Genomic DNA, 50,136 nt, shown 5'->3' on the forward strand with positions numbered 1-50,136 from the left:
CCTACGCTCCCACCGCGCCCGCGGGCTACTCGCCGACCGCTCCGGTGGCCCCGGCCACCCCGCCGCCGGGCTTCGGTCCGCCCGTGGCGCAGCAGCCCACCCAGACGGCCCAGCCCTCGCCCGTCCCGCCCCAGCCCTCGTACCAGGTGCCCCATCCGTCCCAGGGACACGGGCCGGCCCAGGCGAACCCCCACGCGTATGCCCCGACCCAGATGCCGGCGCAGTCGCAGACGTACCCCGGCAGCCCCGTGCCCCAGGCGCCCCAGCGCCCGGAGGGTTCCGGCAAGCGGCGCGCGATCACCGCCATCGCCGCCGCGCTGGTCCTGGGTGTCGTGGCCGGCGGCACGCTGTACTTCCTGCTCAAGCACAACGGCAAGGAGGAGCAGGCGGGCGGCTCCACGAGCGGCAAGCGGACGAGCGGCACGACCGGGAACCACAACGGTGGCGAGGAGGCCGGCTCCAAGCCGAGCATCAAGCCCCAGGCGAAGCCCGTCGAATACAAGGGCATCAACCTGACCGCCGGCTACCACCTGACGCTCGGGGACGACGATGTCCGGCCCCAGCAGGGCGAGGACGGTGGGTACGAACTCTCCTACGACACCGGCGGATATCTCGACGCGGAGACCACGGGCGGCAGCCTGGTGCTGCTCGATCCCGGGCAGGAGGGCTCCCTGGAGGCCTGCCGCGCGGACACCCGGTTCACCGAGACCATCTACCTCAACACGGTCTCCAAGGGCAGGCAGATCTGTGTCACGACGGGTACGGGACACATGGGCCTGGTGACGATCCAGGGGCTCTCGGGCGAGGAGTCGCCCAGCAAGTACCTGACGCTGGACCTCACCGTATGGCGCAACGCCGCCGGCTCCGGCTCCAGTTCCGGCAGCTGAGCCCTTCCGCCGTCCGGCACATCGCCGTCGGCGCCTCCGGGTTTCTCCCGGTGGCAGGGCCGGCCGCCCCCGGGTCAGCATGGACCCATGTCGTTCGATCAGGGAGACCCCATGCAGGGAGGCCTCATGCCCACAGCTGTGCTCGGCGCGACCGGTGGTCAGGGTGGCGCGGTGGTCGCCGCCCTGCTGGAGGCGGGCCGTGCCGTACGGGCCGTGGTGCGTGATCCGGGCAGCGGGCGGGCCCGGGCGCTGGCGGCGGCCGGGGCGGAGGTCGTGCCGGGCGATCTGTTCGACGCGGCCTCGCTCGCCGAGGCCTTCCGGGGCGCGGAGGCCGCTTTCGCCGTCACCACCCCGTTCCAGGACGGTCTGGAGGCCGAGGTGGCTCAGGGGGCGGCCATCGTCCGGGCGGCCGCCGACGTCGCGCTCCCCCACCTGGTGCTGGCCTCGGTCGCCAGTGCGGACCGGGACACCGGTGTCCCGCACTTCGAGACCAAGGCCAGGACCGAGGAGTTGCTCGCCCGCTCGGGACTGCCGGCGACGGTGGTGGCACCGACGTACTTCTACGACAACGCCCTGGGCTCCCGGGAGGAGGTGGCCGCCGGCCGCCTCACCATGCCGATGCCCGGCGACACTCCCCTCCAGCAGGTGGCGCGGCAGGACCTGGGGCGGGTCGTGGCCGCGGTCGTCGCCGATCCGGACCGATGGACCGGGCAGCGGGTCGAGGTGGCGGGCGACGATCCCACACCGGTCCGGATGGCCGAGGAGATCGGGCGGGCCGCAGGTGGCACGGTCGCGTTCCGCCGGTCCTCGCTGGAGGAGCTGCGCACCGCCAACCCCGATATGTTCGCCATGTACAGCTTCTTCGCGAACGGCGGCTACCAGGTGGACATGGCAGCGCTGCGGACGCAGTTACCCGCCGTCCCCTGGACCTCCTACGCCACATGGGCGCAGGCCCAGGACTGGCCGCAGCCGCGCGGCTGACCCCCGAACCGCGGGCGGGCTCCGCTACCAGGTGACGGCGATCCGCCGCGGGCTGCGGGAGGTGGTGCCCAGGTGCCATTCGACCTCTTCGGCGGGCTGGGCCAGGCGCAGGCCGGGAAGGCGTGCGGCGAGCCGGTGCAGGGCCAGTTGGAGTTCCAGCCTCGCCAGCCAGGCGCCCAGGCAGTAGTGTGCGCCCGCCCCGAACGCCAGGGTGGGCGCCGCCAGAGGTGCGAAGAGTTCGTCCAGCGGCCGGGGCGGAAACACCTCGGGGTCGCGGTTGGCCGCGCCGCAGTCGGCGAGCACCACCGAGCCCGCCGGGATCGTCACGCCGCCGACCTCCGTGTCGGTGGCGGCGTAACGTGCGGTCCCCCGGTCGTCGCCGAGCGGAATCAGGTGCAACAGGCGGTCCGCCAGTGCGCCGGCGGCAGCTTCGTCCGCCCCGAGACGGGGCCAGACCTCCGGTCGCTCGCCGAGCAGATAGAGCAGCGAATTGCTGAGCATCGTCATCGTGCTGTCATGGCCACCCACGACCAACCCGCATACGAAGTCGACGAGTTGCCCCTCGGGGATGCCTCCCTCCTCGTCCGCCGTCCGGACCAGCGCGCTGGGCAGATCGTCGCCCGGCGCCCGGCGCCGCCCGGCCAGCAGTTCGGCTCCGAATTCGGCGAACTCCGCCAGCACGGACGCCATTTCCTCCTCGGGGTGGGAACCGTCGGAGAAGGCGTACTGGCTCCAGTGACGCAGCCGCTCCTGGGCCTCGGTGTCCAGGCCCATCAGTCTGCTGATCACGGCGACCGGGAGCGGGAGGGTGAAGCCGGCCACCAGGTCCGCCGGGCGTGCGCAGTCCGCGAGTTCGTCCAGGCACTGTTCGACGATCTTGGCGATCCAGGGCTGCCAGCGGGCGACGGCCCTGGGCGTGAACGCGCGCCGCATGGTGCGGCGCAGACGCAGATGGTCCTCGCCGTCCTGGTTGAAGATCAGGTCGAGGCTGCTCACCAGGCCGGATTCGCCCGACAGGGACGGGGAATCCGGCGCGTGGAGCCCGGCGCGCCCGAACCGGCTGTCGGTCAGGACCATGCGCACATCGGCGTAACGGCTCACCAGCCAGGCCGCCGTCCCGTCGGGTAAGGCGATGGGCCTGGGCGGGCCGGGTGGCTCGAAGTCCAGCCGGTGCAGCGGTGGCAGGGGCGGCCCGGGACGGACGTGGGCATCGGCAGGGCAGGACACGGGGCCTCCAGGCTTGCACGGGTGCGGCGAACTGCTGTGCTCGGGCGGGTGGTTACGGATGGCGCGCGGGACCGGTGGTCAGAGTTCGACCAGTACCTTGCCGCGGTTGGCCCCGGGATCCCGGTACAGGCTCCGGTAGGCGTCCGGGATGTTCTCGAAGCCCTGGTGGAGGGTGTGTCCACAGCGCACCTCGCCTCGTCGGACCAGGCCGCCGAGCTCGTCGTGGAGCGCGCGCCAGTTCTGTTCGGTGAACCATTCCAGCGAGAAGATGCCCCGGATGTGGGCCCGCGGGAACATGATGTAGGGCAGCAGCCGCGGTCCCGTGAAGTCGCGGCCCACCTGGGTGGCCCACTGCCAGCACACGGCCACCTGGCTCCCGATATTGAGCATGGAGAACACGGCGTCGGTGACGGTGCCGCCCAGATTGTCGAAGTACTTGTCGACGCCGTCCGGCGCGGCCCACAGCAGCGCGTCCCGCACGGCCTCGCTGTTGTCACCGTGGCGGTAGACGACGACCGCGTCGAATCCCAGCTCGTCGAGGTAGTCCGCCTTCTCCGGCGTCGACGTGGTGCCCACCACGCGGGCACCCGCGAGCTTGGCCATCTGGCCGACCAGTGAGCCGACGGAGCCGGAGGCGCCGCTGATCACGACGGTGTCCCCGGGGCGGATCGACATGAACTTGGTCAGGGTGCCCCAGGCGGTCATGCCGGGGCCGCCCATGACGCCGAGTGCGGTGTGGAGCGGCAGCGCCTCGTCGTACCAGTCGGGGTCCAGGCGGCGGAACGCCGGGAAGACCATCGGGAACGTGCCGGTCTGCCAGGGGGTGGCCGCGCCGTTGCTGACGAGATGGGTGCGCCAGCCGCCGAACCCCTGCACCAGGTCACCGGGGCGGTGCGCGGCGAGCGGCCCCGCCTCCAGCACTTCCATGATCGAGTCGGCGCCCATGTGCCCACCGAGCGGGGTGTCCAGCGCGATGCCCTGGAGGTAGGGGTCCACCGATACGTAGCGCGTCCTCAGCAGCATCTCGTCCGGGGCGAGTTCGGTGTCGATCTCCTCCTCGACCTGTCCGTAGACCCGCTCGACATCGGGGACACCCTCGATGTGCTCGCGCACCACCCATTTGCTGGCTCTCATCGCGCTGCCTCACTCTCGACGGGGGCCGGGCGGCCCTCCGGGACGGGCCGCGGCACCGGCCGGGGCCCTACCTCGATGACCCGATGGGTCGGTGACGGGCCGCTCTCGTCGATGGACGCGGTGAACGCGCGGCCGTCGTCGCGGCAGATGAACTGCATGACATGCCGGCCCGCCGCCGCAGCGCGGATCAGGCCGCCGGTGGTCGCCCACACACCGGACTGGTAGAAGTTCCGCAGCCCCGGCAGACCCGGGCCGTGCCGTTTGATGAGCTTCTCCAGCGTCTCCCCGCTCTCCACGAACGGCTGCCACCCGAGCACGGTCCCGTCGTAGTTGCCCGTGTAGCGGACCTGGGTGAGCGGGCTGGACACGTCTCGGACGGCGATCGCGTCGGCGATGCCGGGGTGCTGCCGTTCCAGGAACGCGACGAGCGTCTCGCGGGCCCGGCGCTTGGCCGCGTAGTACCCGCGGCCGTGGCGTACCGGAAGCGTGTGCAGTTCCTGCCCGCCCCGGCTGCGGGTGGCCTGTTCCGGTCCTTCGTCCAGGGCCCGCCAGGGAGCGATGTCGCAGAAGTAGGTGACGTACGCGACGCTCGTCCCGGGCGGGGAGAGTTCGGGGTAGTGCCGGCTGCGGAACTGGACGTTGACGCTGGGGTGCCGGATGCCGGTCAGTCCGGCCGCTTCCGACTCGTCGAGCAGATAGGTGGTGCAGGGGTCGGCGTCGGGGAAGTCGCGGCGCAGGCCGAGGAAGAGCGTGAAGTAGCCGGGGAACACCATGCCCGGTTCCCGGATGGTGCGGGTGTAGAGACGCCGGTACTCCTCGTTGAGGTATCGGCCTTTCAGCAGATCCATCATGGTGGTGCGTCCGTCGCAGGCCGAGACGACGATGTCGGCGCGCAGCTCGCGTCCGTCGCTGAGCCGCACCCCGACCGCGCGGTCGTCCTCGACGAGTACTTCCTCGACCTTGGCGTTGTAGGTCACTTCGCCGCCGAGCTTGCGGTAGCGCCGCTCGATCGACTCGGCGAGCCCGAGCGAACCCCCTTCCGGGACGCCCGCGGACAGGTTGGCGTGCGAGGCGAGCTGGAAGTGGAACGGCAGTACGGGGAAGGCCGGATGCTTCTCGTAGAGGATGAAGTTGAACGCCTCGCGCAGCAGCGGGTCCTTGAACCTCGCCGAGTAGTCGGTCATGAGTACGCCGATGGATTTGCGTACGACGTTGAAGTACGGGACGAAGGAGGCCAGCATGCGCCAGCGTTCCGTCACCGGCATCAGTCCGACCGGTCTGAGGAAGGGATAGACGGCGAGGGCTTTGCGGAAGGCGCGCAGTTGCTTGCAGAAGTCCCTGATCAGGGCCGCGTCGGCGGGCGAGAGCTCCGTCAGGTGGGCCTGGAGGCGGTCGGGGTCGGAGTAGAAGTACACGGCCCGGCCGCACCGGCCGCGTACGACGTTGAACACGTCGAAGTGCCGGATCTCCTTCCCCTGCAGCGCACCGAGCTCCAGCCAGATCTGGTGCATCTCGTTGCCGGGGCCGCTGCCCAGCAGCCAGCTGACGCAGGGGTCCAGTCTGAAGTCGCCGCGGTCCCAGGCCGTGCAGCAGCCGCCGGGCAGTTCATGCATCTCCAGGACATGGGTCCTATAGCCGTTCATCCGGGCGTAGCACCCGGTGGACAGACCGCCCAGCCCTGCGCCGATGATGATCATCGACTCTCGTTCGGAACGCGGCATGAACCTGTTCTCCTCGGTACTCATGTGCGGGTGTCACCACGCATGGACCAGTTGTCGAGCTGGGGAAGCCGGCCCAGCTTTCCCGGATGCCAGGGTTCGGCGCCCCGGCTCTCGGACGCCGTGAACCCGCGCCCGAGCTCGTCGCAGAGGTACTGGACGACAAAGCGTCCGGTGGACGCGGCGCGGATCAGGCCGCCCATGCCGACCCACTGCCCGGCCATCGAGAATCCGCGCAGGCCCGGCAGGCGCATGCGGTCCTTGCCGACCAGCTTGGCCGCGATGTCGTCGGCCTCGGAGAACGCCTTCCACGCCAGGATGGAACCGTCGTGGTTGCCGGTGTAGCGCCGGGTCGTCGCCGGGGAGGCGACATCGACCAGTTCGATGCGCTCGCCCAGACCGGGCAGCCGTCGTTCCAGGAACCCCCGGACGAAGTCGGCCACTTGACGCTTCTTCTCCCGGTATTCCTTGCGGTCGACGGCGCGCAGTTCCTTCCAGTACGCGAAGTCGCTGAAGTAGGTGCAGTGGATGACCGATCTTCCGGGCGGGGCGAATCCGTCCGAGTAGTCGGAGCGCATCTGCACCACCACGCTGCTCTGCAGGGCGCCGGGCAGTTGCTCGGCGTCCTGCGGGGCGAGCAGGTAGGTGGTGCTGTGGGCCCGGTCGGCGCCCAGCTCGCCCCGGATGCCGACGAAGGCGGAGACCACCGCGGGGAACAGGGTGCCGGGGCGGTTCAGCAGTTCGTCGTAGAGCTTGTCGATCCGCGGTCCGGTGTACCGGCCCTGCAGCAGGCCGTGGATCGTGGTGTGGCCGTCACAGGCGGAGACGACGTGGTCGGCGTAGTACCGCTTGCCGTTGCGCAGTTCGATCCCGATGGCGCGCCCGTCCTCGACCAGGATCCGTTCGGCCCGGGCCCGGTAGCTGATCTCGCCGCCGAGCCCGGTGTAGCGTTCCTCGATCGACCGGGCCAGGCCGAGCGAACCTCCTTGCGGGAACCCTGCGTTCTGATGGTGGGCTCCCGCCATGTTGAACAGGTACGGGAGGAGCGGGAAGCCCTCCGGGTCCTGGAAGAAGATGTTGCGGAACGCCCTGCGGAGCAACGGGTCCTGGAACCGGTCGGCGAACTCGTGCATCGGCGTGGCCGCCGTGCGCCAGAACAGCCGGAACGCGGGCAGGACGGTGCGCAGCAGCGCCGCTCTCTCCCGTACGGTGCGCAGCGCCGGAGCGGTCAGGAACGGATACAGCTCGATGTCGGTGAACCGGCGCAGATCGCGGCAGAAGGAGCGGATCAGCCGGGCGTCGTCGGGCGAGATGCCCAGCAGGTGCTGTTCCAGCCGGTCCGGGTCGTTGTAGAAGGTCACCGACCGGCCGGCCTCGTCGACGACCCGGTTGAACATGTCGAAGTTGGTGATGGTCTTGCCGTCGAGCGCGCCCAGTTCGCGCCACACCTGGTTGGCTTCGTTGCCGATGGCCGTGCCGATCAGCCATTCGATGCAGTAGTCGAAGATGTAGCCGTCGCGCGACCAGGCCGTGCAGCAGCCGCCGGGCAGCACGTGCTTTTCGAAGATGCGCGAGCGCATCCCGTTCATCTGCGCGTAGCACCCGGTGGACATTCCCGCGACGCCTGCGCCGATCACGATGACCCGGGGGCCGCCGTCCTTCTCCCGGCCGGGGACGCTCCACTCGTCCTCCGCCTCATCGGACATGGGCGCCGCCCTCCTGGAGGATGCCGCGCACCAGCTCGGCGTTGCGGGCCGCGTGCTTGGGGTCGAGCATGTCGGCGTGGATCCCGGAGCCTCGCAGCACGGCATTGTCCGTGGTCGAGCTGCCGTGCCAAGTGCCGGACGCGCCGGCGGCGTAGAGCGCGGTCTTCTCCTCGTCGGTGATCACGCTGACGGTCGCGGCCACCGTGCCCAGGTTCGGGGTGCGCCCGCAGAAGGCCAGGTACTCGGCGGCGTGGTCGAGGGTCTCGCGGGCCACGGCGTCCGATCCGGTGTGTTTGCGCAGGTGTTCGGCCAGTTCCGCCTCGAAGAACTCGATGTGTTCGGGGCCGGGTACGTACGCCTCGACGATGCGGTGCGAGTCCAGCACGATCACATGGGCGACGTCGCGGCCCCGGCTCTCTAGTTCCTTGGCCACCTCGAAGGCGAGGTTGCCGCCGAGTGAGTAGCCGAGCAGCAGGCATTTGCCCTCGGGCCGCTGGGACTCGACGAGGTCGGCGTAGCGGACCACCTTGTCGGTACCCGGGACGTAGTTGAAGGCGATCAGCCGGTACTCGGGCAATGTGGCGGCGAATCCCCGGTAGACGAGTCCGTGGCCGCCCGCCGGCGGGAAGCAGAACACGGTCGGCTCCCGTTCGCTGTTGAAGCTGAGGCAGGGCAGGTCGTCGGAGACGGATCCGGTGGCCAGGCGCTCCAGTGTCGTGGCCATCCCGTGCAGGGTCGTGACCCGGTACAACAAGCTGACGGGGATGCCGACGCCGAATTCCTTGCGGAGCCGGTGGATCAGCTCGATCAGTTTGATGGAGCTGCCGCCGGCTTCGAAGAACTCCTGTGCCAGGCCGACCCGTTCCAGTCCGAGGAGTTCCTCCCAGTGCCGGGCCATGCTCAGCTCGAAGGGTGTGCGCGGTGTCTCCTCGGGCTCGTCGTCCGCGTCGAGCCGGGGCGTCGGCAGGGAGGCGGGATCGACCTTGCCGTTGGCGGTCAGCGGCAGCTGCGGGAGTACGACGAAGTGTGCCGGAACCATGTACGCGGGCAGCCGGTCCCCGAGGTGCCGGCGCAGCGCCCGCCCGTCCGGTGTGGCCCCCTGGGCCGGTACGCAGTAGGCGACGAGCACGTCCTCGCCCCGGGCGTCGGGGCGTACGGTGACGACCGTCCGGGCCAGCTCCGGCCGCTGTGCGAGGTGTGCCTCGATCTCGCCGATCTCGATGCGGTGGCCCCGGAGCTTGACCTGGTCGTCGACCCGGCCCAGGAGATGGACCCGGCCGTCCGCGTCCCAGCGTGCCGCGTCGCCGCTGCGGTAGAGGCGTACGGGGGCGGCGCCCGGCTCACGGCTCAGGGTCCGGGTGACGAAGCGCTGGTCGGTCAGCGCGGGGTCGCCCGCGTAGCCGAGTGCGACGCCTTCGCCGCCGATCCACAGCTCGCCGGGCACACCGGGCGGTACCGGTTCGCCGTGCCGGTCGAGCACATGGAGCGTGCTGTTGTCCAGGGGCCGTCCGATCGGCACCGTCCGGCCGGGTTCCAGGTCGTCGACGGGCCCTTCGAAGAAGGCGCTGTCGATGGTCGCCTCGGTGACCCCGTAGGAGTTGATCAGTCGGGTGCCCGGCCCGCACAGCTCGTGCAGCCTGCGGTACTCCCCGGCCTTCCAGACGTCGGACCCGACGACCAGCAGACGCATGAAGTCCAGGCGCCGGCCATGGCGTTCGCAGTGGTCCATGAGGCCGCGTACGACGGCAGGCACGAACTCCGCGCAGTCGACGCGCTCCTTGCGCATCGTGGTGTACAGGCGTTCGGTGTCGAAGAGCAGATCGCGGTCGACCAGCACCAGGCTGCCGCCCGAGCACAGCGCCCGCACCACGTCGCCGGTGAAGACGTCGAACGACGGGGCGGCCATCTGGAGGTGCACCCGCACGTCGCGGTCCAGCCGGTATTCCTGGAGCCAGGCCGCGTAGGCCGACGCGAGGTTGCGGTGGCTGACCCGCACGGCCTTGGGGACGCCGGTCGAGCCGGAGGTGTGGATGATGTAGGCGGTCGAGTCGGGACCGGCCGGGTCCTCGGCGCCGGGCCCGACCGCGTCCCGGCCGTCCGGCCCGGGTGCCGCGTCCGGGTCCGCCTCGTGCAGCTCCCGCAGTGTGAGTGTCGGGACCGGAAGCCCCGCCATCCGGTCCCGGCAGGCGTCGTCCGCGACGACGACGAGGGTGGCGCCCGCGGCCCGTACGGTGTGGGCGGCGCGGTCGGCCGGGTGGTCGGCCGGGACCGGGAGGTAGGCCCCGCCGGCCTTGAGGACGGCGAGGAGCGCGACGACGAGTTCGGGTGACTTGTCCAGGCAGAGCGCCACCACCGATCCGGCACCGGCCCCGAGCCCGCGCAGCAGCCGGGCCAGCTCACCCGACCTGCGGTCCAGTTCCGCGTACGTCAATCGGTGCGCCGGCCCCTGGAGCGCCGGGACCGTGACGGCCACGGCGTCGGGGCAGCGCGCGGCGGTCTCACTGATCAGCTGATGCACCGGGCGGAAGCCGTCCGCCTCGCCCTCCCCGGCCGCCGGAGGCAGCGCGGTGCGCGCGGCGCCGCTCCACTCGCCGACCAGCCGCTCGCGCTCCTGGGCGCCCAGCATCTCCAACCGGGAGGTGGGCCGGTCCCCCGGGGCGCGGGTCATGCTGTCGAGCAGTGCGGTGTAGTGCGATGCCATCCGCCGCATGGTCTCCGGCAGGAAGAGGTCGGTGTTGTACTTCAGGACGCAGTGGAAGCGTCGCTCCGCCTCGTCCTCGTAGACCGACAGCGTCACATCGAACTGCCCTTCCTCTTCGGGGAGTTCGATGTACTGGAGCCGGTAGCCGTACTTCTCGGTGGCGACCTTGTGGGTGAGCAGGATGAACATGGCCTGGAACACCGCGGAGCGGCTGGGGTCGTGCTGGAGGCCCAGCTTGTCGACCAGGAGGACGAACGGGTACTCCTGATTGTCCAGCCCGCCCAGCACCGTGGTACGGACCTCTTGCAGCAGCCGGGCCACCGAGGGGTCGCCGGACAGATCCGCGTGCAGCGGGAGCGGGTTGACGAAGTAGCCGTAGACGGAGGCGAAATCCTGCTCGGTCCGGCCGGTCACCGGGCTGCCCACGATGACCTGGTCCTGACCGGAGTAACGCTGCAGCAGCACGTAGTAGGCGCTCAGCAGCACCATGAAGGGGGTCACGTCGTGCTCGCGGGCCAGGGCGTGCACCCGGGCGCTCAGCTCGGTGTCCAGGACGAAGAACTCGGAGGCGCCGTTGTGTGTCTGGACGGCGGGGCGGGGCTTGTCGACGGGCAGTTCCAGCGTCGGCACCTCGGCCGGCAGGTGGGAGCGCCAGTAGTCGAGCATGCGCGGCGCCGCGGGTCCGGCCAGGAAGCGGTTCTGCGCGTTGAGGAAGTCCAGGTAGCGGGCGGTGACGGGCGGCAGCGAGGGGGCCTGGCCCTGGCGCAGCCCCTCGTACACCGCCAGGAGCTCCTCGATGAAGGTGAACGTCGAGATCGCGTCGGAGACGATGTGGTGCACCGCCTTCATGATCACCCAGCGGTCGGGGGCGCGCTTGAAGAGGCGGAAGCGGAAGAGCGGGTCGCTCTCCAGGTCGTACGGCCTGCGGTACTCGGCAACGATCGTGCGGTGGATGTTCTCCCACTCCTGGTCCTGCACGTCGAACAGGGCTACATCCGCGCTCGCCTCCGGCGACACCCGTTGCAGGGGTACGCCGTCGACCGTAAGGAAGTTGGTGCGCAGTGCCGGGTGCCGGGCCACCATGCAGCGCACGGCCTCGAACATGAGGTCGGGGTCGAGTGCGACCCGGACCTCGACGGCGCCGCCGATGTTGTACGCATAGCCCTCGGGGTTGAGCTGCCGGAGGAACCACAGTGCCTTCTGGTTCTGCGTCAGCGGGTGGCTGAGTTCGTCCTCGTACACCTCCACCTCGCCCATGTCGGCGTTTCCGGCCTCGTGGGCGACCAGCTCGGCCAGGGCGTCGTGGAGCTGTGTGATCAGCTCGGCGACCGGGGTGCCGCTCAGCAGGGCCACCACTGGCGGGGCGACGCCGAGCTCGGAGCTGATCCGGGCTCGCAGTTCCATCGCCAGGAGTGAGTCGAGTCCCAGCGCGTTGAGCCCGGCCTGCGGGTCGATCCGGTCGGGGCCGGTCCGCAGCACCGAGGCGGTCAGCTCGATGAAACGTCCGGTGACCAGGGCCAGGCGCTGCGCCATGTCGGCGTTGCGGAAGGCTTCGAGGATGCCCTCGTCCGGCCCGGTGGCCGCCTTGGCGGGGGCGGCCGCCGCCAGTTCGGCGACCAGCCGGGGCGGCGCGGCGTACCAGGCCTGGAACACCGGCCAGTCGACGACCGTGGCGACGAGCAGCTGGGCTCGGTCCTGGCCGATGACGCGTTCCAGCACGGCCATGCCGACGTCCGGCGCGAGCGAGCTCATCCCGCGGTTGTGGAGGTAGTGGTCGACGAGCCCCAGTTCCTCGATCATGCCGGTGGCCCAGGGGCCCCAGTCCACGCTCAGTCCCGGCAGTCCGAGTGCCCGGCGGTGCTGCGCCAGCGCGTCCAGGAACGCGTTGCCCGCGGCGTAGTTGGTCTGGCCGGCCGTGGTGAGCAGTGAGGCGATCGAGGCGAACAGGACGAAGTGGTCCAGCGGTTCGTCCCGGAGGTGGCGGTGCAGCAGGTGGGCACCGATGGCCTTGGGGTCATGGGCCTCGGAGAACGTCCGGTGGTCCATGTCCTCGACGAGGGTGTCGCGGACCTGACCCGCGAGGTGGAACACGCCGCGGATCGGCAGCGGATCGGTGCGCCGGTGAGCGTCCAGCCAGGTGGTGAACGCGGTTTCATCGGTGATGTCGAGCGGTGCCAGGACGACTCGTGCCCCGAGCGCCTCCAGTTCCTTGACGAAGGCGGTGGCACGGCCGGTGGCGGTGGCGGGGTCCAGCTCCCGCCAGGTGGAGCGCTCCGGCAGCGTGGTGCGTCCGATCAGGATCAGACTGCGCGCCCCACGCCGGACGAGCGTCCGGCAGAGCAGTCGGCCGAGCGCTCCGAAGGCGCCGGTGACCAGGTAGTTCGCGTCGGTGCGCAGTTGCAGCGGGAGGGGGTGCGTCAGTTGTTCGGCCTGCCGGATGCGGCTGGTGCGGCGGTCCGCGCCGCGGAATGCGATCTCCTCCTCGTCGTCGCTCAGGAGCTCACGCAGCAGCGCGTGGGCCTCGGCGCGGCTGCCCTCGTCGCCCGGCGCACGGGGGTCCAGGTCGATCAGTTTGCCGGGGTGGGAGGTCAGCTCCTGGTGCCTGAGCACCCGGCCCACTCCCCACGCGGGCGCTCCCAGCGGCTCGACGGTCTCGCCGGGTTCGACGTGCTGGGCGCCACGGGTCACGATGTGCAGCCGGCCGGCCGTCCCGCGGCGGAGCAGTGTCCGGGCGAGCGCGATCAGTGAGTAGGCTCCGGTGCCGCTGTGCCGGGCGAGGTCCTGCGGCGAGGTCTCGGCGAGCCGAGGCAGATCGAGGTTCCACAGATGCACGATGGTGGCGACGGGCCCCGCACCGCCTTCGCCGCCGCTGTGTCTGCCGTCCCTGTCCTCGTTCAGGTCGGCGAAGAGGCGCTCCAGGTCGGAGGCGGACCCCGGGTCCACGGTGAACTCGCTGTCCTCGCCCCCTCTGCTGTAGGTGTCGCCGGGACGCACCAGGTGGCAGCGCTCGCCCCGGGCGGCGAGCAGGGCGCTCAGGGCGTCGCCGACGCCCCGGCTGTCGGCGAAGACCAGCCAGTCGCCGCCGCTGGATCCGCCAAGCCGGCCTGCTGCGCCGGTCGCCGTTCCGTGTCCGGCCTCGTCCGTGGTGGGTTCGACGGGGCTGTCGATCCAGACGGTCTCGGCGAGCCAGGAGTCGATCGTGCCGAGCCCGACCGTGGTGGACGCCTTCTCCACGTCGGCGGCGCGGAAGCCGTTGATGCCGCCGAGGGGTTCGCCGCTGTCCGCGTATACGGCCATGTCCCCGACGAGTTCGTCCGCGCTGTCGCGGGTCACCGTGGCGTGCACCCAGATCGTGCGGTCTCCCACCGGGGTGAGGTGCAGCTCCTCGATCGACAGGGGCAGGCGGATCCCGGTGGTCTGCCGCTCCGGTCCGCCCGTGTCTGTGCCTTCGGCGTCGAGCAGTTGTGTCGTCAGCAGCGACTGGAAGCAGGCGTCGAGCAGTACGGGATGGATGTGGTGTCCGGCCGCGTCGTCACCGATCACCGCGGGCGGGCGGAGCCGGGCGAGCACCTCCCCGGAGCCGATCCACACCTCGTCGATGGCGCGGAACGCGGGCCCGTAGTGGTAGCCGAGGGCGGCGAGCTCCGCGTAGCAGTCCTCGGCGTCCAGCCGGCGCCGGGCGCGGGACCGGAGTGCCTCGGTGTCGGCGGGGGGCCCTGCCGGTCGTGGCTGCCCCGAACGTACGACTCCGCAGGCGTGCACGGCTCGGCTGCCCTCGTCCTGCCCCTTGGACGCGATCGTGAACGCCGCGTTCTGTGAGGAGAGGGTCAGCCGAACGGCCCGGTCCTCGCCCTCGGGCAGGAACAGTGCCTTGCGGAACTCGATGTCCGTCAGCACGACGTGGGTGCCGCCGGTGAGGGAGCGGACGGCCTGCGTGGCCATCTCCAGGTATCCCGCCGCCGGGAAGACGACGGTGGACTGGATGCGGTGGTCGTCGAGGTAGGGCAGCCGCTCGGTGTCGAGTGCGGAGTCCCAGGTCGGTTCGGTGTCCGTGGTGCGACGGCCCAGCAGCGGGTGGTCGGTGTGGCCGAGGCGGACCTGGGCCACGGGTGCGGGCTCCGTCCAGTAGCGGTCGCGCCGCCACGGGTAGCGGGGCAGGACCACCGGTGTGCCCGCCGGGTGCAGGGTGTCCCAGTCGATGGAGACGCCGAGGTTGTGCAGCTCCGCCAGCGAGGCGGCGAAGCGTTCCGGTTCGTTCTCCTGGCGGCGGATCGACGGCAGGGTCCGTACGGCCGCGCCCCGGTCGCCGAGGCACTCGCGGATGGAGTGGCCGAGCACCGGGTGCGGGCCGATCTCCAGGAACAGTCCGTATCCGTCGGCGGCGAGCCGGTCCACGGCCGAGCGGAAGCGGACCCGGTGGCGTACGTTCTTCCACCAGTAGCTCGCGTCCAGCTCGCTGCCGTGCGCCGTGCCTTCCTGCCCGGTCAGGTAGAGCGGAACCGTCGCCGCCCGGGGGGCGAGATCGTCCAGCGAGGCCAGGAGTTCGTCCTTGATCGCCTCCATGCCCGCGCTGTGGTACGGAACCTGCACCGCGAGGAACTTGGCGAAAATCTGCTCGGCGTGCAGCTGGTCCGCCAGCTCGGCCAGTGCGTCGCGGTCGCCGGCCAGGGTGACCGCCGAGGGGCTGTTGACCGCGGCCACGGAGACCCGGTCGCCGAACGCGGCCACCCGTGCCTGTGCCTCGTCCTCGGGCAGGCTCACGGCGAGCATGGTGCCGGTGCCGGTCAGTTTCTGCTGGAGGCGGCTGCGGTGCATGACCACCTTCACCGCGTCCTCCAGGGAGTACACCCCTGCCTCGTAGAAGGCGGCGACCTCGCCGGTGCTGTGACCGACGATCGCGTCGGGCCGCACGCCGTAGTGGCGCCACATGGCCGCGAGTCCCACCTGGACGGCGAAGTTGGCCGGCTGTGCGAGCCATGTCTCGCCCATGCGCGATCCGGCTTCGTCGGCCTTCATCTCCTCGATCAGGGACCAGCCCGCGATCGAGCGGATGGCCTGGTCGCACCGGGTGACCGCGTCCCTGAACACCTCGTCGGTGTCGAGCAGTTGGCGGCCCATGCCCCACCACTGCGGGCCCATGCCGGTGAAGACCCAGACCAGGCCGCGCTGTTCGGCTTCGAGCTGCCTGCCGTGGACGACTCCGGGGTGTGGTTCGCCGCGCAGGAAGGCGTCGAGTGCCTCGTCCAGTCCGGCCCGTGAGGAGTACACGACGGAGAGCCGCGACTCCAGGTGCTGGCGGCGGTGGGCCAGTGTGTAGCCGAGGTCGGGCAGTGACACCTCGGGCCCGTTCGTCCCTGCCAGCTCGCCGCGGATGCCGGCTGCCACCTCCGGCAGGGCTTCCGGGGTGCGGGCGGTCAACGGGAGGACATTCCAGGCCCGTTCGCCGGGCGGGACCGGCGGAGCGCTCCGGGCCGGTGCCTGCTCCAGCACGACGTGCGCGTTGGTGCCACCGAACCCGAACGAGTTCACCCCCGCCCGTGCGGGCCCCTCGTGTGCGGGCCATCGGGTCGGCTCGGTCGGGATGCGGTACGGGGAGGCCCCCTGGTCGATGGCGCTGTTCAGCTGCTCCAGGTTGATGTGGGGCGGGATGAGGCGGTGCTTGAGGCAGAGCACGGTCTTGATCAGGCCGGCGATGCCCGCCGCCGATTCGGTGTGCCCGATGTTCGTCTTGACGGAGCCGACGTAGCAGGGGGCGTCCGGTCGGCGTCCCTCGGCCAGGGCCCGGCTCAGGGCGTTGGCCTCGATGGGGTCGCCCACGGGCGTGGAGGTGCCGTGTGCCTCCACGTACTGGAGGTCGCCGGGGGTGATGCCGGCCTCGCCGCAGACACGTCGGATGAGGGAGACCTGGGCGTCCGCGTTGGGCACGGTGATGCCGTTGGTCCGGCCGTCCTGGTTGACCCCCGCGCCGAGAATCACCGCGTGGATGGGGTCGCCGTCGCGCAGCGCGTCGTCCAGCCGCTTGAGCGCGACCAGGCCGACGCCCTCGGCCCGTACGTAGCCGTTGGCCGTGGCGTCGAACGCGCGTGAACGGCCGTCGGGGGACAGGAATCCGCCCTTGGTCTCGGCAATGGTGTACTGCGGCGCCATGTGCAGCAGGACGCCACCGGCCAGAGCGAGGTCGGTCTCCCGGTTGTTGAGGCTCCGGCAGGCGAGGTGCACCGCCACCAGGGAGGAACTGCACGCGGTGTCGAGCGACATGCTCGGTCCGCGGAAGTCGAAGCAGTACGAGAGACGGTTCGAGACCATCGTCATCATGGTGCCGGTGGCGGTGTGGGCGGCGAGTGTGGAGAAGCTCAGGTCGGAGAATTGCAGGATCTTGTAGTCCAGCGTGAACGCGCCGACGAACACGGCGGTATTGCTGCCGGCGAGTTCCGCGGGCCGCTGTCCGCCGTCCTCCAGCGCCTCCCATGCGACTTCGAGCAGCTTTCGCTGCTGAGGGTCCATCTGGTCGGCCTCGCGCGGGCTGATGCCGAAGAAGGCGGGGTCGAATTCGTCGAAGCCGTCGATATAGCCACCACGGCCGCCGATCAGACGTCCCGGTTTCTCCTTGTGCCTGCTGCCGAGACTGCCGACGTCATAGCGATCGGCCGGTGTCGGTGTGATGCAGTCCTTGCCCTCCATGAGATTCTGCCAGTAGGCGCGGTGGTCCGACGCGCCGCCGGGCAGTCGGCACCCCATGCCGATGATCGCTACTTTTTCGCTCACAGAGGCACTGTTCACGTCGGGCAAGGCTGTAACTCCTAAAGTCGTGACGCCGCGGACCGGCATGCAAGGGCAGTTCAGGCAGAACCGGTCCCGGGCCCCTTCGCACGGCGCAAGGGGTGGAGAAGACTGGCGACGATCTCTCCGGTACGGGGAAAGGACGCGGGATCGCCCAGCCCGACCGAGACCGGTTCGCGGCCGGGCCGCCAGGTGTAGCTGTCGAAGACGTGGTCCCAGATCGACAGGTCCGAGCCGTAGTGGCCCGCCTCTGACAGATCGGTGCTGTGGTGCAGCCGGTGCTGCTCGGGGCTGGCGAGCACATGGTTGAGTCGGCCGATGCGCACGTCGATGTTGGCGTGGACGAAATAGCCCTGGGCGGCCACAAAAAGGCCCACGACGAGCACGGAGTCGCGGGAGAAACCGACCAGCGACAGAGCCAGCTGAACGGTTCCCTGCGCGAGAACGATATCGAGGACGTGGTTGACGCCGTTATTGGCGACGTTGACCTTTTCCGGCACATGGTGCACGCCGTGAAGCCGCCACAATATAGCATTGGTATGACCGAGCCTGTGCACCAGATAACTGGCCAGTGAACCGGTCAGCAGGGCGGCCGGTATTTCCGCCCAGAGATTCATTTCCGTTTCACGCGTCGCCACCTCGGAGACGACGGCGGAGACAAGATACTGCGCGAATGCGCTGGCCACCATCGTCAGCAGGAAATAGACCCCGTACCAGCGCCATTCACCGGCGTTCGGATGCCAGGACCGACGGTGCGGAATCAGTCGTTCGAGCACGGTGAGATAGGAAATGACACTGAGCAGGAAGAGCGGACTCACATGCTCCGGGTCCCAGTCCAAACAGAGTGCCGCGGCACCCACCGAGACTGTGCCCGCCAGCAGGAACGGGTACGCCGCCACTCGCAGAGCCGCGCGCGAGACGGACGCCGGGGCGCTTCTCCCTCCGGCCCGGCCGGAATCCACCTCCGGATCGCCGCCGGGCAGCGGTTCGTAGTTTTCCACTCGCAGCACCTTTACGAAAGGAACCAGCGCAGCACAGTGCACGGGCCAGAAAAGAGTCGACAATTACTACGCGCGGGCACACAGGAACGGCGCACCGGTCGCCACCTGTCACACGCGCGAAAATATGTGCTGGAGTGTGATGGGGTCGCCTCGTGGACCCCGCGGGCCAAGAGCCGTCTCCGGGCCGGCCCGCTCTACTAATTTTTCCCCACCCGGCGACCTCAACCGTCGAATTCAAGCCGCATGCGACTCCCGGCGATGCCCTTGTCGAGAATAGCCGGTGAGGCCCGGACCACCCGGTCCACCACGAATATGAATTATTAGTAATATCAATTCGAGGAGTTTTCGTGCGTCGACCTTCGTCCTCGCGCCGCTCGATGACCGCCGCACTCGCCGCGGCGCTGCTCGCCGGAGTGGGTGCCGCGGCCCCGCCCGCCATGGCCGCCGCGCTTCCCGGCGAGACGGCCCAGGGGTCTCCCGTGCGCTCCGTCGCCGAGCTCTCCGCCCGGCGCCTCGCCACCGGCGACCTGGTCGCCGCGGCCAAGTGGGGCACCGGCGGCCCGGTCGACGACCCCGCCAGGGAGCGGCGGGTGCTGGACTCCGCGGCCGAGCGGGCCGGGGCGCTCGGCGCGGACCCATGGCTGACCAGGCTGGTCTTCCGCGACCAGATCGAGGCGAACAAGGCGGTGCAGCGCGGGCTGCACCGGCTGTGGCGGGACCACCCGTCCGAGGCGCCGACCGAGCGCCCCCGCCTCGATGACGTTCGCAAGGAGGTCGACCGGCTCAACGAGGCGCTCGTCCGGGCAGTCGCCGACTCGGCACCGTACCGGCGGGCCCGCTCCACTGTGCCGGGTCGCGCTGGCCGTCTCGGCGGGACGTGTGAGTCGCGCGAGGAGTCTCGACGAGCTGCACTCGACCGCTCTGGCAGGCTCCTTGAAGGAAGTCTGCGGGAACCGTCGGCAGCATGCCGGGTAATAATCGGCTTGAAGTACACGGCGCGTGAATGTTGAACGCGCCCCCAGTTCCAGGACCGCCGGCCCACATGACTGATTCACGCAGTGGGTACGCGGCCGGCCGGTCAAGCCACCAGGGGCCGGTCCTGCGGTGCGATCGGCGCCGGGAGCACTGTGGAGCCGCTCAGGCAGCGGTCCGTCGCGGCGGCGGCGGACCGTCCTTCCGCGATGGCCCACACCACGAGCGACTGACCGCGCCCCGCGTCACCGGCGATGAAGATCCCGCCCGTCCGGCGCCGGACCGCCCGCCCCGGCGGATCCGCCGTCTCGGCCCCGAAGCCGGCGTTCCGGGCGAAGTTCCCCCGGCCGTCCAGGGTCAGTCCGAGCTGCCGCATCAGCCCCGTGTCGCGTTCGGGGCCGTAGAAGCCGAGCGCGAGCAGCACCAGATCCGCCGGGATGCCTCGTTCGGTGCCCGGGAGCGGCCTTCTGGTCTCCGGCTCCACTTCCGCGAGCCGCAACTCGCGCACCCGCCCGGTCCGGTCGCCCTCGAAGCGGAGGGTGGCCGAGGCGAAGACCCTCGGGTCCGCGCCCCTCCGGCCCCGGGCCTCCTCATGGGCATGGGATATCCGGTAGATCTTCGGGTAAACGGGCCAGGGTTCGCTGTCGGGCCGGTCGTCGCCGGGCTCGGGGTTGATGTCCAGCTGCACCACCGAGGCGGCCCCCTGACGCAGTGCGGTGCCCATGCAGTCCGAGCCGGTGTCCCCTCCCCCGATGATCACCACGTGCTTGCCGTCGGCGGTGACGGCCGGGGCGTCGCAGTCGCCCTGGGTGACCCGGTTGGCCAGGGTCAGATAGTCCATGGCCTGGTGGATGCCGTGCAGCTCACGGCCCGGCACGGGCAGCTCCCGCTGTCCGCGCGCACCCACAGCGATGACGACCGCGTCGTGCCGCTCGACGAGCTCGGCGGCGTCGAGGTCACTGCCGATCTCCACTCCCGTGCGGAATTTGGTGCCCTCCGCCCGCATCTGCTCGATGCGGCGGTCCAGGTGGCGTTTCTCCATCTTGAACTCGGGGATGCCGTAGCGCAGCAGTCCGCCGATGCGGTCGGCGCGTTCGTAGACGGCGACGGTGTGGCCGATCCTGGTGAGCTGCTGTGCCGCGGCCAGCCCCGCCGGACCGGAGCCGACGACGGCGACGGTCTTCCCGCTGAGCCGCTCGGGCGGCCGCGGTGCCGCGTACCCGCGTTCCCAGATCTGGTCGGCGATGGCCTGCTCGACGTTCTTTATGGTCACGGGGTCGGCGTTGATGGTCAGCACACAGGCGTCCTCGCACGGGGCCGGACACAGGCGCCCGGTGAATTCCGGGAAGTTGTTCGTCGCGTGCAGCCGCTCGGCAGCGGCCTGCCAGTTCTCCCGCCTGGCGTACGTGTTCCACTCGGGGATGAGGTTTCCCAGTGGGCAGCCGCTGTGGCAGAACGGGATGCCGCAGTCCATGCAGCGCCCGGCCTGCTCCGACACCAGGGGGAGCCGCGCCTGTCCCGCGTAGACCTCGTTCCAGTCGCTCAGTCGCTCCTGGACGGGGCGTGCCGGGACGGGCCGGCGGGGAAACTTGAGGAAGCCGTGTGGGTCGTTCATGGGCCGCCTCCATCGCTCACTCGCGGTGCACAGGCGTTTTTGCCAGCCTACGCCTGCTTTGTCCCCCGGCCCAGCGTGCCGAAGGGGCACGCCCGGCCCGGCCGGGGTCGTTACCGGCCGGTCACGCCTCACGGCTCGCCAATGGTATGGACATGACCAATCGCCCTGACTAGTCTCGAAGTTGGTCTAGACCTAGTGGGGTGGTGCGCGCCCTCCCCACTCGTCACGCAGCGCCCCCACACCTCCCTCAGGAGCGAAGCATGCGCAGAAGGATCACCTCGTTGGTACTCGGCCTCGGGATCGCCGGAGCCTCCCTCCTCGTCACCACCGGCAGTGCCAAGAGCCACGGCTACACCGACGCTCCCGTCAGCCGTCAGCAGCTCTGCGGCAACGGCACCGTGCGCAACTGCGGCCAGATCCAGTGGGAGCCGCCGAGCGTCGAGGGCCCGAAGGGCTTCCCCGCCCGCGGCCCGGTCGACGGCACCATCTGCGCCGGTGGCAACGGCCGGTTCTCCGAGCTCGACGACCCGCGTGGCGGGGCCTGGCCCGCGACGAAGGTCACCGGCGGCCAGAGCTACACCTTCCGCTGGCGCATCGAGGCCCGGCACGCCACGACCGACTTCCGCTACTACATCACCAAGGACGGCTACGACCCCGCCAAGCCCCTCACCAGGGCCGATCTGGACCCCCAGCCGTTCCTGACGGTGCCCTTCGGCGGCCGTCTGCCGGGGTCCACCGTGACCCACGCCGGAGTCCTGCCGCAGAAATCGGGCAAGCATCTGATCCTCGGCGTCTGGACGATCGCCGACACCGGCAACGCGTTCTACGCCTGCTCGGACGTCACCTTCTGACACAGGGCCGCCGCGCCGAGCCGGCGGGTGCCGGGCAGCACAGCGCGCCCGGCACCCGCCCGCCGAACCGTTCTCCGGTACGCGGCCGCTACGGCGTCGCCGCTCCGACACCGGTGACAGGGCCCTCGATGAACACCGGGGACGGGCCGGCCTCCAACGTGAGGCGGCCGTCCGTCGGTTGCCTCACGGAGCGTCGGCCCCAGGAGTCGACCAGGGTGACCGGGCCGGTCGCCGAGACCGTGAGGTCACGGGCGGTGGTCGCCCACACCACGCGGGTCGTGCCGCCGCCGGTGAAACGTACCGAGTGGGCCGGTGCGGTCACTGCGTCGTCACCGGCGTACGTCTTGCCGCCGAGCATCCGGGCCACCACCGCCTGGGCCACCGCGGCCGGCTTCGGGGCGTTGGCGGTGACCGAGACCGGGTTCGCGGTGGTGGGGGTCACGGGCTGCCGGAGCATCCCGAAGTTCTGTTCCGTCGAGGTGGGGTCGCTGCCGTCGTTCACCAGGTCGTACCAGTAGACCCGGGTCACACCGTTGGCCAGGCCGGTGGCGTACAGCCGGATCAGGTTGTCGGCCTGCTGGCGTTCGGTGGTGCCGTGGCCGGTGTCGGTGGGCCAGCCCATCTCGCTGAGGATGATCGGCTTGTCCTGGCCGCCGTTGGCGGCGCGGATCCGCTGCCGCAGTCCGGCGATGGTGTCGCCGGTGCTGCCCAGCCACTCCGGTCCGCCCGGGAAGTGGTAGGGGTGGACGCTGTAGGCCTCCATCGCCTTCAGCCCGCCGCGGTCGATCAGGTCCGGTGCGAAGCACTTGCTGCCGTCCGCGGGGGTGCAGTTGGCGATGCCGATGGTGGCCGGGCCGACGACCGTGGCGCCCGGGTCCGCGGCCTTCACGGCCTGGTGGACCCCTTTGAGCACCTCCAGGTAGCAGGCGGCGGTCCGTCCGCAGGCGCTGTTGTTGAAGGTGCCCGCGTTGTACTCGTTGAGCACCTCGACGTTGCTCAGGTCGTAGTGCTTGAGCACCGCGGCCGCGAACTTCCCGAACGCGGCGATGCCCTCGGGGCTGCTCGGCGTCCGGCCGTTGTCGTACAGGGAGTTGGCACCGTTCGCGATGACCATCGGAGTGATGCCCAGTTCACGGGCGTGGGCCATCGTGCTGGAGAATTCGGCCGGGAAGGTGTAGTTGCCCTTCGTGGTCTCGAACCGGTTCCACCAGGCGTCCTCGCGGATGTGCGCGATGCCCGTCTTCCGTGCCTCGTCCAGCACGTTCGGACCCCAGCCCGCCCGTCCGATGTGCACGGCGGCGCCGAACGGTGAGGACGGGCCGACCGCGCTGTCCGGCACGGGCTCGATGACGGCGAACGAGGTGCGCAGGTCGGTCGGGTCGGGGGCGGCGCCCGCGTGCAGGGCGAGTTCGAAGTAGCCGGGGGCGAGGTCGGCGACGGGGATGGTGGCCTTCCCGCCGGAGAGCCAGCTGGTGCCGCCGCGCACCCGCACGCCCTGTTCGTCGGTGATCGCCCAGGAGACCGAGGCCGCGGTTGATCCGAACTCCACCGCGCCCAGGCCCTGTTGGAAGATCAGGCTCGGGGAGGTGACGGACAGGGTGTGCGCCGCGGCCGGGGCGGACGGAGGGATCGCCACGATCAGGGTCAGTGCCAGGGCCGGCGCGAGAGCGAGGGCCGGTATGCGGGCGAAGGGTGAGCGACGTCGGAGGCCCGGCCGGATGCGACGCGGGCGCCGGGAGCCGGCCGGATCGCCGGGGACGGTCTGAGTCATGGTGGTTCGCCTCTCGCTGCTGGGGGTCGGTGTGATGCTCGTCAGGAACGTCGGGCCGGTGGGCGCCGGATCTCGCGGCACCCACCGGCCCGGCGGCGATCAGCGGGCACGAGGGTCAGCGGGTCAGCTGCACCTGCTGATAGCGCACCAGCTTCCAGTTGTTGAGCCCGTCGCCCCAGGTCTGCCATCCGTCGAGACCGAGCGAGCGGTAGTTGTCCCGCTGCACACCGTCGTTCTTGTTGACCGTCAGGGTCAGCGAGAACGCGGGGTCATCGGGCGACAGCGGGGCGATCCGCTTCCACGGCACGGCAACCAGGTAGGTCGTGGTGCCGGCCTCCTCGTCGCGGGCCACTCGGACATCGGCGCCCGCCACCGGCCCCACCGGGTAGTCCTTCGGCAGGGATTCGACGAAGACACCCGGCCCCTCGGTCACGGTGTCACCGGCGTACAGCATGTACCAGTCGGCGCCCCAACGCCCCAGCCCCTCCCCCGGTCGGCCCGGCTGCACCCCGATGCCGATGCTGTCACCGGCGGGCAGCCAGGCCACCTTCTGTGCCGTCCGGTGGTCCTTCTCCCGGACGACCGCGGACACGTAGAGGTTCTTGTCGTCCCAGGTCGCCCACATGTCGCCGTCGGCGACGCCGGGTTCGATGCCGCTGTACGAGCCGACCTCGGAGAGGTCCACCTTCGGGACGTTGCCCAGGCCGGTGAGTCTGCCGTCCACCAGGTGCGGGGTGGCCCTGGCGATCGGGCTGAAGCCGAAGGAGTCGCCGGCCCGTGCGGTGCGTCCGTCCGCGAGTCTGGCGGTCACCCCGACGGGCTTGACGGCGTAGGCGGCCGCCCCGTCGACGGTGGTGCGGAACGTGCGGGTGGCGAGCGGTGGGACCGTGCCGCCGTCGCCGATGCCCCGGCCCGCGATCGTCCCGGTGAGGTCTCCGAAGGACCAGTCGATGCCGGTCACCCTGGCCGGTGTGTCCGGCGAGTGGTTGGTGACGGCCACCGCGAGCCGGTCGGTGCGGGTGGCGCCCTTCACCGACATCTCCGGGGACACCTCGACCGTCACCGGTTCCGCGGTCACCCGCGTGCCGGTCGCGACCGCACCGGCCCGCTTCCCGTCGAGGGTGACCGCTGCGGCCAGACCGCGGTTGCCCGGCGTGTCACCGGCCGGGATCTTCAGCACGGCGCTCGCCCGTCGTCCGGGGGCCGCAGAGACGGTGACCCGCTCGCCCTCGGCTTCGAAGACCGCAGTGCGCCTGTGCGCGGACGCCCCGTGGCCGGTGGCCCGGTTGTCGAGTGTGGCGGTCACCGGAATCTCCGCGCCGGCCGCGATGTCCCGGGGTGCGGACAGCGACAGCAGCGATGATTCCTCGACCTTGTCCACCGCGGCCCGCAGATAGACCGGAGCGCCGGTGGCCGTGAGGTGCACCCAGCCGTCCACCGGTTCCAGGACCCGCTCCCCGCCGAGCATGTCCACCACGGTGACGGGCTTCCCGGTCCGCACCCGGACCGGCTTGCCGGTGCGGTCGCTGCTCCACAGGGCCGTGGTCACGGCGCCGCCGCCGGGCGAGCCGGCCGCGGACCTGAAGGTGTAGGCGTGCAGGCCGGGATCGCCGGTGTGCAGCCGGCCGGTGAACCGTGCCTCGGTGAGTTCACGGGCAGTGGTGGAGTAGGCGAGGTAGGCGGGCTTGGGGTTGAGGCCGTTGGCCTCCGGGCCCGTCTTGCGCAGCAGTCCGAAGTTGTGTTCCCCGTTGCTCGGACCGTTGCCGTCGTTGATCAGGTCGTACCAGTAGTAGCGGGCGACACCCGCGGCCTTGGCCGCGAGCAGGGCGCGCGCGGTGGCCTGTGCCTGAGTCTGCTCGTCGACGCCGATGCCGTCCCGGTCGGCGGAGGTCCAGCCCTGTTCGGTGATCCAGATGGGCAGTTCCCTGCCGTCGTTGTACTGACGCATCAGCTTCTTGAGGCCCGCGATGTCGAGCTCGACGCCCTCGGGGTCGCCCGGGGCACGGTAGGGGTGGATGGAGACCGCGTCCATGTGCTTGAGCCCGCCGAGCTTGAACAGCTCCTCGAACCAGTCCAGTGGCACCTTGAACGACGAGGCGCCGACCACGGTGACCTTCGGGTCGGCGGCCTTGACCCCCGAGTATGCGGCCTCCAGCATCTTGGCGTAGCACTTCGCGCTCTGCGAGCACACCCCGTTGGAGAATCCGCCGTAGTACTCGTTCCAGACCTCCAGCGATTCGATCCGGCCGCCGGCCTTCTCCGCGACCTGTCCGGCGTACTTCCCGAACGCCCGGTACGCCTCGTCGGTGCTCGGGATGTTGCCGTAGTCGGAGTTGCCGAAGCCCAGCAGCATCAGGCCGTTCTGGCCGCGCTCCCCGAAGTCCGCGGTGACGCGTTCACTGGCCTCGGGCCACTGGTACTCGCCCTTGGGGTGCTCGATGCTGCTCCAGTAGACGGAGTCGACGCGCAGTGCGTCGGCCCCGGCGCGGGCGGCGAGCTTCGTGCTGTCGTCCCAGGCGTCGCCGGGGGCGGAGCGATGGTGGTGGTTGACGCCGAAGAAGGAGTCGGTGGTGCGCTTCGGGTCGGGCCCCGGGTGCTGCACCGCGAAACCGGCGGTGCGGGCGACCGGGGACCCGTCCGCGGCGGTCCCGCGAAGCGTCAACGTGTAGTAGCCGAGCGGTAGTTCACCCGCGTCCACGGAGCCTTCACGGGTGGCCGGGTCGATGGCGGCGGCGCCCTGCCGCACGGTGTGTCCCCGGTAGTCGCGGACGCTCCAGGGCACGGAGCGGTCGCGGGCGGACAGGACCCCGAAGGTGGCCCGCCGGCCCGGGTCGAAGAGGTTGCCGGGGGTCGTCACATCGACCTGCACGTCGTCGGTGTCGACCGGGGACGGCTCGAAGGCGTAACGGGCGAAGCAGACCGGCTTCTCGCTGGACCCCATGTCCTGCGCCCAGGTGGCGATGCGCATGTCCCGCCCGTACTGCCCGCCGGCGAACGCCCCGTCCGGGATGTAGAAGTGCGCGGTCTTCCAGGTGTTGGTGCCGGTCGTCCGCACGATCCGCGAGGTGCGCCACGGATTGGCGCCCGCGTCGTAGACCAGCGCGAACTTGGTCCCGGGCACGTCGAAGTAGTCGATGTCGACGGCCGCGTGGTTCGCCCCCTCGTGCTTGAGGCGGGCGTCCAGGGTGACGTACAGGTACTGGCTGGGGCGGCCGGGGCCGATCTCCCAGCAGTCCCGTCCGCCGTATGTGTTGGCGTTGGCGCTCGCCTCGTCGCTGCCGGGAGACGCGTCGATGGTGACGTTCTGTGCCTCAAGTGTCTTGCCGAGCACGGCGGTTGCGGAGTCGTCGCGGTCCGCGACGGCGGATCCGGATTGCTCCGCGGAGGCGGCGGCCGGGCCGAAGGCCAGCAGGCCGAGCAGCGTGGAGAAGGCCACCGCCGCTCGGGACAGGCGTCTGCGTGGTCGATGTCGCATGGCGTGAAACTCCCTGATCATCGGGCGCGGGGGTGCTGCGCGGAGTGCTGCGCGCGGTCACTGCGAAGAGCCTTTCCGGACCGGCCCCGAGGCGACTCCGGGCCGTTGCGCAACCGCTTGCTCAAGCGCGGCACAGACTGGCCCCGCAAACAAACCCTGTCAAGGGTTCACACAGGAACCACCGGAATTGCACAAGCAGTTGTGCATCATGGCTAGGCTGAGGCCATGACGGAACGGGGCAGGGTCACACTGAGCGATGTCGCGGCGGTCGCCGGGGTTTCGCTCTCCACGGCATCAAGGGCGTTGAACGGCGGCGGCCGAGTCTCGACGGCGACCAGATCGCGCATCGCGGAGGCCGCGCGCAGACTCGACTTCCGGCCCAACGCCCTGGCCCAGTCCTTCGCGCTGGGGCGGAGCCGGACGATCGGCATTCTCGCCCAGAACGCCCGGGGAGCGTTCACCGAGCCGGTGCTGGTCGGGGCGGTCGCCCACCTGGGCAGCCGGGAGCAGGCGTGTCTGCTCTACGACACCGGTTTCGACCCGGACACGATGGCCGAGAGCGTACGCAGGCTGCTGGCCCGGCGCGTGGACGGACTGCTGGTGCTCGGTGACGGCCTCCGGGCCGGAATGCGCTCCGTCACGGCCGAGTTCTCCGTCCCGGTCGCCTATGCCTTCGGGCTCACCGACCGGGAGGGCGACTCCTGTTACGTCCCCGACAGCCGGATGGCCGGGCGGCTGGCGGGCGAGCATCTGCTGTCGCTGGGCAGGCGGCGCATCGCGCACATCACCGGCGATGCGGCAGACACCGCCGCGACGGGACGTGAGCAGGGGCTGCTGGCCGCGCTCGCCGATGCCGGGCTGCCGCCCGCGGCCGACACGCTCCGGGGTGACTGGAGCCGGGCCTGGGGGGCCACCGCCTGCCGTCGGCTGATCGGGTCCGGCGCCCGGTTCGACGCCGTGTTCTGCGGCAACGACCAGATAGCGCTGGGCGTGGAGTCCGTCCTGCGGCAGTCGGGCAGGCACGTGCCGGACGATGTCGCACTGGTCGGTGTGGACAACTGGGAGTACGTGATCAGCGGCCGGAGCACTCGCCATCTGACCACTGTGGACACCGGGTTGGCCGCGCTGGGTGCCGCCGCCGCCGCTCAGGTGGCCGACGGGCGCGAGGCCCCCGGGACGCACGCCCACCCGTGCACACTGGTGATCGGTGCGACGACGGCCGGACCACAGCCGGAGGGCTGAGCCGGTCCGCCCGGCGGCGCTCCCGTGATCACTCGGCGGCGGCGAGCCGGGCGGCCGGCTGGACGGTGACGAGGGCGATGCCCCCGCAGCACACGGCGAGAAGCAGCAGTTCCGCCATGGAGGGGGCGGGTGCGGTGCCGAGCACCCAGTCGCCCAGTCGCACGGTGAAGGGAACGGCCAGCTGCACGGCGGCCGTGAAGACCGGTCCGCGCAGCAGGATGAGCCGGTGCTGTACGAGGTAGGCGGGTGCGTACACGGCGGCGCCGAGCACGACCGTTCCGCCGATCGCGGCGGGGGTCGGGGGATGGGAGATCAGCGCGGGCAGCGCCATCGGGAGCAGCAGACAGGTGGCGGCGGCGAGCAGTACGGGCAGCACGGCGAGGGGCGGCAGCCCCGACAGCCGTTGCCGGTAGAGGAATCCGTATCCGGCGAAGGCCACGGTCGCCGCCGCCACGAGCAGCAGCCCCACCCCGTCGGCGTCGCCCGCGTCCGCGCCGAGTGCCGCGTATCCGACGGCCGCGGCGCAGGCGAGCACCGCCCCGGCTGCCTTTCGCGTGCCGGACCGTTCGCCGAAGAACAAGGCACCCACGGCCACCGAGGCGCAGGGCATCAGCGCGACGACGAGATTGGTGAGCGAGGTCCCGATGCGCGGGATGGCGAGGAGAGTTCCCGCCGCGTACCCGGCGAAGCCGAGCAGGCCCAGCAGCCATACGGTGCCCCGCCTGGCGGCGGCCCGGCGCAGGTCGGCACGGCCTTCCGCGGTGGCGCCGGCGACGGCGGTGAGGACCAGGCAGCACACCGCGGTGCGGCCCACTGCGACGATCAGCGGATCGGTCCCGGTGACCAGGGCGCCGGAGAGCAGCCAGGTTCCGGCGAGCAGCAGTACGAGGACGGCCGGCATCGCACGCCCTTTCCGTGGACGGTGGAGGAACGGGCAGCGGGCGCGGAGCCGTTCGGCCGCCGGGCCGTCCGCGTGACCGAGATGTCTCCGGGGCCGCGGGACCGGCCCGTGGCGTACCGGGCACCTCTGCGCAGTCACTTTCCTGTAGGTGCCAACTATAACGACGGAGGCCTGCTCCACCAGGGCTCCCGCCGGGGCACCGCGAGGGCGGGCCGGCTCCTCCTCGGCGCTGCGGGCGGGCTCCGGAATCTCACTCCGGCCAGGCGGAGTCCAGGATGGTGTCCACGAAGTTGCCCCGCTCGAACCCGGGCACGTAACGCTCCAGGACGTCGGCCTTCACATTGCCGAAAGTGGTGGCCGGCTTGGGTTCGATGCCTTCGGTGAAGGCTCTGAGGATGCGGCGCTTGAAGTCGGGGCGGGGGTGGAGGGCGACGATCGCCGCCCGGTCCGCGTCGCTGATGTCGTCGTACCCGATGCCCAGTACGTCGTACTCCACGCCTGCCGTCACGAGTGCGACCTCGGACTCCATGAACGACGGGATGCCCGGCGTCGTGTGGAGCGCGATCGCCGTCCAGACCCGGCGGATGCTGTCCTCGGGCACCCCGTGGCTCTGCAGGAACCGCCGTGCCTCGTCGGCGCTGTCCACCTCGAACCGGCGGCCGCTGGCCCGGTACTCCTCGTTGAGGCCGAGATCGTGGAACATGGCCGCGACGTAGAGCAGTTCCGGGTCGAAGCTCAGTCCGCCGTTGCGTCCCTGGAGGCCGCCGAAGAAGTAGACGCGGCGGGAGTGGTGGTAGATCAGGTCGTCGGTGGTGTCCCGCACCAACTGGGTCGCCGCCGAAGCCAGTTCGGTGTCGGGGACCGTCACCGTGGTGAGCGCGGGATGATCGGGGCTGCCGGGCATGGAGTTCCTTCGTCGTGGGGGCTTCGGCGTGGGGACTTCGGTCCTGCGGTCCGGGTTCACGGGCGGGATCCGGGTGGCACCCGGATCCCGCCCGGTGGGGCGCCGTCGGCCTCGTCCCGGTCCGCCGGGGTGAGGTGGAGGTGGGCCAGGTCGTGCGGGACCGGTCCGTCGGGGCGGAAGAGGGGCGCGCTCGCCCCGTCGGCCGCCGTGGCGGGGGCGTCGGTGAGGCGGAGGCGGGTGCGCAGCCGTCCGTAGAAGTCGTGCGGGCCGAGCCTGATGACCCGGAGGCGGTGCGGTGCCGCGTACACCCCGACCCAGTCCCCGGCGTCGAGCACGCCGCGCAGCTGGCCGTCGATGGTCACCGCGCCCTGCCCCGAGTGCGGCAGGACCCGTACGGCGATCGGTTCGTCGGCCGCGGCGATCACGGTGCGGTCGAAGGTCATGTGTGCCGCCACGGGTGTGAACAGGACGGCGTCCATGCGTGGCGAGACCACCGGCCCGCCCGCGGCGAAGCTGTAGGCGGTCGAGCCCGTGGGGGTGGCCATGATGACCGCGTCGGCCGAGTACGAGGCGAGGAGCCGGCCGCCGATGTACACGCCGAGGCTCACCTGCCGGTCGCGGGCGAGCTTCTCCACGACGACGTCGTTGAGCGCGGTGACGTCCAGTGCCACGCCCCAGTCCTCCGCCGCGGCCTCCGCGTCGGGGTCGACGTGCGGGGGCGGCAGCATCGGGCGTCGTCCGTAGCCCATCAGGGCACCGATGTCCTTGGGCACTTCGAGTACGCGGGAGGCGCGCATGGTCAGGGTCATGCGTTCCTCGACCGCCGCACGGCCCCGGTGGACGGCGTCGAGCGCCCGGACCACGTCCTTCGCCGGGACCTCGGTGAGGAAGCCGACGCGGCCCAGGTCGATCCCGAGGACGGCGCCGTCGTTCTTGGCGGCGATCCGGGCGCCGCGCAGGAACGTCCCGTCGCCGCCGAGCGTCACGATGAGATCGGGGTTGCCCGCGACATCGGCCTCCTCGCGCCCGCCGCGCCTGCGTTCGTCGTCGCGCCACACGTCGATGTCGGTGCACGGGATGCCTTCGCGGGCACACCAGTCGCGTACGACGCCCGCCGCGACGACGGCCTCTGGGCGGCCCTGGTGCACGACGACTCCGACCCGTTCCACACTCATCCCGTTCCGACTCCCCGTGTTCCGACGACGGACTGTCCTCACTCCACTGTGCGGGAGCCGGGGGCGGGTCCGCCCGTCGTCGGGCCGGTACGGCGGCCGGTCGGGCGACCGGGCGCGGAACTACATGTGCCCGGCCCGCCTGCGGATGGTCACCGCCGGCGGGCCGGGCACGCACGGAACACGTCCGAGTCAGGACTGCGCGTCCTCCGGGATACTGACCAGCCAGCGGGTCTCCTTGCGGGGCCGCAGGTAGAACGCCCAGTAGAGCGTGGCGACCGCGGTGATCCCGCCGGTCCACAGCAGGTACTCGGTCTCCTGCTGGGTGAGGATGTACGCCAGCACGGCGATCAGCAGCACCGGGATCGCGGGCCACAGCGGCATGCGCCAGGCCGGCGCCTCGCGGTGGGCGCCGCGGCGGCAGAGCAGCGCGGCGACGGCGACCAGCAGGTACATCGCGGTGACGGAGACACCGGTGACGCCGTACAGGGTGTCGAGGTTGACGAAGCAGAGCGCCGCGCCGGGGACGCCGACGACCAGGGTCGCGACCCACGGGGAGCCGAACCGGCCGAGTCGGGACAGGGCGTTGTTGACCGGTCCGGGCCATGCCTTGTCACGGGCGGAGGCGAACAGCACCCGCGAGTTCTGGATGACCATCACGATGCCGGCGTTGATGATCGCGAGGGCGACGCAGAGGCTGACGAAGGTGCCGACCGCCGAGTTGGACCAGGCGGCGACCATGGTGTTGAGGTCGCCCGAGGTCAGGGCGGCCAGGTCGGGGGCGCCGAGTGTGATGGCGATGACCGGGACGAGGATGACCGCGGTGGAGATGGCGAGGGTGGCGAGCACGGTGCGGGCCACGTTGCGCCGCGGGTTCTCCAGCTCCTCCGAGAGGTAGACGGCGGTGGAGAAGCCCTGGGTGATGAAGAGCGCGATGGCGAGCCCGGAGACCACCATCATCGCGGTGACGGTCGAGCTCCCGCCGCCCGACGAGGCGACCGTGCCGTGCACCAGTGCCGAGGGGCCGCGCTCGGAGTGGGCGAAGCCGAGAACGGCGACGACGGCCGCCGCGATCACTTCGAGGACGAGGAAGATGCCGGTGATCCACGCGTTGGCGCGCAGGTCCAGCAGACCGGCAAGGGTGGCGAGCACCATCACGCCGGCGCCCGCGACGGAGGCCGGGATGTGCACGATGGGGGCGAGGTAGTCGGCCGTACCCATGGCGATGACCGGGGGCACGATCATCACGACCAGCAGCGAGAGCACGAAGACGAGCCACCCGGCGAGCCGCCCCGCCATCGTCGACACCATGGCGTACTCACCGCCGGCACTCGGAATGAGCGTGCCCAGTTCCGAGTAGCAGAAGGCGACCGCGATACACAGCAGCGAGCCGATGGCGATGGTGAGGGCGGTGTACGTGCCGAGGCTGGAGAACAGGTCCGGTACGACCACGAAGAGGGTCGAGGCGGGCGTCACGCAGGACAGCGTGAGCAGTGTTCCGCCCACGACGCCGATGGAACGCTTGAGCTTCTGTGGAGTGGGGCCGGTCGCTGGTGCGAGCGCCTGGGGAGCGCTGAGCGTTTCGGTCATCGTGCGGTTCCGATCAACAGGTGCGGTGTCCGAGCACGGGAGCGGTATCGCCTCCAGACGAGGACGTGGTGAGTGGTTTCGTCGCTCCCAGCGCGACATGCAATCCTGACGTGTTCCGCAGGTCAAGAGGTGTTCACCTTCGGAATTCGTTGTCCCAAGGGGAAGATCCGACGATTTGGCGCTAACAACGCGTCAATGTCCGGGGATCGGGGGGTGCGGGAACCGCAGCCCGGCCGGTGGGAAAGTTTCCCCCATTTCCAGCATCCGGAAGGGTGCGGCGCTGTCCTGGGCGGTCGGGGCGGCCGGGGTACGGGCCCGGCGCCGGGCCCGCGGGTCGCGGATCCGCGGTCTTGGTGCCAGCCTGGAGTCATGGCTTGGGCGTCATGGACGACTTGCGGTGTGTTCTCGGGGCGCGGTGGCGTGCTCACGGACGAGGTCGGTGTGCTGTCCGGGGACCTGACCGTTCACACGACTTGGGCGGACGACACGGCCCAGGTCACTGTGCAGTACACCGGTGCGATCGACTGGTTCACCATGTCGGGCAGTCCGGTGCCGTGCTGTTCGGAGGAGGACAGCCGCCGACTGCACGACGCGGTGGTGCAGTCGGTCCGGGACGGGGCGGCTGCGACCGTGCCCGTACTGCCCCGTTCCGAGCCGGAACAGGCGGCGGAACCCGCCCCGGAGTGACACGGCGCGGGTCACCCGGCGGCGGTGGCACCGGCTTCCCCGCCGGAGTCGCGCAGGGCCGCGGCGACCAGCCCCGCGATCTCGTCCCTGGGCACTGCTCCCCCGCCGCCCACCAGCCGGTCGAAGACGAGTCCGTCCACGCAGGCCAGCAGTGTGAGCGTGCGGCCCTCGGCGTCGGCGACGCCCTGTGCGTGCAGAGGGCGTCGGCGACGCCCTGTGCGTGCAGAAACGCCCGCACCGCCTCACGGGCCGCGTTCTGCCTCGGTACGAGAATCTCGCGCAGCTCCGGGTGGCGCACGCTCTCGACCGCGCAGGCGTAGCGGGCGAGCGACCGCTGCCGCCCCTCGCCGGTCAGCCGCCTACGACGCCGAGCGCCGGCCCCGCAGCCAGTCGGTCGCACGGGCCGCCCGGCAGGCCGGCCGGATGGGGCAGCAGCTGTCCCGTCCGGTGGCCGTCGCCCTGCGCAATACGGCGCTGCGGCTCGCGCCGTCCCGTGTCACCGTCCGCACGGTTCTGCGCCACGCCGACTGGACACCGCCGCGGCTGGGCTGACCTCGGGACGGACCCGGCCGGGCGGTGGTGCGCCCGCGTCAGCGGTTCGTCACCTCAGTAGGCCCCGAAGACGTTGTCGATGGAGCCGTACTTGGCGGCCGCGTAGTTGCACGCTGCCGTGATGTTGGCGACCGGGTCGTAGCTGTCCATCGCGGTCCCGGGCACGTGGTAGGCCCGGAACGTCGGCTCGATGACCTGGAGGAGGCCCTTGGACGGCGTCCCGGCGGCGGCGTTCGAGTCCCAGTTGTTGATCGCCCGGGGGTTGCCGGACGACTCGCGCATGACGTTGCGGTGGATGCCCTCGTAGCTGCCGGGGATGCCGTGCTCGGCCATCACGGCAAGCGACTCCTTGATCCAGCCGTCCAGATCGTTCGTGTACGTCGCGGACGGCGCGGCGGGAGCGGCGACGGCGGCGGACTGCGCCGGAGCCGCCGAGGCGGTGTGGGCGCCGAGCAGGGGAAGCAGCAGAGCGGCCGCGCCGGTGCCCACGGCGATGAAACCGCGGGTCAGCGTGGTGGAACTGCGACGACGGTACGTACCCGTTGCGGGCATGGTGGATTCCTCTCCGTCGCCTGCGAGGTGAGCTGTCGGGTTCGGGCTGGAGATGCCTGGCCGCGCATGTGCGCGGCTTCACCCCGAGCCGTTCCGGATTCCGGACCGGCGGCTTACCTGGGTTCCCCGCTCCTGCCGTACATGAGTGGGTCGGATTGCCGGACAGCGGCAGGATTCGGCGTTCCGTCCGGATTGACGGTGACCGTAGGCGAGAAGAGCCGAAAGGGACAAGACCCCAATTTCCGAATGCAATTCACTCACAAGATCGAGTAACGGGAATTTCGGTAATCCAGCTCACATCACACAACCCGGCCCCCTTGTGCGGAAAGGGAACCAAACCGCGGGAGACGACATCCGGCGGGCCGGACGTGACTCGCGCCACGAATTCACAAATGCGGGCATATCGCCCACACCTTCCGGCGTCCGCATCGGGACCCGGTGACATTGCCTTTCCTTCACCCCGTCGTTTATAGTTTTCGAGTCCTGTTGTCTCCGATTGAGGTGGACGTTGCGCATCTGAGGTTCGCGAACATCGCGCCGTACGGCCCCGCCCGTACGCCCGTCACGCCGTAGCAGTGCTTCGCGCTGCCCGTGACCCCGCGTGGATGCGACCTCGGTGCATGAGCCGTCCCTCGATCCTCAGGACCTTCGCACCTCTTTCCATGGCCCGGTCGCTGCGCGGTGCTCGCATACGAAGCCCCTCTTCACCGCGCTTGCGAATGCGAGGAACACCATGGCGACTCCCACCACCCCTCACGCCTCCGTCACCTGCTCCGCCCTGACCTTCCGGTGGCCGGACGGCACCACCGTCCTCGACGGGCTCTCGCTAAGCATCGGCCGGGGACGCGTCGGCCTCGTCGGCAACAACGGCGCGGGCAAGTCCACACTTCTGCGACTGCTCGCCGGCCGACTGCGCCCGTCCCAGGGGTCGGTGACCGTCGGCGGCAGCCTCGCCCACCTTCCGCAGAACATCACCCTCGACACGACACTGCGGGTGGACCGGGCCCTGGGCATCGCCGAGCGGCGCGAGGCGCTGCGCGCCATCGAGGCCGGGGACGTCGACGAGAAGCACTTCGAGACGATCGGCGACGACTGGGACGTCGAGGAACGGGCCCTGGCGACACTGGGCTCGCTCGGCCTCGGCGGCATCGAACTCGACCGCACCGTTGGCCAGTTGTCCGGCGGGGAGACCGTCCTGCTGCGGCTGGCCGCGCTGCTGCTGGAGCGTCCCGACGTCCTGCTCCTGGACGAGCCCACCAACAACCTCGATGTGTTCGCCCGCCGCAGGCTCTACGAGGCCGTCGACTCCTGGCGCTCGGGGGTGCTGGTCGTGGTCAGCCATGACCGCGAACTGCTGGAGCGCGTGGACCGCATCGCCGAACTGCGCACCGGCTCGGTGAACTGGTACGGCGGTGGCTGGTCGGCGTACGAGGAGGGCGTGGCCGCCGAACAGGAGGCCGCCGGGCGGATGTTGCGGGCCGCCGAGACCGATGTGCGCCGCCAGAAACGCGAACTGGAGGAGACCCGCCTGAAGCTGGCCCGGCGTCAGAAGAACGGCCGGAAGGCGGCGGCCGAGGGCGGCCTGCCCAAGATCCTGGCCGGCCGCCGGAAGCGGTCGGCGCAGGAATCGGCGGGCCGGCTGCGTGGCGTCCACGAGGAACGCCTCGATGAGGCGCGCGAACGCCGGGAGGAGGCCGCCGCCGCGGTCCGCGACGACGCCGAGATCCGCGTGAGCCTCCCGCACACGGCGGTGCCCACCGGACGCACCGTGCTGAGCCTGCACGGCTTGCGCCCCCGGTTCGGCAGACTGCGCGAGGCCGACCTCCAGGTGAACGGGCCCGAGCGGATCGCGCTCGTCGGCCGCAACGGCGCCGGGAAGACGACGCTGCTGCGCACCCTCACCGGTGAACTGGCCCCGCTGGCCGGCGAGGCCAGGACCTTCGTACCGGTGCGGTTCCTTCCGCAGCGGCTCGATGTGCTGGACGAGGAACTGAGCGTCGTGGCGAACGTGGCCCGGACGGCGCCCGGGGTCACCGACAACCACATCCGCGCCCAGCTCGCCCGCTTCCTGTTCCAGGGCAAGCGCGCGGAGCAGCCCGCGGGCACCCTGTCGGGCGGGGAACGCTTCCGTGCCGCCCTCGCGGCGACGATGCTCGCCGCACCGGCCCCGCAGCTGCTGATGATGGACGAGCCGACCAACAACCTGGACGTCGCCAGTGTGCGTCAGCTGACCGGTGCGCTCGACTCCTACGAGGGCGCGCTGCTGATCGCCAGTCACGATCCGGCCTTCCTCGGATCGATCGGCATCACCAGGTGGCTGCTGGTCGACGAGGAGCTGCGGGAGACGAGCGCGGAGGAGGTGGCCGAGCTGTTCGCGGCGCCGGAGGCCGCCGGCTGAGCGGTCGGCGGCGAGGTGTCTCCCGTACCGGCCGGACCGGGACAGGGGTGCGGGCCGCCGTGCGGCGGCCCGCACCCCTGCCGGGATCAGAGCCTGTCGATGATCTTGTTCATCTGCTCGATCTCGGCGGTCTGGGCCGTGACGACGGCACCGGCGAGCTTCTTCGCTTCGGCGTTGTCGCCGTTCTTCTGCTCGTCCTCGGCCATGGTGACGGCGCCCTGGTGGTGCCCGATCATGAGCTGGGCGAACTTCTTGTCGAAGTCCTTGCCCTCGGCGGCGGCCAGATCGTCCATGTCCTTGCCGGACATCATTCCGGGCATCCCCGAACCGTCCGAGCCGTGGTCCATCCCGGGCATGTCACCCATCGAGGACGAGGACGAGGGCAGCGGCTTGCCCCACGACGTCAACCAGCCCTTCATCGTGTTGATCTCGGGGTCCTGGGCCTTCTCGATCGCGGTGGCCAGCTTCTTGATCTCGGGGTCGGCGGCGCGGCCGTCGGCCAGCTTCGCCATCTCGACGGCCTGCTGGTGGTGCGGGATCATCTGCTGCGCGAACTTCACGTCTGCGTCGTTGAACTCGCCGCCGGGGGTGGCCGGTGCGGAGGCACCCGCCGAGCCGTGGTCCATGCCGGGCATGGACGAGCCGTCGGACTTCGAGCCGTCGGAGGAGCCGTCGGACTTCGAGCCGTCGGAGGAGCCGCAGGCGGTCAGTGCCAGCGCGAGGACGGCGACGGTGCCGGCGGCCGCGAAGGTGCGGCGACGGGCGGCGGAGAAACGGGAAGCGGACATCACAGGTTCTTTCCAGGTGGCTGCGCCACGTCCGTGGCGCGCGAAACGGGCAGGTTCGTCCGGCCGGTCGGACCCCGAAGGGCCGTGGACCGGCGGAGTCCTGTCACGTCCGCGCGACGCACACCTGGAGCAGCAACTCTCTTCCGGCGAACGGCGGTCCCCGCCGGGCCGGACCGCGCACGGCCGCACGGCGCCCGGTGAGCGCCCGGACGCCAAGGAGCACCAGGCCCAGCGCCATCAGCAGCGGCAGCACCCGGTCACGGGCATGGGTGAATACGCATGACTCGCCGTTCATCGCGGACATCGTGTCCACCGCCCGGGCGGGAGCGTGCTCGCCCCGCACGGCGAAGTGGCCCGCACTCACCTGCATGGACCCCGGTGCGGACGCCGTCACGGCCGTCGCGTCGTGGCAGCCGTCCGCGGCGCTCGCGGGTGCTCCGTGCATGAGGAACAGCCCGAGCAGGACGGCACAGAGCACCAGCAGCCGGGACGTTCCCGGTGTGCGTGTGTGTCCGCGATCCACGGCTGCCTCGGATTGCTCGGTCGTACGGGTCGATGGGCCCTGCGGTGTGCGCCCGACGATACCCCCACCGGGTTTCCCGCCCGCCGACGCCCTGCCCGGGGTTCAGCGGCCGCTCTCGGCGCGCGTCCAGGCGGCGTCGCGGAGCAGGCGCAGACCGTTGAGGCCGACGATCACGGTGGAGCCCTCGTGCCCGGCGACGCCCAGCGGGAGCGGCAGTGTGCCGGCCAGGTCCCAGACGACGAGGCCGGTGATGAAGACGGCCGCGATCACCAGGTTCTGCACGACCAGGCGGCGGCATCGCCGCGAGAGCGCCACGGCGGTGGGGACGGTGGCGAGTTCGTCTCGGACCACGACGGCGTCGGCGGTCTCCAGGGCGAGGTCGGAGCCCGCCCGGCCCATGGCGATGCCGGTGTGGGCGGCGGCCAGTGCGGGGGCGTCGTTCACGCCGTCCCCGACCACGAGCACCTTGTGTCCGACGCACTCCATCCCCCTGACCGCGTGCACCTTCTCCTGCGGCAGCAGACCGGCCCGTACGTCCTCGATCCCGGCCTCGGCGCCCAGCCGGGCGGCGGCGCGCGGGTTGTCCCCGGTGACCAGTACCGGCGTTCGGCCGGTGAGTCCGGTGAGGCGGGCGACGGTGGAGCGGGCATCGGGGCGCAGCCGGTCGGCGATGCCCAGGACGCCGACGGGTGTGCCGTCGAGTACGACCAGTACGGCGGTACGGCCGGCCTCCTCCAGGCGTGCGGCGAGTCCGGCGGCCGGTTCGGCGGCACCGGGACGGACGTCCAGCAGGCGGGCCGGGCTCCCGACGGCGACCGTGCGGCCGTCCACGGTGGCGGTGACGCCGGTGCCCGGGGCGGAGGTGAAGTCCGCCACCGGGGGAAGGGCGAGTCCCCGGGTCCGGGCGGCCTCGGTGACGGCACGGGCGAGGGGGTGTTCGCTGGGGTGCTCGGCCGCCGCCGCCAGGGTGAGCAGGGCGTCCTCGGTCAGGCCCGGGGCCGGGAGCGGACGGATGTCGGTGACCCGCGGGGTGCCTTCGGTCAGGGTGCCGGTCTTGTCGAGCGCGACGGCGTCGATCTGACCGAGGCGCTCCATCACCACGGCGGACTTGATGAGGACCCCGTGCCGTCCGGCGTTGGCGATCGCGGACAGCAGCGGCGGCATCGTGGCCAGTACCACGGCGCACGGCGATGCCACGATCATGAAGGTCATCGCCCGGAGCAGCGTCGGCTGCAGTGCCGCGCCGAAGGCCAGGGGCACGGCGAACAGGACGACGGTGGCGGCCACCATGCCGATCGAGTACCGCTGTTCGACCTTCTCGATGAACAGTTGGGTGGGGGCCTTCGTCCCGGATGCCTCCTCGACCATGGTGACGATCCGGGCGATCACCGAATCGGACGGGTCGCGCTCCACGGTCACCCGCAGCGCCCCGGTGCCGTTCAGGGTTCCCGCGAAGACCTCGTCGCCGGGCTCCTTGGTCACCGGCAGCGGTTCGCCCGTGATGGTTGCCTGGTCCACCTCGCTCGCCCCGTCGAGGACCCGGCCGTCGGCCCCGACGCGTTCGCCGGGACGTACCAGGATCACGTCCCCGATCCTCAACTCCTCGGTGGGAACGGCCTCTTCGGCTCCCCCGGTGCCGAGGCGGGTAGCCCTGGCGGGGGCGAGGTCGAGCAGTCCGCGTACCGAGTCCGCCGTCCGCGCGGTGGCGAATGCCTCCAGTGCTCCCGAGGTGGCGAAGATGACGATCAGCAGGGCGCCGTCCAGCACCTGGCCGATCGCCGCCGCGCCGAGCGCCGCGACGACCATCAGCAGGTCGACGTCGAGGGTCTTCTCCCTGAGCGCCTTCAGCCCTTCCCGGCCCGGCTCCCAGCCGCCGGCGATGTACGTCAGCGCGTACAGCGGGCCCCACGCCCACCACGGGGCGCCGAGCAGTTGCAGGGGCAGCGCGGCCAGGAACAGCAGCAGCGCCGCCGCGGCCCAGCGGGCCTCCGGAAGGGCCAGGATCCGGGTGCGCCGCCCAGAGCCCCCCGTTCGGACCGGGCCGGCGGGCGCGGCCGGGCGGGTGAGGGTGGAAGACATGAGCGCGATCCTTCACGCGAGGGGGCGGAGTGGTTCGATCCCCGCACCATACAGGATCACATGAACACGCATTCATGTATTCATCTCCGTAGGATGAGGGCATGGGCCACGGAGTTGACGCGAAGACCGCTGCCACCGCGCGCGAGCGCCTCGACGCGGTGGGGGCCGGTGATGTGGCATCCACCCTCCAGGCGCTGGCCACCCCGTCCCGGCTCCGCATCCTGGCCCGCCTCCAGGAGGGCCCCTGCCCCGCGACGGAGCTCGCCGACGCGGTCGGCATGGAGCAGTCCGCCTGCTCCCACCAGCTGCGACTGCTGCGCAACCTCGGTCTGGTCACCGGCGAGCGGCGGGGCCGCTCGGTGATCTACGCGCTGTACGACAACCACGTGGCCGAACTCCTCGACCAGGCCCTCTTCCACGTCGAGCACCTGCGCCTGGGGCTGCACGACACCCCGACGCAGGCCGCCGCGGAGGCGGACGGCGCGGTGGCCGCCGCCTCCCGCTGACCCCGGCACCGCCCTACCGGGCGCGCAGGCCGGTCAGGAAGTCTCCGAGAATCTCACCGAAGGCGTCCGGCTTCTCCATGTTGGGGTAGTGGGCGGCACCCTCGACGATCATCTCCCGCCCGTGGGCGACCGTCCGCACCAGGCGACGGGCCATGGCGAGCTGGTCCGCCCCGTCGATGCCGCCGTTGACCGCCAGGACCGGGACCTCGATCCCGGCCGCCCGCGTCCAGGTGTCGGGGACGGGCACCCGCAGGTCGGGTTCGTCGCCGCGGTGCTTGGAGAGCGTCCGGGCCGCCATCTCGCGCACCCGTCGCACGACGGTGCCGTCGACCTCGTCGAGCGTGCGGTGCGGGCCCGCCGCGAAGAGCATGAAGGCGTCGAGCCACCCCTCGATGTCACCCGCCTCCAGCGCGCGGGCCTGTGCGGCCAGGACCTGCCCGCACCAGGGGTCGACGAATTCGGGCTCACTGGTCCCCGCCCCGCTGACGACCAGCGCACGCACCAGGTCCGGGTGTTCGAGCGCGGTGTCGACCGCGGTGGCCGCACCCATCGACAGTCCGGCCAGGACCGCGGGCCCGGCGTCGAGGTGGCGCAGCAGTGCGGCCACGTCGTCGGTGTGACGGAAGGGCCTGGTCGCGTTGGCCGATCCGCCGTGTCCGCGGGCGTCCGGCACGATCACGCGGTGACGGCGGGCGAGCTCCGGCACCTGGTCGTCCCACATCCCGTGGTCGACGAAGCCGCCGTGCAGCAGCACCAGCAGCGGGCCCTCGCCGACGTCGCGGTGGACGAGGCGCCCGTCCTCGGTCTCGATGAAGTTCAGCTCGGAAGCAGCATTCATGACAACCAAGGTGCCATTCTCTGGCCACATTGACAACCAGGGTGTCATGATTGCCGGATGACCGACATCGACCCGCCCCTGGCACCCGAGGAACTGGCCCATCGGCTGACGGAGGTCTTCGCCCTGGTCGGCCCGCTCTACCGGCGTGTGCAGCGCAAGGTGGAACAGGCCGCCCCGATCGAGGGCCTCTCCGTCGGGGTGCGCGCCGTACTGGATCTGCTGCGTGAGAACGGACCCATGACGGTCCCGCAGATGGGCCGGGCACAGGCGCTGAGCCGGCAGTTCGTGCAGCGCATGGTCAACGACGCCGCCGCGGCGCGGCTGGTCGAGATCATCCCGAACCCCGCGCACCAGCGGTCCTCGCTGGTCCGGCTGACCGGGAGCGGACGGGCGGCGATCCTCGCGGCCCTGGCCCGCGAGGCATCGCTGCTGCGCCAGGTGGACGGGGAGCTCACCGACGCCGATGTGACGGCCTGCGTACGGGTGCTCGGCCGGATGCTGGAGGCCTTCGACCACGTCGACGTCGACTGAGACCGGGCACGGTCACCGCCCGGGACGGGGCGGTGACCGGTGTGTCCGTCACCGAATGCGGATCCAACTGCCCCCGTCTACGCTCGGATGTGGATCTGTGCCGCAGAGGTCGTGGATCGACAGGAAGCGAGATCCCCATGGAGCGGCTCAAGCGGTCGGGACTCGTCGGGGAACTCTCCGCGGAGTTCCTCGGCACGATGATTCTCATCCTCTTCGGCTGTGGTGTGGTGGCCCAGGTCGCGGCGGGCGGCGCACTCACCGATCCGCCGGGCGGCCTCGGGAATCACGACAGCATCGCCTGGGCATGGGGGCTCGGAGTCACCCTGGGCGTCTATGTGGCGGGCCGGCTCAGCGGAGCCCATCTCAACCCCGCCGTGACCCTCTCCCTCGCCGCGTTCAAGGATTTCCCCTGGAAGAAGGTGGCGCCGTACTCGCTGGCCCAGCTCGTGGGTGCGTTCGTCGCGGCGCTGCTGGTGCGCTGGAATTACACCGAGGCGCTGGCGAAGGCGGACCCGGGGCACACCATCAAGACCCAGACGGTGTTCTCCACCCTGCCGGCCAACGGAAACCCCGCGCTCCCGGTGCACGAATGGGGTGCGCTGCGGGACCAGGTCATCGGCACCGCGATCCTGGTGCTGCTGATCTTCGCGGTCACCGACCTCCTCAACACCCCGCCGGGCGCCAATCTCGGGCCGTTCATCGTGGGTCTCATCGTGGTGGCCATCGGCATGGCGTTCGGCACCAACGCCGGATACGCCATCAACCCGGCCCGTGACCTCGGCCCCCGGCTCGCGAGCTTCCTCACCGGCTACGGCGGGGCGTGGCGGGATCAGTACGGGAACTTCTACTTCTGGGTGCCGATCGTGGGCCCGCTGGTCGGCGGTCCGCTGGGGGCCTTCTTCTACAAGGTCTTCATCAGCCGTTTCCTGCCCTCGGTGGAGGCCGAGCCGGAGGGGAGCATCCCCGTACCGACGGAGAAGTGACGCCCGGTTCCATCACCGAGCCCGGACTCAGGAGAGGCAGCATGCCATGGCGGACTTCGTCGGCGCGGTGGACCAAGGCACCACCAGCAGCCGCTTCATGATCTTCGATCACGGTGGCAACGAGGTGGCCAGACACCAGTTGGAGCACGAGCAGATCCTGCCGCGCCCCGGCTGGGTGGAGCACGATCCGGTGGAGATCTGGGAGCGCACCAACTCGGTGATGCAGAACGCCCTGCGCACCGGCGGTCTCAGCGGCACGGATCTCGACGCCATCGGGATCACCAACCAGCGCGAGACGACCGTCGTGTGGGATCCCCGCACCGGCCGCCCGTACTGCAACGCCATCGTGTGGCAGGACACCCGCACCGATTCGATCGCCAAGGCCCTGGAGAACGAGGGGTACGGCGAGGTCATCCGGCGCAAGTCCGGGCTTCCGCCGGCCACTTACTTCTCCGGCGGGAAGATCAAGTGGATCCTGGAGAACGTCGAGGGGGTGCGTGAGGCCGCCGAGCAGGGGCACGCGGTGTTCGGGAACACGGACTGCTGGGTGTTGTGGAATCTCACCGGCGGCCCGGACGGCGGCACCCACGCCACCGATGTGACCAACGCCAGCCGGACGATGCTGATGAATCTGGAGACACTCGACTGGGACGACGAGCTGCTGGACATCTTCGGCATCCCCCGGGCGATGCTCCCGGCCATCAACCCCTCCTCCCACGCCGAGGCGTACGGCCGCACCCGCACCTCCCGCCCGCTGCGGGCCGCGGTCCCGATCACCGGGGTGCTCGGCGACCAGCAGGCAGCCACCGTGGGGCAGGTGTGCTTCGAGCCGGGCGAGGCGAAGAACACGTACGGCACCGGCAACTTCCTGCTGCTCAACACCGGTACGAAGCTCATCCGGTCCAAGCACGGGCTGCTCACCACGGTCGCCTACCGGTTCGGGGAGAGTCCGGCGGTCTACGCCCTGGAGGGTTCGATCGCGGTCACCGGGTCGGCGGTGCAGTGGCTGCGGGACCAGATGAAGATCATCACCGATGCGGCGGAGAGCGAGCGGCTGGCCCGGTCCGTCGCGGACAACGGCGGGATGTACTTCGTGCCGGCCTTCTCCGGACTCTTCGCCCCGTACTGGCGCTCGGACGCCCGGGGCGCCATCGTCGGGCTGGCCAGGTACAACACCAACGCCCATCTGGCGCGGGCCACGCTGGAATCGATCTGCTACCAGAGCCGGGACGTGGTGGAGGCGATGGAGCAGGACTCCGGTGTCCATCTCGATGTGCTCAAGGTCGACGGCGGGGTCACGGCCAACGACCTGTGCATGCAGATCCAGGCCGATGTGCTCGGTGTCCCCGTCAGCCGTCCGGTGGTCGCCGAGACGACCGCGCTCGGTGCCGCCTACGCCGCCGGTCTGGCCACCGGTTTCTGGCAGGACCTGGGCGAACTGCGCGAGCACTGGCAGGAGTCGAAGCGCTGGGAGCCGCAGTGGAGCGAGGAGCAGCGCGCGGAGGGTTACGCGAACTGGAAGCGGGCGGTGGAGCGCACCCTCGACTGGGTCAGCGTGGGATGACGGTCCGTGCGGGCGTGCCCTGCCGGGTCCGCCCGCACGGTCCGTCCCGCGCTCAGTGCTTCGATCGCAGCCCGGCCAGCAGCTGGTAGACGGTCTCGGTGCCCTGGCGCAGTGCCTGGACGCCGATGTGTTCGTCGGTGCCGTGCATGCGCTTGAGCATGTCGCGGTTCACGGTGAACGGGTACATGCCGTACACGGGTACGTTCTGCTCCCGGAACGGCACCGCGCTGGTGACCGCCTCGAACTGGCAGGCGGTGGCCCGTACTCCGGGATGGGTCCGGCGTACGGCGCTCTGCCAGGCGCGGAACACATCGGTGTCGTGGTCGGAGTCGGGGGTGGCCAGGTAGCCGCGCAGCCGGTCCAGCGCCTGCTGCTCGCTCTCACCGGGGTTGCCGACCACACTCAGCGTCGCCCGGTTGCCGATCAGCGAGCGCAGTTCGGCGACGGTGCGTCCGGGGTCCTCGGCGCCCGGCAGGAAGGCGGCCCGGAACTCCGCGGTCGCCGTGCCCGGCACGATGCTCGGGTAGTACCCGGACTGCGCCGCGGTGAAGGCGAGCGTGGTCCGCAGCATCGCGTTGTGCAGCTCGGGGGTCTCGCTGAGCCGCACCACGCTCTCCCCCGCCCGGTCCCGCTGCCGGTCGGTGCGGGCGTCGAGCATCTCCCGCAGCGCCCGGGCGAAGTGCCGGTCGGTGGTGGCCTCGGCCAGTTCGGCGAAGTACGTCCTGGACAGTGCGTTGGGGCGGATGTGGGCCCGCCACTGGCCGAGCTGTTCGAGTACCTCGCCCAGCCGGATCACCGCCTGCCCGGAGAACGGCTTGGAGGTGTGGGTGGCGTACGAGGCGGTCTCCAGGCGCAGCAGCAGGGATCGCTTGTCGTTGCAGGTCAGCGAGGCGATCATGGGCGTGGAGCCGTCCCGCTGGTTGAGCACCCAGCCGCCCTCGGTGATGACCGCGCCCGCCGTCACCCTGCCGGGGTGTTCGGTGAGGAACCAGCGCACGCCGTACGGGCCCTGCTCCTCGTCGCAGTCGGACCAGAAGACGATGTCGCGGTCGAAGGACGCCCCCTCCTGGACATGGCACAGCAGTGCGGCGACGAAGGCGGCGTTGACGCCCTTCATGTCCAGCGAGCCGCGCCCGTACAGTTTGCCGTCCTTGATCTCTCCGGCGAAGGGGTCCGTCTCCCACCGGTCGCCGATGGCGGGCACCACGTCGGAGTGGCCGAGCAGGACCAGGGGTTTCTTCGTAGCCGGGCCGCGGCCGGGGATCCGGGCGAAGAAGTGGACGTTGCCGTCCTTCGGGGTGGGCACGATCTCGGTGGCGACCCCGGCGGCGCCGAAGATCCCCTGGAGCATCCGGGCGAGCGGCAGGGTGACCGCGCCGTCCCCGGGGTTGCTGGTGTTCTGCCGGATCATGGCGACGGCCAGGCCGACGGGGTCGGTGGGGTCTCCGTCGTAGGGGACGGTGGCGGTTCCGGTCGTCCCGGCGGCCCGCGCCGCGGGTGCCGCCGACGCCACCGCGCCCAGGCCCAGCACCGTGGAGGCGACGGCGGTCGCCCCGGCGCCGAGCACCGAACGGCGTGACGGCCGGGCTCCGGGGAGGCCGTCGAGGCAGGCGGCGACGACCGCGGCCGGGTTCTCCTGGTGGGCGTAGTGGCCGCCCTCGACGGACATCAGGGTGCATTCGCCGCGGGTCCACTCGGCCCAGCGGCGCACGGTGACCTCGGGCACGTGCGGGTCGTCGGAAGCCCACACCGCACGCAGATCGACCTGCGGGACGGCTCCGCGGCGGCCGTCGTAGCGGGCGGCCAGTTGCAGATCGGCCATGACAGGAGGCAGCAGCACCTCCTCGAACTCGGGGTCCGCGAGGAGTTCCGGGTCGGTCAGTCCGGTCCCGGATACGAAGGCACGGGCGTCCTCGACGGTCACGTCCTCGCCCCGGCCGTCGAAGTCGCCGGGGCACTGTCCGGCCACGGCGCAGAGCCTCGTGACGGGCACCCCGGCATCGAGCAGCCGACGGCAGGTCTCGTACGCCAGCAGGGCGCCGAGGCTGACCCCGATCAGCACCAGCCGTCGCCCGCCCAGCAGTTCACGTATCCCGGCCGCCGCCGCGTCGGCGTAGACGGCCATGTCGGTGACGGGTTCCTCGTCGACACGGGTACCGCGGCCCGGTGGTGCGACGAACGCCAGGGTGATGTCCTCGGGCAGCCGGCCGCGCCAGCCCGCGAACGTGGAGCCGTGGGCGCCGGTGGGTGCGAAGCAGACGGCGAGGGTGCCGGTGCCCTGCGGCTGCTCGCCCGGCACGGTCAGCCATGGGTCGTTCATATCTGCTCCTCCTGCTGGATCTCGCGGCACAGTGCGGCGATCGCGATGACGGTGGGTGCGCCGAGGATGCGGCGCAGCGGGACACGGCGGCCCGCTGTCGCCGCGAGACGTCCGGCGAGCCGTACGGCGAGCAGGGAGTGGCCGCCGGCGTCGAAGAAGTTCTGTTCCGCCGATGTGGGCGGTGCGCCGAGCAGCTCGTGCCAGAGTGCGGCGACGGCGGCCTCGGTGGCGTCGGACGGGGTGAATCCGGCGGCCCGTTCCTGTCCGATGCCCGCCACCAGCGTCCGCAGGGCGGTGCGGTCCAGTTTGCCGTTGGTGCTCAGCGGGAGCCGCGGCACCTGCTGGATGCGGGCCGGCAGCATGTAGTCGGGCAGCCGGTCGCGCAGATATGCGCGCAGTGCGGCGGAGGTGGTCTCCTCGTCGGCGGTGACACAGGCGACGATGCGTGTCTCGCCGTCCTCGCTCTCCGCGTAGGCCCCCGCGTCGGTGACGTCCGGTGCCTTGCGCAGGGTGGTCTCGATCTCCTCCAGCTCGACGCGGTAGCCGCGCACCTTGATCTGGTTGTCGGAGCGTCCGGTGATCTCCAGCGCGGAGTCCGGGAGCATGCGGCCGCGGTCGCCGGTGCGGTAGTGCAGGGCTCCGGCGTCGTCGGTGGTGAAGCGGTCCTCGCCGTCGCCGCCGACGTAGCCGAGGGCCAGTGGCGGTCCGGACACCCACACCTCGCCGGTCGCGCCGGGCGGCAGCCGTCGGCCGAGCCGGTCGCGGACCGAGAGCGAGGCACCCGCCACCGGGCTGCCGACGGGGACGCGTCCGGCGTCGGCGGGCAGTCGGGCGGTGTCGTAGGCGGCGACGTTGGAAGCGGTCTCCGTCATGCCGTACAGGTTGAGCAGGGTGGCGTCGGGCCAGACCTCGCGGAAGCGCAGGACGGTGTCCACGGGCAGGATGTCGGCGCCGCTGGTGACCAGGACCGGCCGGTGTCCGCCGGGGTGTCCGGCGCTCTCCTCCAGCAGTCCGGCGATCAGCTGCGGGGTCAGGAAGAGGTGGGTGATCCGTTCCTTGCGGACGGTGGCGGCGAAGAGCGCCGGGTCGAGCAGTTCGTCGGTGGCGAGCACGACGGACGGGACGCCCCTGAGCAGTCCGCCCAGCAGTTCCCAGGGCGAGGCGACCAGCGCCAGGGACTTCTGGACGGCGAGGACCGCGTTCTCGGGGAACGGGTGGTCCTGCCACATCCATTCGAGCCGGCCGCGGACCGAACGATGGCTGATGCGTACGCCCTTGGGGTTTCCGGTCGTCCCCGATGTGTAGACGATGTGGAACAGCGCGTCCTCGCCGGGCTCCTGCTCCGGCGCCTGGTGCAGCGGTCCCTCGGTGAGGGGCGCCAGGGTGACGCGGGGTGCGTCCAGGGTGGGGAACTGGTCGAGTCCGGGCTCGGCGAGCACACAGTGCGGTCCGGTCTCCTCCACCATCCGGCGCTGCCGTCGCACGGGGATCGCGGGGTCCAGCCCGAGGTAGGCGGCCCCCGTCTTCAGTACGGCGAGCACCCCGGCGACGGCGGCCGGGCCGCGCTGGGCGGCGAGTGCCACCAGCGAGCCGGGGCCGGTGCCCTTGGCGGTGAGCCGGGCGGCCAGCCGGCCGCTCCATTCGTCGAGTTCGCGGTAGCTGACGTCGGTGCCGGTGTGGCGCAGGGCGACGGCCCGGGGGTGGGCCGCCACCTGTTCGGCGAAGCGTTCCAGCAGGGTCGGCGTGGTCATCGGTGATCGTCTCCGGGCAGCAGATCGAGGGAACGAACGGTGGTGTGCTCGGCGCGCCGCGGGTCGGTGAGGGCCCGCAGCGCGATCAGGGTGGATTCCAGGACGTTGCGGGCGGCCGGTGCGTCCAGGAGTTCCTGCTGGTAGGCGTACTGGAGCAGCAGCCGGCCGGGGCCGTGCGGCTGGACGTACAGGGCGCAGTCGTACTTGGTGTAGCCGGTGTCCAGTTCGACGAAACGGAACCGGACGTCCGAGGCGGTGGTGGCGCGCGCCGGGTAGGGCAGCATGTTGAGCATGGTCTGGAAGACCGGGGTGGCCGACGAGCTGCGGGAGGCGGCCGGGAGCCTTCGCAGCGTCCAGCCGAAGGGGTACTCGTCGGCGGCGTACGCGTCGTACACCGTCTCCCGTACCTGTGCGGTGAATTCGGTGAGGGTGGCGGCCGGGTCGATGTCCAGGCGCAGCGGCAGCATGGCGAGGGTGAAGGCGGGCACATCGGCTGTCTCCGGCCGTTCCCGCCCGGCCATCGGGGCGCCGACGACCACTTCGTCGGCGTCGCCGTAGTAGCTGAGGGCCAGTGCGTAGGCGGCCAGCAGTGGTACGAACGCGGTGGCGGAGGCGGCCAGTGCGGTGGCGTGCAGCTGCCGGGACAGCTGCTCGTCCAGGACGGCCTCGGTGATCTCGCCCCGGTAGGTGGGGGCGGCGGGGCGCTGCTTCTGGGCGATCCCGAGTGCCGGGAGGTCGCCCGCGAGCCGGCGCAGCCAGTACTCCCCCGCCTCGGCGACCTCCTCGCCGGCCAGCCGCTCGGTCAGGTGGTCGAGATAGCGGTCGTAGCGGGTGGCGCGTTCGGGGTCGGGTGCGTCGGGCCGCTGTTCGTAGAGTTCGGCCAGCCGCTGGAACAGCACGGTCGCTCCCCAGCCGTCGAGGAGCAGTTCGTGCATGGTGACCAGGAGCCGGTGCTGTCCGCCGGGCAGCCGGAACAGTCCGGTCCGCAGGGCCGGTTCGGTGAGCAGGTCGAAGGGCCTGGCGGCCTCCTCGGCGGCCACCGTGCGGAACTCCTCGGCGCCGACGTCCCGGGCGCTCGCGGGTAACGGAACCTCCCAGTGCGGGTAGCGGTGCACCACTTCCCTCCCGTCGGCCTCGTCGGTCTCGGCGAACCGGGCGAGGAGCAGCGGATTCTCGGCGAGCAGCAGCTGCCAGGCCCGGCCCAGCCGTGCCACGTCGAGGGGCCCGTCGAGTTCCAGGGAGCCCTGGTAGCTGTAGTAGGGGCTGAGCGGGTCGAGCCGCCAGTGGAAGTACACCCCGGCCTGCTGCGGGGTGAGCGGCCGGGTGCGGGGCCCGTCGTCCCGGACCGTCACGGTGCGGACGCCGGTCGTGTGCTGCCGGCCCTGGCCGAGCCCGGCGAGTGCGGCGGGGCTGCCGTCGCGCAGTACGTCGCGCAG

31 protein-coding genes, 3 pseudogenes and 1 riboswitch are annotated in these 50,136 nt (G+C 71.1%); of the genes and pseudogenes, 12 read left to right on the top strand and 22 right to left on the bottom strand.

Annotated elements, in window-relative coordinates; all coding sequences use genetic code 11:
- Positions 1-887: pseudogene (locus EES42_RS23535) on the top strand (serine/threonine protein kinase); the annotation flags it as partial.
- 126 nt (positions 888-1,013) lie between these two features.
- The gene (locus EES42_RS23540; RefSeq protein WP_124720248.1) at positions 1,014-1,868 is read left to right on the top strand and encodes an NmrA/HSCARG family protein; all 855 of its coding nucleotides are present in this window, start codon (positions 1,014-1,016) and stop codon (positions 1,866-1,868) included.
- Positions 1,869-1,892: 24 nt separating this feature from the next.
- Here EES42_RS23540 and EES42_RS23545 read toward each other — a convergent pair whose 3' ends face one another.
- The 6 genes from EES42_RS23545 to EES42_RS23570 all read right to left on the bottom strand — a co-directional run bounded on the left by EES42_RS23545 (position 1,893) and on the right by EES42_RS23570 (position 18,096).
- Positions 1,893-3,095, bottom strand: coding sequence for a cytochrome P450 (locus EES42_RS23545; protein WP_124720249.1), 1,203 nt, complete (start codon positions 3,093-3,095; stop codon positions 1,893-1,895).
- Between the two features lie 78 nt (positions 3,096-3,173).
- Entirely contained in the window at positions 3,174-4,229 is a 1,056-nt protein-coding gene (locus tag EES42_RS23550; RefSeq protein WP_124720250.1) for an MDR family NADP-dependent oxidoreductase, read from the bottom strand.
- Positions 4,226-5,950, bottom strand: a complete 1,725-nt coding sequence (locus tag EES42_RS23555) for a phytoene desaturase family protein (RefSeq protein WP_241196558.1) — start codon at positions 5,948-5,950, stop codon at positions 4,226-4,228. The genes EES42_RS23550 and EES42_RS23555 overlap by 4 nt, the downstream gene beginning before the upstream one ends.
- Positions 5,951-5,970: 20 nt before the next feature.
- Positions 5,971-7,653, bottom strand: a complete 1,683-nt coding sequence (locus tag EES42_RS23560) for a phytoene desaturase family protein (protein ID WP_124720252.1) — start codon at positions 7,651-7,653, stop codon at positions 5,971-5,973.
- Entirely contained in the window at positions 7,643-17,143 is a 9,501-nt protein-coding gene (locus EES42_RS23565; protein ID WP_277426136.1) for a non-ribosomal peptide synthetase/type I polyketide synthase, read from the bottom strand. The genes EES42_RS23560 and EES42_RS23565 overlap by 11 nt, the downstream gene beginning before the upstream one ends.
- 50 nt (positions 17,144-17,193) lie before the next feature.
- The gene (locus EES42_RS23570) at positions 17,194-18,096 is read right to left on the bottom strand and encodes a sterol desaturase family protein (protein WP_241196602.1); all 903 of its coding nucleotides are present in this window, start codon (positions 18,094-18,096) and stop codon (positions 17,194-17,196) included.
- 386 nt (positions 18,097-18,482) lie between these two features.
- On the opposite strand from EES42_RS23570, the gene aroQ reads away from it, so the two are divergent.
- Positions 18,483-19,145 (top strand): gamma subclass chorismate mutase AroQ, encoded by a 663-nt coding sequence (gene aroQ / locus EES42_RS23575; protein WP_346775415.1) that lies wholly within the window; start codon positions 18,483-18,485, stop codon positions 19,143-19,145.
- Positions 19,146-19,213: 68 nt separating this feature from the next.
- On the opposite strand, the gene EES42_RS23580 is transcribed toward aroQ, so the two are convergent.
- Positions 19,214-20,722, bottom strand: coding sequence for a glutamate synthase subunit beta (locus tag EES42_RS23580; RefSeq protein WP_124720254.1), 1,509 nt, complete (start codon positions 20,720-20,722; stop codon positions 19,214-19,216).
- A 260-nt stretch (positions 20,723-20,982) separates the two neighbouring features.
- On the opposite strand from EES42_RS23580, the gene EES42_RS23585 reads away from it, so the two are divergent.
- A complete protein-coding gene (locus EES42_RS23585; RefSeq protein WP_124720255.1) occupies positions 20,983-21,573 on the top strand; it encodes a lytic polysaccharide monooxygenase auxiliary activity family 9 protein in 591 nt (196 codons plus the stop codon).
- A gap of 88 nt (positions 21,574-21,661) precedes the next feature.
- On the opposite strand, the gene EES42_RS23590 is transcribed toward EES42_RS23585, so the two are convergent.
- Entirely contained in the window at positions 21,662-23,344 is a 1,683-nt protein-coding gene (locus EES42_RS23590; protein WP_124720256.1) for a glycoside hydrolase 5 family protein, read from the bottom strand.
- A gap of 115 nt (positions 23,345-23,459) precedes the next feature.
- Positions 23,460-26,819, bottom strand: coding sequence for a glycosyl hydrolase (locus tag EES42_RS23595; protein ID WP_124720257.1), 3,360 nt, complete (start codon positions 26,817-26,819; stop codon positions 23,460-23,462).
- 225 nt (positions 26,820-27,044) lie between these two features.
- On the opposite strand from EES42_RS23595, the gene EES42_RS23600 reads away from it, so the two are divergent.
- The gene (locus EES42_RS23600) at positions 27,045-28,061 is read left to right on the top strand and encodes a LacI family DNA-binding transcriptional regulator (RefSeq protein WP_124720258.1); all 1,017 of its coding nucleotides are present in this window, start codon (positions 27,045-27,047) and stop codon (positions 28,059-28,061) included.
- A 28-nt stretch (positions 28,062-28,089) separates the two neighbouring features.
- Here EES42_RS23600 and EES42_RS23605 read toward each other — a convergent pair whose 3' ends face one another.
- From EES42_RS23605 to EES42_RS23620, 4 genes are all read right to left on the bottom strand, one after another.
- Positions 28,090-28,962: a DMT family transporter gene (locus EES42_RS23605; protein ID WP_124720259.1), complete on the bottom strand. Its 873-nt coding sequence runs from the start codon at positions 28,960-28,962 to the stop codon at positions 28,090-28,092.
- Between the two features lie 250 nt (positions 28,963-29,212).
- A complete protein-coding gene (locus EES42_RS23610) occupies positions 29,213-29,866 on the bottom strand; it encodes an HD domain-containing protein (protein ID WP_124720260.1) in 654 nt (217 codons plus the stop codon).
- A 56-nt stretch (positions 29,867-29,922) separates the two neighbouring features.
- The gene (locus EES42_RS23615; protein WP_124720261.1) at positions 29,923-31,041 is read right to left on the bottom strand and encodes an NAD(+)/NADH kinase; all 1,119 of its coding nucleotides are present in this window, start codon (positions 31,039-31,041) and stop codon (positions 29,923-29,925) included.
- 189 nt (positions 31,042-31,230) lie between these two features.
- Complete coding sequence (locus EES42_RS23620) at positions 31,231-32,628, bottom strand: APC family permease (protein WP_124720262.1); 1,398 nt, start codon at positions 32,626-32,628, stop codon at positions 31,231-31,233.
- A 369-nt stretch (positions 32,629-32,997) separates the two neighbouring features.
- Here EES42_RS23620 and EES42_RS23625 point away from each other — a divergent pair, with 369 nt between their 5' ends.
- A complete protein-coding gene (locus tag EES42_RS23625; RefSeq protein ID WP_124720263.1) occupies positions 32,998-33,315 on the top strand; it encodes a hypothetical protein in 318 nt (105 codons plus the stop codon).
- A gap of 11 nt (positions 33,316-33,326) precedes the next feature.
- On the opposite strand, the pseudogene EES42_RS23630 reads toward EES42_RS23625, so the two are convergent.
- Positions 33,327-33,679 (bottom strand): annotated as a pseudogene (locus EES42_RS23630) (TetR family transcriptional regulator C-terminal domain-containing protein); the annotation flags it as partial.
- Here EES42_RS23630 and EES42_RS23635 point away from each other — a divergent pair.
- A pseudogene (locus EES42_RS23635) lies at positions 33,676-33,867 on the top strand (FAD-dependent oxidoreductase); the annotation flags it as partial. The pseudogenes EES42_RS23630 and EES42_RS23635 overlap by 4 nt on opposite strands.
- A 54-nt stretch (positions 33,868-33,921) precedes the next feature.
- On the opposite strand, the gene EES42_RS23640 reads toward EES42_RS23635, so the two are convergent.
- Positions 33,922-34,419: a transglycosylase SLT domain-containing protein gene (locus EES42_RS23640; RefSeq protein WP_124720264.1), complete on the bottom strand. Its 498-nt coding sequence runs from the start codon at positions 34,417-34,419 to the stop codon at positions 33,922-33,924.
- Between the two features lie 4 nt (positions 34,420-34,423).
- Positions 34,424-34,610, bottom strand: a riboswitch (cyclic di-AMP (ydaO/yuaA leader).
- 542 nt (positions 34,611-35,152) lie between these two features.
- Here EES42_RS23640 and EES42_RS23645 point away from each other — a divergent pair.
- Positions 35,153-36,817 (top strand): ABC-F family ATP-binding cassette domain-containing protein, encoded by a 1,665-nt coding sequence (locus tag EES42_RS23645; protein WP_124720265.1) that lies wholly within the window; start codon positions 35,153-35,155, stop codon positions 36,815-36,817.
- Positions 36,818-36,903: 86 nt separating this feature from the next.
- On the opposite strand, the gene EES42_RS23650 is transcribed toward EES42_RS23645, so the two are convergent.
- From EES42_RS23650 to EES42_RS23660, 3 genes are all read right to left on the bottom strand, one after another.
- Entirely contained in the window at positions 36,904-37,605 is a 702-nt protein-coding gene (locus tag EES42_RS23650) for a DUF305 domain-containing protein (protein WP_124720266.1), read from the bottom strand.
- A 103-nt stretch (positions 37,606-37,708) separates the two neighbouring features.
- Positions 37,709-38,128 carry a hypothetical protein gene (locus tag EES42_RS23655; protein ID WP_124720267.1) on the bottom strand — a complete coding sequence of 140 codons (420 nt, stop codon included), beginning with the start codon at positions 38,126-38,128 and terminating at the stop codon, positions 37,709-37,711.
- A gap of 102 nt (positions 38,129-38,230) precedes the next feature.
- Positions 38,231-40,207 carry a heavy metal translocating P-type ATPase gene (locus tag EES42_RS23660; protein ID WP_124720268.1) on the bottom strand — a complete coding sequence of 659 codons (1,977 nt, stop codon included), beginning with the start codon at positions 40,205-40,207 and terminating at the stop codon, positions 38,231-38,233.
- 101 nt (positions 40,208-40,308) lie between these two features.
- Between EES42_RS23660 and EES42_RS23665 the strand changes: the two genes are divergently transcribed.
- Positions 40,309-40,713, top strand: coding sequence for an ArsR/SmtB family transcription factor (locus EES42_RS23665; RefSeq protein ID WP_124720269.1), 405 nt, complete (start codon positions 40,309-40,311; stop codon positions 40,711-40,713).
- A gap of 13 nt (positions 40,714-40,726) precedes the next feature.
- Here EES42_RS23665 and EES42_RS23670 read toward each other — a convergent pair whose 3' ends face one another.
- The gene (locus tag EES42_RS23670) at positions 40,727-41,551 is read right to left on the bottom strand and encodes an alpha/beta fold hydrolase (RefSeq protein ID WP_124720270.1); all 825 of its coding nucleotides are present in this window, start codon (positions 41,549-41,551) and stop codon (positions 40,727-40,729) included.
- 57 nt (positions 41,552-41,608) lie between these two features.
- Here EES42_RS23670 and EES42_RS23675 point away from each other — a divergent pair, with 57 nt between their 5' ends.
- The 3 genes from EES42_RS23675 (at position 41,609) to glpK (ending at position 44,629) form a co-directional block, all read left to right on the top strand.
- Entirely contained in the window at positions 41,609-42,082 is a 474-nt protein-coding gene (locus EES42_RS23675) for a MarR family winged helix-turn-helix transcriptional regulator (protein WP_124720271.1), read from the top strand.
- Between the two features lie 137 nt (positions 42,083-42,219).
- Complete coding sequence (locus EES42_RS23680) at positions 42,220-43,065, top strand: MIP/aquaporin family protein (RefSeq protein WP_124720272.1); 846 nt, start codon at positions 42,220-42,222, stop codon at positions 43,063-43,065.
- Positions 43,066-43,111: 46 nt separating this feature from the next.
- Positions 43,112-44,629 (top strand): glycerol kinase GlpK, encoded by a 1,518-nt coding sequence (gene glpK, locus EES42_RS23685; RefSeq protein WP_124720273.1) that lies wholly within the window; start codon positions 43,112-43,114, stop codon positions 44,627-44,629.
- 52 nt (positions 44,630-44,681) lie between these two features.
- Here the strand turns inward: glpK and EES42_RS23690 are convergent, their stop codons facing one another.
- The 3 genes from EES42_RS23690 to EES42_RS23700 all read right to left on the bottom strand — a co-directional run.
- Positions 44,682-46,949, bottom strand: coding sequence for a M20/M25/M40 family metallo-hydrolase (locus EES42_RS23690; protein WP_124720274.1), 2,268 nt, complete (start codon positions 46,947-46,949; stop codon positions 44,682-44,684).
- On the bottom strand, positions 46,946-48,700 hold the full coding sequence (locus EES42_RS23695; protein WP_124720275.1) for a non-ribosomal peptide synthetase: 1,755 nt from the start codon (positions 48,698-48,700) through the stop codon (positions 46,946-46,948). Before EES42_RS23695 ends, EES42_RS23690 begins: the two co-directional genes overlap by 4 nt.
- A partial coding sequence (locus tag EES42_RS23700) for a condensation domain-containing protein (protein ID WP_164495299.1) occupies positions 48,697-50,136 on the bottom strand: 1,440 nt, incomplete at its 5' end. The genes EES42_RS23700 and EES42_RS23695, both read right to left, overlap by 4 nt.

The sequence above is a fragment of the Streptomyces sp. ADI95-17 genome, from assembly GCF_003846175.1.
Classification (GTDB): Bacteria; Actinomycetota; Actinomycetes; order Streptomycetales; family Streptomycetaceae; genus Streptomyces; species Streptomyces sanglieri.

Bases quoted from the DNA above. Each gene is read 5' to 3' on its own strand.
- EES42_RS23590 (WP_124720256.1), bottom strand. From the start codon at position 23,344: ATGACTCAGACCGTCCCCGGCGATCCGGCCGGCTCCCGGCGCCCGCGT.
- EES42_RS23670 (WP_124720270.1), bottom strand. From the start codon at position 41,551: ATGAATGCTGCTTCCGAGCTGAACTTCATCGAGACCGAGGACGGGCGC.
- EES42_RS23695 (WP_124720275.1), bottom strand. From the start codon at position 48,700: ATGACCACGCCGACCCTGCTGGAACGCTTCGCCGAACAGGTGGCGGCC.
- EES42_RS23665 (WP_124720269.1), top strand. From the start codon at position 40,309: ATGGGCCACGGAGTTGACGCGAAGACCGCTGCCACCGCGCGCGAGCGC.
- EES42_RS23675 (WP_124720271.1), top strand. From the start codon at position 41,609: ATGACCGACATCGACCCGCCCCTGGCACCCGAGGAACTGGCCCATCGG.
- EES42_RS23580 (WP_124720254.1), bottom strand. From the start codon at position 20,722: ATGAACGACCCACACGGCTTCCTCAAGTTTCCCCGCCGGCCCGTCCCG.
- EES42_RS23625 (WP_124720263.1), top strand. From the start codon at position 32,998: ATGGCTTGGGCGTCATGGACGACTTGCGGTGTGTTCTCGGGGCGCGGT.
- EES42_RS23550 (WP_124720250.1), bottom strand. From the start codon at position 4,229: ATGAGAGCCAGCAAATGGGTGGTGCGCGAGCACATCGAGGGTGTCCCC.
- EES42_RS23595 (WP_124720257.1), bottom strand. From the start codon at position 26,819: ATGCGACATCGACCACGCAGACGCCTGTCCCGAGCGGCGGTGGCCTTC.
- EES42_RS23620 (WP_124720262.1), bottom strand. From the start codon at position 32,628: ATGACCGAAACGCTCAGCGCTCCCCAGGCGCTCGCACCAGCGACCGGC.
- EES42_RS23555 (WP_241196558.1), bottom strand. From the start codon at position 5,950: ATGCCGCGTTCCGAACGAGAGTCGATGATCATCATCGGCGCAGGGCTG.
- EES42_RS23605 (WP_124720259.1), bottom strand. From the start codon at position 28,962: ATGCCGGCCGTCCTCGTACTGCTGCTCGCCGGAACCTGGCTGCTCTCC.
- EES42_RS23645 (WP_124720265.1), top strand. From the start codon at position 35,153: ATGGCGACTCCCACCACCCCTCACGCCTCCGTCACCTGCTCCGCCCTG.
- EES42_RS23560 (WP_124720252.1), bottom strand. From the start codon at position 7,653: ATGTCCGATGAGGCGGAGGACGAGTGGAGCGTCCCCGGCCGGGAGAAG.
- EES42_RS23600 (WP_124720258.1), top strand. From the start codon at position 27,045: ATGACGGAACGGGGCAGGGTCACACTGAGCGATGTCGCGGCGGTCGCC.
- EES42_RS23610 (WP_124720260.1), bottom strand. From the start codon at position 29,866: ATGCCCGGCAGCCCCGATCATCCCGCGCTCACCACGGTGACGGTCCCC.
- EES42_RS23585 (WP_124720255.1), top strand. From the start codon at position 20,983: ATGCGCAGAAGGATCACCTCGTTGGTACTCGGCCTCGGGATCGCCGGA.
- glpK (WP_124720273.1), top strand. From the start codon at position 43,112: ATGGCGGACTTCGTCGGCGCGGTGGACCAAGGCACCACCAGCAGCCGC.
- EES42_RS23615 (WP_124720261.1), bottom strand. From the start codon at position 31,041: ATGAGTGTGGAACGGGTCGGAGTCGTCGTGCACCAGGGCCGCCCAGAG.
- EES42_RS23660 (WP_124720268.1), bottom strand. From the start codon at position 40,207: ATGTCTTCCACCCTCACCCGCCCGGCCGCGCCCGCCGGCCCGGTCCGA.
- EES42_RS23540 (WP_124720248.1), top strand. From the start codon at position 1,014: ATGCCCACAGCTGTGCTCGGCGCGACCGGTGGTCAGGGTGGCGCGGTG.
- EES42_RS23640 (WP_124720264.1), bottom strand. From the start codon at position 34,419: ATGCCCGCAACGGGTACGTACCGTCGTCGCAGTTCCACCACGCTGACC.
- EES42_RS23690 (WP_124720274.1), bottom strand. From the start codon at position 46,949: ATGAACGACCCATGGCTGACCGTGCCGGGCGAGCAGCCGCAGGGCACC.
- EES42_RS23680 (WP_124720272.1), top strand. From the start codon at position 42,220: ATGGAGCGGCTCAAGCGGTCGGGACTCGTCGGGGAACTCTCCGCGGAG.
- EES42_RS23650 (WP_124720266.1), bottom strand. From the start codon at position 37,605: ATGTCCGCTTCCCGTTTCTCCGCCGCCCGTCGCCGCACCTTCGCGGCC.